The 57,079-nt window shown below is 64.2% G+C and carries 49 protein-coding genes (2 of these 49 only partly in view); 25 read left to right on the forward strand and 24 right to left on the reverse strand.

Going from position 1 to position 57,079, the window contains the following annotated elements; all coding sequences use genetic code 11:
* From IB256_RS29025 to pedF, 7 genes are all read right to left on the reverse strand, one after another.
* Positions 1-1,503, reverse strand: partial view of a PQQ-dependent dehydrogenase, methanol/ethanol family gene (locus tag IB256_RS29025; protein WP_192296059.1) — the 5' portion only. It extends 681 nt beyond the left edge of the window; 1,503 of the gene's 2,184 nt are visible here — the first part of the coding sequence; its start codon is at positions 1,501-1,503; the stop codon falls past the left edge of the window.
* Positions 1,504-2,006: 503 nt separating this feature from the next.
* Positions 2,007-3,527, reverse strand: coding sequence for an aldehyde dehydrogenase family protein (locus IB256_RS29030; RefSeq protein WP_192404860.1), 1,521 nt, complete (start codon positions 3,525-3,527; stop codon positions 2,007-2,009).
* A 695-nt stretch (positions 3,528-4,222) separates the two neighbouring features.
* Positions 4,223-5,995: a methanol/ethanol family PQQ-dependent dehydrogenase gene (locus IB256_RS29035; RefSeq protein WP_192404861.1), complete on the reverse strand. Its 1,773-nt coding sequence runs from the start codon at positions 5,993-5,995 to the stop codon at positions 4,223-4,225.
* A 315-nt stretch (positions 5,996-6,310) separates the two neighbouring features.
* Positions 6,311-7,240: a quinoprotein relay system zinc metallohydrolase 1 gene (locus IB256_RS29040; protein WP_192404862.1), complete on the reverse strand. Its 930-nt coding sequence runs from the start codon at positions 7,238-7,240 to the stop codon at positions 6,311-6,313.
* Positions 7,241-7,282: 42 nt separating this feature from the next.
* Positions 7,283-8,035, reverse strand: coding sequence for a quinoprotein dehydrogenase-associated SoxYZ-like carrier (locus IB256_RS29045; protein WP_405308368.1), 753 nt, complete (start codon positions 8,033-8,035; stop codon positions 7,283-7,285).
* Positions 8,036-8,042: 7 nt separating this feature from the next.
* Positions 8,043-8,942 carry a substrate-binding periplasmic protein gene (locus IB256_RS29050; protein ID WP_192296062.1) on the reverse strand — a complete coding sequence of 300 codons (900 nt, stop codon included), beginning with the start codon at positions 8,940-8,942 and terminating at the stop codon, positions 8,043-8,045.
* Between the two features lie 5 nt (positions 8,943-8,947).
* Complete coding sequence (gene pedF, locus IB256_RS29055; RefSeq protein ID WP_192296063.1) at positions 8,948-9,385, reverse strand: cytochrome c-550 PedF; 438 nt, start codon at positions 9,383-9,385, stop codon at positions 8,948-8,950.
* Between the two features lie 268 nt (positions 9,386-9,653).
* Between pedF and IB256_RS29060 the strand changes: the two genes are divergently transcribed.
* Positions 9,654-10,088, forward strand: coding sequence for a carboxymuconolactone decarboxylase family protein (locus tag IB256_RS29060; protein WP_088421446.1), 435 nt, complete (start codon positions 9,654-9,656; stop codon positions 10,086-10,088).
* Between the two features lie 267 nt (positions 10,089-10,355).
* Here the strand turns inward: IB256_RS29060 and codA are convergent, their stop codons facing one another.
* Genes codA through codB form a run of 3 tightly spaced genes read right to left on the reverse strand, consistent with a single transcriptional unit; the run spans position 10,356 to position 14,096 of the window.
* A complete protein-coding gene (codA, locus tag IB256_RS29065) occupies positions 10,356-11,597 on the reverse strand; it encodes a cytosine deaminase (RefSeq protein ID WP_192296064.1) in 1,242 nt (413 codons plus the stop codon).
* Between the two features lie 22 nt (positions 11,598-11,619).
* Positions 11,620-12,840, reverse strand: a complete 1,221-nt coding sequence (locus tag IB256_RS29070; protein WP_192296065.1) for a PucR family transcriptional regulator — start codon at positions 12,838-12,840, stop codon at positions 11,620-11,622.
* Positions 12,837-14,096, reverse strand: a complete 1,260-nt coding sequence (gene codB, locus IB256_RS29075; RefSeq protein ID WP_192223342.1) for a cytosine permease — start codon at positions 14,094-14,096, stop codon at positions 12,837-12,839. Before codB ends, IB256_RS29070 begins: the two co-directional genes overlap by 4 nt.
* A 462-nt stretch (positions 14,097-14,558) precedes the next feature.
* Between codB and IB256_RS29080 the strand changes: the two genes are divergently transcribed.
* Genes IB256_RS29080 through IB256_RS29100 form a run of 5 tightly spaced genes read left to right on the forward strand, consistent with a single transcriptional unit; the run spans position 14,559 to position 17,999 of the window.
* Entirely contained in the window at positions 14,559-15,704 is a 1,146-nt protein-coding gene (locus tag IB256_RS29080) for an amine dehydrogenase large subunit (RefSeq protein WP_192404864.1), read from the forward strand.
* Between the two features lie 34 nt (positions 15,705-15,738).
* A complete protein-coding gene (locus IB256_RS29085; protein ID WP_192404865.1) occupies positions 15,739-16,278 on the forward strand; it encodes a MauE/DoxX family redox-associated membrane protein in 540 nt (179 codons plus the stop codon).
* Positions 16,279-16,282: 4 nt separating this feature from the next.
* Positions 16,283-16,915: a methylamine dehydrogenase accessory protein MauD gene (gene mauD, locus IB256_RS29090; protein WP_192296068.1), complete on the forward strand. Its 633-nt coding sequence runs from the start codon at positions 16,283-16,285 to the stop codon at positions 16,913-16,915.
* Between the two features lie 17 nt (positions 16,916-16,932).
* Complete coding sequence (locus IB256_RS29095; RefSeq protein ID WP_045217996.1) at positions 16,933-17,454, forward strand: methylamine dehydrogenase light chain; 522 nt, start codon at positions 16,933-16,935, stop codon at positions 17,452-17,454.
* A 17-nt stretch (positions 17,455-17,471) separates the two neighbouring features.
* On the forward strand, positions 17,472-17,999 hold the full coding sequence (locus IB256_RS29100) for a c-type cytochrome (RefSeq protein ID WP_192296069.1): 528 nt from the start codon (positions 17,472-17,474) through the stop codon (positions 17,997-17,999).
* Between the two features lie 380 nt (positions 18,000-18,379).
* On the opposite strand, the gene IB256_RS29105 is transcribed toward IB256_RS29100, so the two are convergent.
* The gene (locus IB256_RS29105; protein WP_192404866.1) at positions 18,380-19,423 is read right to left on the reverse strand and encodes a LacI family DNA-binding transcriptional regulator; all 1,044 of its coding nucleotides are present in this window, start codon (positions 19,421-19,423) and stop codon (positions 18,380-18,382) included.
* A gap of 218 nt (positions 19,424-19,641) precedes the next feature.
* Here IB256_RS29105 and IB256_RS29110 point away from each other — a divergent pair, with 218 nt between their 5' ends.
* From IB256_RS29110 to IB256_RS29125, 4 genes are all read left to right on the forward strand, one after another.
* Positions 19,642-20,163, forward strand: coding sequence for a gluconokinase (locus IB256_RS29110; protein WP_192404867.1), 522 nt, complete (start codon positions 19,642-19,644; stop codon positions 20,161-20,163).
* A 93-nt stretch (positions 20,164-20,256) separates the two neighbouring features.
* Positions 20,257-21,609, forward strand: coding sequence for a GntP family permease (locus tag IB256_RS29115; protein WP_192223339.1), 1,353 nt, complete (start codon positions 20,257-20,259; stop codon positions 21,607-21,609).
* 507 nt (positions 21,610-22,116) lie between these two features.
* Positions 22,117-23,742, forward strand: a complete 1,626-nt coding sequence (locus tag IB256_RS29120; RefSeq protein WP_192404868.1) for an NADP-dependent glyceraldehyde-3-phosphate dehydrogenase — start codon at positions 22,117-22,119, stop codon at positions 23,740-23,742.
* Positions 23,743-24,249: 507 nt separating this feature from the next.
* The gene (locus tag IB256_RS29125; RefSeq protein ID WP_192404869.1) at positions 24,250-25,521 is read left to right on the forward strand and encodes a RidA family protein; all 1,272 of its coding nucleotides are present in this window, start codon (positions 24,250-24,252) and stop codon (positions 25,519-25,521) included.
* A 180-nt stretch (positions 25,522-25,701) separates the two neighbouring features.
* On the opposite strand, the gene IB256_RS29130 is transcribed toward IB256_RS29125, so the two are convergent.
* Entirely contained in the window at positions 25,702-26,175 is a 474-nt protein-coding gene (locus IB256_RS29130; RefSeq protein ID WP_192404870.1) for a Bro-N domain-containing protein, read from the reverse strand.
* 520 nt (positions 26,176-26,695) lie between these two features.
* Between IB256_RS29130 and IB256_RS29135 the strand changes: the two genes are divergently transcribed.
* From IB256_RS29135 to IB256_RS29170, 8 genes are all read left to right on the forward strand, one after another.
* The gene (locus tag IB256_RS29135; protein WP_192404871.1) at positions 26,696-29,761 is read left to right on the forward strand and encodes a metallophosphoesterase; all 3,066 of its coding nucleotides are present in this window, start codon (positions 26,696-26,698) and stop codon (positions 29,759-29,761) included.
* A gap of 534 nt (positions 29,762-30,295) precedes the next feature.
* A complete protein-coding gene (gene pstS, locus IB256_RS29140) occupies positions 30,296-31,327 on the forward strand; it encodes a phosphate ABC transporter substrate-binding protein PstS (RefSeq protein WP_192223334.1) in 1,032 nt (343 codons plus the stop codon).
* Positions 31,328-31,401: 74 nt separating this feature from the next.
* A complete protein-coding gene (gene pstC, locus IB256_RS29145) occupies positions 31,402-32,367 on the forward strand; it encodes a phosphate ABC transporter permease subunit PstC (RefSeq protein WP_192404872.1) in 966 nt (321 codons plus the stop codon).
* Positions 32,367-33,260 (forward strand): phosphate ABC transporter permease PstA, encoded by an 894-nt coding sequence (gene pstA / locus IB256_RS29150; RefSeq protein ID WP_192404873.1) that lies wholly within the window; start codon positions 32,367-32,369, stop codon positions 33,258-33,260. Before pstC ends, pstA begins: the two co-directional genes overlap by 1 nt.
* A gap of 76 nt (positions 33,261-33,336) precedes the next feature.
* On the forward strand, positions 33,337-34,098 hold the full coding sequence (gene pstB / locus IB256_RS29155; RefSeq protein WP_054911197.1) for a phosphate ABC transporter ATP-binding protein PstB: 762 nt from the start codon (positions 33,337-33,339) through the stop codon (positions 34,096-34,098).
* Positions 34,099-34,148: 50 nt separating this feature from the next.
* Positions 34,149-34,847, forward strand: a complete 699-nt coding sequence (locus IB256_RS29160) for a hypothetical protein (RefSeq protein ID WP_192296081.1) — start codon at positions 34,149-34,151, stop codon at positions 34,845-34,847.
* Between the two features lie 59 nt (positions 34,848-34,906).
* A complete protein-coding gene (locus IB256_RS29165) occupies positions 34,907-35,452 on the forward strand; it encodes a hypothetical protein (RefSeq protein ID WP_192296107.1) in 546 nt (181 codons plus the stop codon).
* 384 nt (positions 35,453-35,836) lie between these two features.
* The gene (locus IB256_RS29170) at positions 35,837-36,862 is read left to right on the forward strand and encodes a sterol desaturase family protein (protein ID WP_192404874.1); all 1,026 of its coding nucleotides are present in this window, start codon (positions 35,837-35,839) and stop codon (positions 36,860-36,862) included.
* A 213-nt stretch (positions 36,863-37,075) separates the two neighbouring features.
* Here IB256_RS29170 and IB256_RS29175 read toward each other — a convergent pair whose 3' ends face one another.
* From IB256_RS29175 to IB256_RS29185, 3 genes are read right to left on the reverse strand one after another with little or no spacing between them, the layout of a single operon-like run.
* Entirely contained in the window at positions 37,076-37,318 is a 243-nt protein-coding gene (locus IB256_RS29175) for a DUF2790 domain-containing protein (protein ID WP_192296083.1), read from the reverse strand.
* Entirely contained in the window at positions 37,315-37,875 is a 561-nt protein-coding gene (locus IB256_RS29180; RefSeq protein ID WP_192296084.1) for a cytochrome b, read from the reverse strand. Before IB256_RS29180 ends, IB256_RS29175 begins: the two co-directional genes overlap by 4 nt.
* The gene (locus IB256_RS29185) at positions 37,875-38,921 is read right to left on the reverse strand and encodes a catalase family peroxidase (protein ID WP_192404875.1); all 1,047 of its coding nucleotides are present in this window, start codon (positions 38,919-38,921) and stop codon (positions 37,875-37,877) included. Before IB256_RS29185 ends, IB256_RS29180 begins: the two co-directional genes overlap by 1 nt.
* Positions 38,922-39,083: 162 nt before the next feature.
* Between IB256_RS29185 and IB256_RS29190 the strand changes: the two genes are divergently transcribed.
* A complete protein-coding gene (locus tag IB256_RS29190) occupies positions 39,084-39,593 on the forward strand; it encodes a sigma-70 family RNA polymerase sigma factor (protein WP_192404876.1) in 510 nt (169 codons plus the stop codon).
* Positions 39,590-40,348, forward strand: coding sequence for an anti-sigma factor family protein (locus tag IB256_RS29195; protein WP_192404877.1), 759 nt, complete (start codon positions 39,590-39,592; stop codon positions 40,346-40,348). The genes IB256_RS29190 and IB256_RS29195 overlap by 4 nt, the downstream gene beginning before the upstream one ends.
* 325 nt (positions 40,349-40,673) lie before the next feature.
* On the opposite strand, the gene IB256_RS29200 is transcribed toward IB256_RS29195, so the two are convergent.
* The 3 genes from IB256_RS29200 to IB256_RS29210 all read right to left on the reverse strand — a co-directional run bounded on the left by IB256_RS29200 (position 40,674) and on the right by IB256_RS29210 (position 44,188).
* Positions 40,674-42,512 carry an amidohydrolase gene (locus IB256_RS29200; protein WP_192404878.1) on the reverse strand — a complete coding sequence of 613 codons (1,839 nt, stop codon included), beginning with the start codon at positions 42,510-42,512 and terminating at the stop codon, positions 40,674-40,676.
* Between the two features lie 19 nt (positions 42,513-42,531).
* On the reverse strand, positions 42,532-43,086 hold the full coding sequence (locus IB256_RS29205; RefSeq protein ID WP_192296088.1) for an antibiotic biosynthesis monooxygenase: 555 nt from the start codon (positions 43,084-43,086) through the stop codon (positions 42,532-42,534).
* An 85-nt stretch (positions 43,087-43,171) separates the two neighbouring features.
* Positions 43,172-44,188 (reverse strand): alpha/beta hydrolase, encoded by a 1,017-nt coding sequence (locus IB256_RS29210; protein ID WP_192404879.1) that lies wholly within the window; start codon positions 44,186-44,188, stop codon positions 43,172-43,174.
* A 415-nt stretch (positions 44,189-44,603) separates the two neighbouring features.
* On the opposite strand from IB256_RS29210, the gene IB256_RS29215 reads away from it, so the two are divergent.
* Together IB256_RS29215 and IB256_RS29220 are read left to right on the forward strand one after the other, a co-directional pair.
* Positions 44,604-46,607, forward strand: coding sequence for a peptidase U32 family protein (locus tag IB256_RS29215; protein WP_192296090.1), 2,004 nt, complete (start codon positions 44,604-44,606; stop codon positions 46,605-46,607).
* Positions 46,608-46,858: 251 nt separating this feature from the next.
* Positions 46,859-47,260: a hypothetical protein gene (locus tag IB256_RS29220; RefSeq protein ID WP_081520547.1), complete on the forward strand. Its 402-nt coding sequence runs from the start codon at positions 46,859-46,861 to the stop codon at positions 47,258-47,260.
* Here IB256_RS29220 and IB256_RS29225 read toward each other — a convergent pair whose 3' ends face one another.
* From IB256_RS29225 to IB256_RS29235, 3 genes are all read right to left on the reverse strand, one after another.
* The gene (locus tag IB256_RS29225; RefSeq protein WP_318652572.1) at positions 47,261-48,592 is read right to left on the reverse strand and encodes an OprD family porin; all 1,332 of its coding nucleotides are present in this window, start codon (positions 48,590-48,592) and stop codon (positions 47,261-47,263) included.
* Positions 48,589-49,767, reverse strand: coding sequence for a DUF1624 domain-containing protein (locus IB256_RS29230; RefSeq protein WP_192404880.1), 1,179 nt, complete (start codon positions 49,765-49,767; stop codon positions 48,589-48,591). The genes IB256_RS29225 and IB256_RS29230 overlap by 4 nt, the downstream gene beginning before the upstream one ends.
* Positions 49,768-49,877: 110 nt before the next feature.
* Positions 49,878-50,498, reverse strand: coding sequence for an FMN-binding negative transcriptional regulator (locus tag IB256_RS29235; protein WP_192404881.1), 621 nt, complete (start codon positions 50,496-50,498; stop codon positions 49,878-49,880).
* 214 nt (positions 50,499-50,712) lie between these two features.
* Here IB256_RS29235 and IB256_RS29240 point away from each other — a divergent pair, with 214 nt between their 5' ends.
* The 3 genes from IB256_RS29240 to IB256_RS29250 all read left to right on the forward strand — a co-directional run bounded on the left by IB256_RS29240 (position 50,713) and on the right by IB256_RS29250 (position 54,296).
* Positions 50,713-51,909, forward strand: a complete 1,197-nt coding sequence (locus IB256_RS29240; RefSeq protein WP_192296094.1) for a sensor domain-containing diguanylate cyclase — start codon at positions 50,713-50,715, stop codon at positions 51,907-51,909.
* 108 nt (positions 51,910-52,017) lie between these two features.
* Complete coding sequence (locus IB256_RS29245) at positions 52,018-53,541, forward strand: diguanylate cyclase (protein ID WP_192296095.1); 1,524 nt, start codon at positions 52,018-52,020, stop codon at positions 53,539-53,541.
* Positions 53,538-54,296 carry an SIR2 family NAD-dependent protein deacylase gene (locus IB256_RS29250; protein ID WP_192296096.1) on the forward strand — a complete coding sequence of 253 codons (759 nt, stop codon included), beginning with the start codon at positions 53,538-53,540 and terminating at the stop codon, positions 54,294-54,296. The genes IB256_RS29245 and IB256_RS29250 overlap by 4 nt, the downstream gene beginning before the upstream one ends.
* 28 nt (positions 54,297-54,324) lie before the next feature.
* On the opposite strand, the gene IB256_RS29255 is transcribed toward IB256_RS29250, so the two are convergent.
* The 3 genes in view from IB256_RS29255 to aguB are tightly spaced (at most 10 nt apart) and all read right to left on the reverse strand, a layout consistent with a single transcriptional unit that may run on beyond the window.
* Positions 54,325-55,428, reverse strand: coding sequence for an agmatine deiminase family protein (locus IB256_RS29255; protein ID WP_192404882.1), 1,104 nt, complete (start codon positions 55,426-55,428; stop codon positions 54,325-54,327).
* 10 nt (positions 55,429-55,438) lie between these two features.
* Entirely contained in the window at positions 55,439-56,536 is a 1,098-nt protein-coding gene (locus IB256_RS29260; RefSeq protein ID WP_192404883.1) for an extracellular solute-binding protein, read from the reverse strand.
* Between the two features lie 2 nt (positions 56,537-56,538).
* Positions 56,539-57,079: the 3' portion of an N-carbamoylputrescine amidase gene (aguB, locus tag IB256_RS29265; RefSeq protein WP_192404884.1), read on the reverse strand. The gene runs 362 nt beyond the window's last position; only the last 541 of its 903 coding nucleotides appear in the window; the start codon falls outside the window, past its right edge; its stop codon occupies positions 56,539-56,541.

Below are 57,079 nucleotides of genomic sequence, written 5' to 3' on the forward strand. Positions count from 1 at the left end.
CGGGTCCCAGGCGATCAGCTTGCCGGTCCAGGTGTCGGCGATCTTGCGCAGGCCTTCGGGGTCCTCGGGCATCATCCCGGTGTTGACGTCGAGCTGGTAGATGCTCTTGAACTTGGAGCGCGGCGGCGCGCCGTCGACGTCCTGGTACATCGCCGACATGATGTGCGCGGGGATGTACACCAGCCCCGTGTTGGGGTTGTAAGACATGGGCTGCCAGTCGTGGGCGCCCCAGAAGGCCGGCTGGATCAGGCGAGCCTTCTTCTGCGGGTCCTTCCAGTAGTCGGAGACCTTCTCGTTGCGGATCGGCCGGCCGGTCTTCATGTCGATGCCGGTGGCCCAGTTGATCGGGATGAAGTTCTTCGCCGAGAGCAGCTCGCCGGTCGCGCGGTCGATAACGTAGAAGAAGCCGTTCTTCGGCGCCTGCATCAGCACTTTGCGCTGTTTACCGTCGATCTCCAGGTCCACCAGCATGATGTGCTGGGTCGCGGTGTAGTCCCAGGCGTCGCCGGGTGTGGTCTGGTAGTGCCAGACGTACTCGCCGTTGTCGGGGTTGATCGCCACGATGGACGAGAGGAACAGGTTGTCGCCCTTGCCTTCGCTGCGGATGCGCGGGTTCCACGAGGAGCCGTTGCCGACGCCAATGTACAGCAGGTTCAGCTCCGGGTCGTAGGACATGGAGTCCCACACCGTGCCGCCACCGCCCTGCTTGTGGTAGTTGTCGCCGAACCAGGTCTTGGCGGCGATCTCCATGCCCTTGCCCTTGGGCATTTCCTTCGGGTCTCCGGGCACGGTGAAGAAGCGCCAGTCCTGCTTGCCGGTCTCAGCGTCGTAGGCGGTGATGTAGCCGCGCACGCCGAACTCGGCGCCGCCGTTGCCGATGATGACCTTGCCCTTCACGATGCGCGGCGCGCCGGTGATGGTGATGCTGCGCGTCGGGTCGCTGCGGGTATCGACGCTCCACACGCGCTTGCCGGTCTTGGCGTCGATGGCCTCCAGACGGCCATCGAGCACGCCGACGTAGACCTTGCCCTTCCACACCGCCACGCCACGGTTCACCGCGTCGCAGCAGGCTTCGCCGGCGCGGCTGCGGTCGGACTGCGGGTCGTACTTCCACAGTTGCTCACCGGTGCGGGCGTCCAGCGCGTAGACGATGGAGAACGGCCCGGTGGTGTACATCACGCCATCGACCACGATCGGCGTGGCTTCCACGCCACGGTCGATGTCCAGCTTGTGGCTCCAGGCCAGGCCCAGGTTGCCGACGTTGCTCTGATCGATCTTCTTCAGCGGGCTGAAGCGTTGCTCGTCGTAGGTGCGGCCGGTGGACATCCAGTTGCCCGGCTCGCTGTTGGCGGCGGCGATACGCTTGCCATCGACGTTGGCCGGGACTTCAGCAGCCTGGAGATTGGGGGACAGACCGGCCATCAGCAGCGAAGCGGTCAGCAGGGAATGACGCAGGGTGGGTTGCAGGCGAACGGAAGGCACTTGCAGGCCAATCGATCTCATGGAGGTTCTCCGATTCTTGTTGGTGCCGCAGATCGTTCGCCGCGGCTTGGAAGGCTCAGAGCAACCGCTGTGCCAGGCTTGCAGGAGTACGCTGAAGGCCCCGTGTTTCCTGGCCTCTGGCATTCCTCACGGGATGTGATGCGGATGTTGCGGGCGCTACAGGTGTTGCGCAGGACAGCGGCAGGTGTTGCGGGCGCGGGACGCCTAAAACGCTCTTGTAGGAGCGGATTCATCCGCGATGGGTATCCGGCGCGAAGCGGGGCCAATCGCGGACGGAGTCCGCTCCTACGCGGGGACGAATCGCGATGCCAGCCAGGAAAAAGAAAACGCGGCAGAAGCCGCGTTCGACGAAGGCCGTCGCCCATGGAAGTGGGCACGGAAGCGGACGGCCGCCCGAGCGGGCGCGTCGACACAAGGGATACCCGGTGGAGTGCCGGGCGGTACACCAGAGAAGGGAGCCGGCGAACCTGATGGGGTAAGGCCCGCCGGCTGGCAGCAACGCCTTAGAAGAAGCCCTGCGGGTTGATGTCGTAGCTCACCAGCAGGTTCTTGGTCTGCTGGTAGTGGTCGAGCATCATCTTGTGGGTTTCGCGGCCGACGCCGGATTTCTTGTAACCGCCGAAGGCAGCGTGCGCCGGGTACAGGTGGTAGCAGTTGGTCCACACGCGGCCGGACTGGATGCCCCGGCCCATGCGCCAGGCGCGGTTGATGTCGCGGGTCCACACACCGGCGCCCAGGCCGAACTCGGTGTCGTTGGCGATCGCCAGCGCTTCGGCTTCGTCCTTGAAGGTGGTCACGCCCACCACCGGCCCGAAGATTTCCTCCTGGAACACACGCATGCCGTTGTGCCCTTTGAGCAGGGTCGGCTGGATGTAGTAACCGCTGGCCAGGTCGCCCTCCAGGCGCTCGCTGGAACCGCCGGTGAGCAGCTCGGCGCCCTCGCCCTGGGCGATGTCGAGGTAGGAGAGGATCTTCTCGTACTGCTGTTGCGAGGCCTGGGCGCCGACCATGGTGTCGGTGTCCAGCGGGTTGCCGCGCTTGATCGCCTTGATCTTCTTCATCACCTCGACCATGAACGGCTCGAAGATCGACTCCTGTACCAGCGCCCGCGACGGGCAGGTGCACACTTCGCCCTGGTTGAAGAAGGCCAGCACCAGGCCCTCGGCGGCCTTCTCGATGAAGGCCGGCTCGGCCTGCATGATGTCTTCGAAGAAGATGTTCGGGCTCTTGCCGCCCAGCTCCACGGTGGACGGGATGATGTTCTCCGCCGCGCAATGGAGGATATGCGAACCGACCGGGGTAGAGCCGGTGAAGGCGATCTTGGCGATGCGCTTGCTGGTGGCCAGCGCCTGGCCTGCTTCCTTGCCGAAGCCCTGGACGATGTTCAGCACGCCCGGCGGCAGCAGGTCGCCGATGATCTCGGCCAGCAGCATGATCGACAGCGGCGTCTGCTCCGCCGGCTTGAGCACCACGCAGTTGCCGGCGGCCAGGGCCGGGGCCAGCTTCCACGCGGCCATCAGCAGCGGGAAGTTCCACGGGATGATCTGCCCGACCACGCCCAGCGGTTCGTGGATGTGGTAGGCGACGGTGTTCTCGTTGATCTCGGCGGCGCCGCCTTCCTGAGCGCGGATGCAGCCGGCGTAGTAGCGGAAGTGGTCGGCGGCCAGCGGCACGTCGGCGTTGAGGGTCTCGCGCACGGCCTTGCCGTTGTCCCAGGTCTCGGCGACGGCGAGCTGCTCCAGGTTCTGCTCGATGCGGTCGGCAATCTTCAGCAGGATCAGCGCACGGTCCTGCACCGAGGTGCGGCCCCAGCTGCCGGCCACGGCGTGGGCAGCGTCGAGGGCGCGTTCGATGTCTTCGGCGGTGGAGCGCGGGAACTCGGCGATGACTTCGCCATTCACCGGCGAGGTGTTGCTGAAGTACTGGCCCAGCACCGGCGCGACGAACTCGCCGCCGATGTAGTTGCCATAGCGCGGTTTGAGGGTGACGACGGCGCCTGGGGTTCCGGGTGCGGCGTAGATCATGGGGATGCTCTCCTGTCGGTTCCCGGCCTCCATCGGCCAGGTCATGGAGCGATCTTAGGCAGCGCCCTTCCCGACCCGGAATGCACCCATGGGAGTGGTGGGTTACTCATTTGGTAGTAGATGCGGTGGGCGTGGCTGTTTGTAGGGCGGATAACCCGGAACGGGTTATCCGCCGACGCCACCACGGCGGATAACGCTGTCGCGTTATGCGCCCTACTGTGCTGGGTGGTTCGCGAGCAAGCTCGCTCCTACAGGGAAATACCGTGCCGTCCGGTTCGCGAGCAAGCTCGCTCCTACAAAGAGCCAATGCCTCGCCCGCCCCTGGCTTTGGATTTTGAGGACTTCCAGAGAAGTATCCGCACACGCCGAACGCCCCGTTCAGGAGGCCTCGTTGAAGCGGAGTTTCAGGGGTTGAGCGACATGGATGTCGCGAGAGCTGCGATGGGCCAGGGATGGCCCTTCGCAGCGGGCCCCTGAAACTCCGCTTCAACGAGGGAATTTTTCGCCCCAAGCGAAAAACCGGATGTCCGGGGCAAGACCTTTGCCTACTTTGCGTCGTTTGGCAAAGTAGGTCGCCCGAGGGGGCGAAACCCAATATCTCCGCTTACACCGATGCGGCGCAGGAACACCCAGACCCCAACGCAAAAACAAAGGGCCGGCTCAATGGCCGGCCCTTTTCCCCGATCACACAACCATCACTTCTTCGCTACCAGATCCTTCGGCAGCTTGAAGGTCCAGATCATCCCGCCCTGATCGAGGTCCTTGATGCGCTTGGCCACCTCGCCACCCCACAGGGGCACCGCGCCGCCCCAGCCGGAAAGCACGGTCACATACTGCTCGCCGTCCATCTCCCAGGTGATAGGCGAAGCGATCACGCCCGAACCGGTGTTGAACTGATAGAGCTTCTTGCCGGTCTTGGCGTCGAAGGCCATCAGGTAGCCCTCGGGGTTGCCGGTGAACACCAGGTTGCCGTGGGTCGCCAGCACGCCGCCCCACAGCGGCGCGTAGTTCTCGTAGCGCCAGACCTGCTTGCCGGTCTTCGGATCGATGGCGCGCAGCACGCCGATGTACTTCTCGTTCAGCGGCTTGATGGTAAAGCCCGCGCCGAGGTACGCCGCGCCTTTCTTGTAGGCGATGTTCTCGTTCCACATGTCCATGCCCCACTCGTTGGACGGGACGTAGAACAGACCGGTGTCCTGGCTGTAGGCCATGGGCATCCAGTTCTTGCCACCCAGGAAGGACGGCGCGACGAACACCGAAGTGCCCTTCTCACCACCCTCGCTCGGAGCCCCCGGACGGTGGGCGTCGTCATAGATCGGCCGGCCGTCCTTGTCCAGGCCCTTGGCCCAGGTCACCTTGTCGACGAAGGGGAAGCCACGGATGAACTTGCCGTTGGTGCGGTCGAGAACGTAGAAGAAGCCGTTGCGATCGGCGGTCGCCGCGGCCTGCACGGTCTTGCCGCCGTCCTTGTAGTCGAAGGACACCAGCTCGTTGACGCCGTCGAAGTCCCAACCGTCGTGCGGGGTAGTCTGGAAGTGCCACTTGATCGAGCCGTCTTCCGGGTTCAGCGCCAGGCGCGAGGAGGAGAACAGGTTGTCGCCCGGACGCAGGTGCGAATTCCACGGCGACGGGTTGCCGGTGCCGATGAACAGCGAGTCGGTGCTCGGGTCGTAGTAGCCGCCCAGCCAGGGCGCGGCGCCGCCGGTCTTCCACAGGTCGCCCGGCCAGGTCTTGCCCGCCTCGCCGCCGGAGATGCCGTTCTCCACCGCCTTGCCGTCCTTGTAGACGTAGCCCATGTGGCCTTCCACGGTCGGACGGCTCCACAGCAGCTCGCCGTTGGTGGGGTTGTAGGCCTCGATCTTGCCGACCACGCCGAACTCGCCACCGGCCACGCCGGTGATCAGCTTGCCCTTGGCGATCAGCGGCGCGGCGGAGATGGAGTAGCCGGCCTTGTAGTCCGCCACGGTCTTTTTCCACACCACCTTGCCGGTGTCCTTGTTCAGGGCGACCAGCTTGGCGTCGAGGGTGCCGAAGATCACCAGGTCGCCGTACAGGGCCACGCCACGGTTGATCACGTCGCAGCAGGGCATGATGCCGTCGGGCAGACGCGCGTCGTACTGCCAGAGCTTGCGACCGGTGCGTGCGTCGGCGGCAAACACCCGCGAGTAGGAGGCGGTGACGTACATCACGCCGTCCTTGATCAGCGGTTGCGCCTGCTGGCCGCGCTGCTTCTCACCACCGAAGGACAGCGCCCAGACCGGCCGCAGTTCTTTCACGTTGTCGCTGTTCAGGGTATTGAGCGGGCTGAAGCGCTGGCCCTGCTGGTTGATCCCGTTGACCACGACCTGGTCGGTACGCTTGGCGGAATCGCTGATGTCCTGGTCGGTCACCCCGGCGTGGGCGCCCAGGGAGGCCAGGCTGATGGCGGTGAACAGCACGGTGCGGGCGAAAGGTTGAAGCTGTCTCATGGCGGTGCGCCTCTGCGATTGTTGTTGTACCCGGGAAAGTTCCCCGGTCTGTCGCAGATTCTTGGTTTCGTGGGCCGCACCAACAATTGAACGCAGTGCCGAATTTCCTAGTTCCTTGGTAGCAATACCGGGCCGCGAAGGCGCGGAAATAGGGGCGTGCGTAGGAGCAGACTTTGTCCGCGATGGCATCCGGTGCGATGCGGACCTATCGCGGACGGAGTCCGCTCCTACGTTTCCGTAAAGCTGGGCATTTTCTGTAGGAACGGGCGGCCCCGCAGCGGAGTTGTCAGCGAGCGTATGGGTACGAAAGCGCGGTCAGTGCTCGTCGACACGCGGCAGGGCCTTCTGCTCGTAACGCGGGTAGAGGTGGCTGACGCTGCGGATCAGCTCGTAGCGCGTCAGGCTGACGCCGGCGAAGCGCTCGGGGATGGGCGTGCGCAGGAGGTCGTTCATGTCGGCGCCCTGGGCGATGCCATCGCGCATCACGCCATCGAGCCAGCCGAGGTAGTCGCGCATCTGCGCAAAGGGCGCGGCGTCGGTGGCGATGGGGCCGTGGCCGGGGACAATAAGTTTCCAGGGCAATTTCTGCAGCGTGTCGATATCGCCCAGCCACACGTCCAGGCCCGGACTGTTCGGCGTGGTCAGCGCACGCTGGTAGAACACGATGTCCCCGGCGAACAGCACGCCGGTGGTCTCGTCGAGTATCGCCAGGTCCGCGCCGGTATGCCCGCGCAGGCCGACCAGCCGAAACCGGTGACTGCCCATCTGCAGGATGCCCGGCTCCACGGCCTCGGTGGGCAGCACCACTTCCGTGCCGCGCATCCAGTCGCCGAGCAGGCGGTACATGTTCTCCGCCATGGCGTTGCCCTGCTCTTTCAGCAGCTTGTCGGTGCCGGCCAGCGCACCGATGGGCACATCGATGAAGGCCTGGTTGCCCAGCACGTGGTCGGGGTGGTGATGGGTAAGCAGCACGCGCCTCACCGGCTTGCCGGTGGTTTGCTGGATCAGCGCACGCAGGGCTTCGCCGTAGCGTTTCGACGGGCCGGTATCGATCACCAGTACGCCGTCGCCAGTGTCGATGAAGGCGACGTTGACAATGGCACCACCGTTGTCCTTGGCGAAGTTGTCGGTACTGCCTTCCACCAGCCAGGTGCCTTCGGCGATCCGCCGGGGTTCGAGGTGGTACTGCAGGTCGGCAAGTGCCGGCAGGCACAGGCAGGCCAGGGCGATCAGGAGGAAACGCATGGGCACCTCGTCAGCACAGGGCGGCGGCAACTCGGTGCGGCGTCAGCGCAGAGCGGCCTGGAATTCGTTGCCGTTGTTGTCGTGCAGCCAGAGCTGTGTGTGCGGATGGCCGCGCACCTCGAAAGTGAAGGTGGGGTTCTCGCTCACCGCCGGGAACAGGTCCAGGCGGGCGAAGACTTGCCCGTCCGGCCCGCGCAGCTCGGCGTGATCCAGATAGAACTCGGGGATGCCACCGACCAGCCCGTTGTCCATCGGGTGCGAGACCGACAGGCGCACCCGGCTGTATTCGCCCCTGGCGAAGGACTCACCGTGCACCTGGCCGAGGCGGTCTTCCCAGCCCGGCTGCGCACGCACCACGCTGGGCGCGGTGCAGCCGCCACCGGCGGCATCGATCCAGGCCGAGCCGACATGCCAGACACCCTTCTCGTCCCGCAGCGCGGCGCGGATCGGCGTGGCCTGCTCGATGCGGATGCGCACCGCGAGCAACGGCTCCAGATGCTCGCCCGGATAGAGCGTCAGCACATGGGGAATCGGGTTCAGCTCGGCCCACAGCAGCAGCCGGTCGAAGCGCCCCGGCAAGGCGCGGGCGTCCACTTCTACCGGGACCTGGCGGGCGTCCTCGGCGAACGGCGGCACGCCCAGTTTCACCCGCTCATCGAAGACGTAGGGTTCGCCATCGAGCAGGCGCTTGTGGTGGTACTCCCACATCACCGAGGGCATCGGGTCTCCCTCCACCGCTGCCACCAGCAGCGGCAGCGCGCAGATCCCGAGCAGCAGTTCGCGCCTGTGCATCATGTCTCCCTCACTGCACGTCCTGGTAGAGCCCCGGCAGTTCGTAACGCACGCCGTAGGCCGCGTAGAGCTTTTCCATCTCGCCGCTGCGCACCAGCTCCTCCAGCTCGCCGTCCAGGGCGTTGGAGAGCTGGCGGTTGCTTTCATGCACGGCCATACCGATGTCCCACTCGGGCTGACCGAGGTTGGGATAGGTGTTTTCGGCGTTCTTCAGGTGCTCGTCGGCGGCCTGCGCGCGCATCCAGTCCAGTTCGCCGCGCAGGGCCATCACCGCATCCACCTTGCCCGCGCGCATGCCGTCGAAGGCCGCCTGGGTACTGGGGAAGTGCACGGTCATGCGGCTGAGCTGGCCGCCCAGCACCGAGGTCAGGTAGAAGGACGGCACGCTGTCCAGCTCGACACCGATGGGGTGTTCGCGGAAAGCGGCGATGGTATCCACCTCGGACAGCCGGCGGTCGTCGCTGACCACCTGCCAGCGCTCGCGCTGGTAGGGACCGAACATCACCACCTGTTCGTTGGCGAACTCGCCGACATCGTTGCGCCGGTTGGCGTACTGGCGGTCGTAGGGCACACGCAACATCACGTCGGCGACCACGCCGGGGCGCAGGTAGTGGCCCTTCCAGATGAAGTTGCGAAGGTCGTCATCCAGGCGCTCGCCAGGCGTGACCCAGAGGAACTCCGCGCGCAGGCCAAGGCCGCTGGCCAGGCGCTGGGCGAGGTCGATGTCGACTCCGCGCGGCTGCCCGCCCTGCATGAAGCTGTAGGGCGGGAAGTTCTCGTACACGGCCACCCGCAGCACGCCGCTGGTGACCATGTCCTCGTAGGGGCGAACCCCGGCCTGCGCCTGCCCCAGCAGCAGGCACAGGGCCAGGCTCAGGAGTGCGTCGATCAGCAGAGTGGGCAGGCGCATGGCGGTCACTCTTCCACGTGCACGCTGTCCAGGTAGGTGCGGATCGCCCAGAGGCCTTCCTGGCTGATGTAGTCGGCCATCTTCGGCATGTACACGGCGCCGTCGCGCACCGCGCCGTTGATCACCCGCTCCTTGAACCACTCATCCCCTTCGGCGCCGACGTCGAGCATGCGCAGGTCGGGGGCGATGCCGCCGGATTTGGCCTCCAGGCCGTGGCAGCGCGCACAGTTCTGGTTGTACGCCGAGGCGCCGATCTCCACCGCCTTGGCGTGGTTGGCATAGGGCTCGCGGTAGGGGTTGGTGTCGCGCCATTCCTTGCCCAGCGGTTCCAGCCCCGTGGTATCCACTGCCTGGGGCGTCACATTGCCGTGGGACAGGGCCAGACCCGAAACACCCAGGCCGGCCACTAACAGCAGGCCACACAGCACGTTCTTGTTGTTCATCACTTCATCCTCTCATCGAGATGCTTGGCAAGGCACGGCGCCCGGAACGACGCCTGTGATGAGATGGTAAGAACGCGCGGCCGGCGGCCGAATCCTGCTTTGGATGCTCCCGCCTACTCCCTTGGTACTAGAACGGCGGTCGGCCATGACCGTTGAATGGCCGCCATTGGTCTGCCGCTATTGTCGGGAATTGGCTATTCGAAGGTAGCGGCGCGAGGGGTAACTTAGCTCCATTCCCGCACTAGCGCGGGCCCCACTGGAGATCGCCATGAGCGCACGAATCGAATGGCCCAAGGCCGCCCCTGACGCCTACAAGGCCATGCTCGGCCTGGAGCAGGCCCTGGCCAAGTCCGGGCTGGAAACCTCGCTGCTGGAGCTGGTGCGCCTGCGCGCCTCGCAGATCAATGGCTGCGCCTACTGCGTGAACATGCACGCCAATGACGCGCGCAAGGCCGGCGAGACCGAGGCACGGCTGCAGACCCTGAGCGTCTGGGAGGAAACCCGCTTCTTCACCGAACGCGAGCGCGCCGCGCTGGCCTGGGTGGAAAGCCTCACCCGCCTGCCGGAAAAACACGCCCCGCAGGACCAGTTCGACGCCCTGCGCGAGCAGTTCAGCGAAGCCGAGATCGTCAACCTGACTCTGGCGATTGCCACCATCAATGCGTGGAACCGCTTTGGCGTCGGCATGGCGATGGTGCCCTGAGCAAGTTCGTGCCACTGCTGTCCCTCACCCCCGCCCTCTCCCAGAGGGAGAGGGAGCTGTCCGTGCCGGCTGACGCCATGGCCTCACACTGCACCGGGCGGTCCCCTCTCCCCCTGGGAGAGGGTTAGGGTGAGGGCAGGCGCCGCGCAGGAATTCGTGAAGATTCCACGCTCGCATCGCGCGGTATGAACGGCGTTTCCGCTGTAGGAGCGGGCCATGCCCGCGATCGCGCCCATGGGGCGCTCCTACAGGTGAAGCCGTCGCTTATCAGCCCTCGACCAGCTCCACCTGCTCCGGCTCGCGCTTCATCAGCACGCGGCCATTGCGGATCGAGTACAGCGCCTTGGTCTGCTGGCGCACCGCTTCGTAGTCGCTCTCCACCCCCAGCACCAGCAGGTTGGCCGGACGGCCGGCGGCGATGCCGTAGCGCGCGCCCAGGTTCAGCGCGCGGGCGCTGTTGTCGGTGACCAGGTCCAGCGCGCGCTGCAGGTCGTCGAAACCCATCATGTGGCAGATGTGCAGGCCGGCATCCAGCACGCGCAGGATGTTGCCGTTGCCCAGCGGGTACCACGGGTCCTTGATCGAATCCTGGCCGAAGCAGACGTTCATGCCGGCACGGTCGATCTCGGCCACGCGGGTCACGCCACGGCGTTTCGGGAAGGTGTCGAAGCGTCCCTGCAGGTGGATGCTCTCGGTCGGGCAGGAGACGAAGTTGATGCCCGAGCGCTTGAGCAGGCGGAACAGCTTGGAGCAGTAGGCGTTGTCGTAGGAGCCCATCGCGGTGGTGTGGCTGGCGGTGACGCGACCGCCCATGCCGCGCACGCGGGCTTCTTCGGCGAGCACTTCGAGGAAGCGCGAGTTCGGGTCGTCGGTCTCGTCGCAGTGCACGTCCACCAGGCAGCCGGTGCGCTCGGCCAGGTCCATCAGGAACTTGATCGAGCTGACGCCCTGCTCGCGGGTGTTCTCGAAGTGCGGGATGCCACCAACCACGTCCGCGCCGAGGCGAATCGCCTCTTCCATCAGCTCGCGGCCGCCCTCGTAGGACTCGATGCCCTCCTGCGGGAAGGCGACGATCTGCAGGTCCACCAGGTGCCGCGCTTCTTCACGAACCTCCACCATGGCCTTGAGCGCGGCCAGGGTCGGATCGGTCACGTCGACGTGGGTACGCACATGCTGGATGCCGTGGGCGGCCAGCATGCGGATGGTCGTGTGGGCACGGGACTTGGTGTCATCAAAGGTAATGGTTTCCTTGCGCTGGGCCCAGCGCTCGATGCCCTCGAACAGGGTGCCGCTCATGTTCCACTCCGGCTCGCCGGCGGTCAGGGTGGCGTCGAGGTGGATATGCGGTTCCACCAGCGGAGCGATGGCCAGGTTGCCACGGGCGTCGATGTCGTCGCCGCTGGCGGCTACGCTGCCGGCTTGCTGCACGACTTCGGCGATGACGTCGCCTTCGCAGCGGATGGTGAACAGGCCGGTCTGCTTGCGCAGCGAGGCGTTGATGATCTTCATGGGCTCGTAGGTCCTCTTCAGGCTATTCGTGGCGCGGCGCATTGGACATGCGCCAGATGAGCAGCGCCACGGAGGTATTCAGGCGGAACTGCGCGTCGTCCAGGGACTGGCCGCTGAGGGCCTCGATGCGCGCGATCCGCTGGTTCAGGGTGTTGCGGTGGATGCCCAGGCGCTGTGCCGCCCGGAGCGCGTTGCCGCCTTCCTGGACGAGCGCGTCGAGCGTCTCGATCAGCAACTGCGGCTGTTTGCGGCCCGCGTCATTGAGCGGGCCGAGGGTGTCCTTCATGAACTGCTCGACCACCGCACGATCGGGGATCGCCCGCAGCAGGCGCAGCACGCCCAGCTCACGGTAGTCGCAGAAGCCGGCGGGCGCCTGCATGCCTTCGGCGACGTCCAGCGCCTGGCGGGCTTCGAGCAGCGCGCGGGGGAACTCGGCGCAGGACTCGGCGCGGGCGGACAAACCGAGATAGGCACGCAACGGCGCGAGTTCCTGCTGCAAGCCGGCGGCCAGGGCGTGCAGTTCGGCGCGCTCGGCACTCCTGGAATCATCCAGCAGCAGGACGAACAGGTCACCCTGGATCACCACCGGCAGGCGCTCGGGGCGCTCCTGCTGCCAGTTCTCCAGGTGGTCGAGCAGGCGCTGGCGGGTCAGTTGCAGCGCGCGCTCGGCCTCCTCCGGCTCCTGCTGCTGGAACAGCGTGTCGACGCCGGACAGCCGCAACGCCACCAGGCGCCGTGGCGTCTCCACCGGCAGTTCCAGATGCTGGGCGCGACGGCGGACAATCTCCAGGCTCGGGTAGTCGCCGCTGAGCAGCTGGCCGAGGATGTCGCGGCGCGAGGTCTTCACCTGGGTCATCTGCACCAGCGCCGTGCCGATCAGGTGGGTGACGATGACCATCTTCAGCGCGTAGGGCTGCTCGATCAGCGGCAGCCCTTGAGTCTCGGCCAGATGAACCACAGACAGAGGGATGCGCTGGATGAACTCGTCGCCGGTGAGGATGACGATGCCGGCGATGCCGCTGGCGACGCCTTCGCGCACCAGCTGCAGCAGGTTGGCCTCGTCACGGGTGTGGTTGATGCCGGTGACGAACACCAGCTCGCCGCCCATCACCCAGTCGGCGATGCCGACGTTCTCCGCCACGTAGGACCAGCGCACGCTGCGATGCACATTGCGCGCGCCGGCCCGCAGCGCGAGGCTTTCCAGCCCCGGCAGACGGAGGATTTCCTCGACGCTCAGGCTCAAGCGCGCGGCTCGGTCACCGGCGCACGGGCGCGGGTGACTTCGGTGAGGACGATGTAGCAGATGGCCGAAGCGGCAATGCCCACCAGCGGCGCGATCCACGGCGAGGCGTAGGCCAGGCCTGCACCGACTGCGTAGGACACCAGGCCAGTGACGTTGAACGCCGGGATGTGGCTGCCCACCAGCGCCGGGTATTCACCGCGGTTGCGGTACCAGTAGTCGGCCATGATCACGCCACCCAGTGGCGGGATGATCGAGCCCAGCAGCACCAGGAACGGGATCAGCCATTCGTACATGCCGCCGATGGCGAGGATGATGCCGATACCGGCGGCCAGCAGGGTCATGGTGCGGCGACGTTCGCTGCGCACCAGGTGGCAGGCGGCGGCGGAGACGTTGTAGATGGTCGGGCCCTGGATGGTCCACAGGTTCAGGCAGAGCATGATCACCGCCGCGAAGGACAGGCCCTGCAGCACCATCACTTCGACGATGTCGGCGTTCTGGTAGACGATGGCGCACCAGGCGCCGGCGACGATCATCAGGCCGTTGCCGATGAGGAACGCGACCACGCTGGCGATCACTGCGATGCGCCCGCTGCGGGCCATGCGGGTCCAGTTGGTGGCCTGGGTCGCGCCGCTGGCGAAGGTGCCGAAGACCATGGTCACGGCGGCGGAGAAGGTCAGGGTCTGGCTCGGTTCCTTCGCCAGCAGGCCGCTCCAGCCACCGGCGTGGTTGGTCGCGATGACCATCGATGCCACCAGCAGGATGAACATCAGCGGCACCGACACGCGGGACATGATGTCCAGGCCCTTGAAGCCGATGATCGCAGTAATCGAGAACAGCAGGCCGAAGATCACCATCAGCGGGATGTTCAGCCACTCCGGCAGGGACAGCATCTTCACCAGCACGATGGCCACGGTGGCGGTGCCCCAGGCGTACCAGCCCAGTTCGGCGAAGCCGAGGAGGAAGTCGGACAGCTTGCTGCCGCGCTCGCCGAAGCAGAAGCGCCCCATCAGCACGGTGTTCAGGCCGCTGCGCGAGGCGATCAGGCCCAGGGCGGCGGCGTAGACGGCGAGCAGCACGTTGCCGATGAAGGCGACCCAGAGCATGTCGACGAAGTCGAAGGCCATGCCGATCTTGCCGCCGGCGAACATGGTGCCGGTGAAGAAGGTGAAGCTGAACAGGACCATGGCGATGGGCAGCAGGCCTTTGCGCCCTTCCCTGGGCGTGGCGCTCAGGGGGAACTCACTGGGGGAACTCATCGAGGGGGGATCTCCGCGAGGATTGGTTGAGGACTCCCGGCACAACGCAAATAGCGGGCCGGAAAAGCCAATCAGGAACGACGCGGAAATTTTGAGCATGTCGAACATTGTGAACTGTTCACAATGCACACTTCCGGTGGGTGTTACGGCGTTTCAAGATAGCTCAAATGTGCATTGTGCGGATTTTCGGGGCACGATGCAGCTTTTTCGCACCAAAACCTGACGAAGCCTTGATCCATGTCTGTGCCGTTCGGCGGATTTCCCGCCTCCAAACGCAACGGCAGTCTGCACTTTCTCCCTGCGACACCCTGTCACCCCCAGACAAGGAAATGGCACGGACAACAAGTCCGCTGCAAACCGACGCAGGCAGACTCTCCTCAATGTTCCGTCCGCTGTCCGCCCCTGGCAGACGGCCCGATAACAACCGATAGCCCGCCAACAAGAAAAAGGGAGTACCCGCCAATGAGCGTCGCCAGGTTCCTCGCTCCATCGGTCCTCGCGCTGAGCACGTGCCTCGCGATGGGCGCAGCCCAGGCCGAGCTGCCGACCGAGAGCATCGGTGAGACAGTCTTGCCGTTCCCGCCCTCGCCGCACCGCGCCTACATCGTCGACGTGGAGTTCGAGAACTTCATCGCCGGCCGCGTCACCGTGGTCGACCCCGAGCAGAAGAAGATGCTCGGCATGGTCAGCACCGGCTTCGTGGCTCCGTCCACCCTGAGCCACGATGCGAAGACCCTGTACTCCGCCGACACCTTCTACTCCCGCGGCACCCGCGGCGTGCGCACCGACGTGCTGACCGCCTGGGACACCTCGAACCTGCGTCCGAAGTGGGAAGTGGAAATCCCGGCCAAGCGCGCCTCGATCCTGACCCAGAAGTACGCCCTGGGCGCGAGCTCGGACGACCGCTTCGTCTACATCTACAACTTCACCCCGTCCACTTCGGTCACCGTCGTCGACACCCAGGAGAAGAAGGTCGCCAGCGAAATCGCCATCAGCGGCTGCGTGCTCAACTACCCGGTAGGCAAGCGCGCCTTCGCCTCGCTGTGCGGTGACGGCCAACTGCAGATCACCAAGATTGGTGACGACGGCAAGGAAACCGGCCGCAGCCAGACTCCGTTCTTCGATCCGAACAAGGAGAAGCTCAACGAACGCGGCCTGGCGGTGGGCGAGACCTACTTCTTCGTGTCCACCGACGGCATGGTCAAGCCGGTGGACGTCTCCGGCGACAAGCCGAAGATGCTGCCGAGCTGGTCGCTGACCACCGACGAAGAGCGCAAGAAAGGCTGGGGCACCGGCGGCTGGCAGCTGATGGCCGTAGCGCCCAAGCTCAACCGCATGTACGTGCTGATGCATGAAGAGCACAGCGCCGGCAAATGGGAAGACCCGAGCCCGTTCATCTGGGTCTACGACCTGAAGACGCAGAAGAAGATCGGCACCCTGGAAGCGCCCAAGCCGGTGTGGAGCCTGCATGCCACTACCGACGACAAGCCATTGCTGCTGGGCACCGACATCGAAGGCGGCCTGCAGATCTTCGACCTGAAGACTGGCAAGTACAACGGCGCCATGGACAAGATCGCCAAGACGCCGATCCTGGTCCTGAGCCACTGATCCATTCCGAGAAAGCCAACCGAGAGGTACGGAAATGTTTTCCGATCCGATCCTGATCATCGCCAGTGCGGTGGCCGTTGCAGTGCTGCTCGCCAGCGCAGCCAGCCACAAGCTGCGCGCGCCGATGCGCTTCGCCCGCCAGGTCGAAGACTACGGTCTGCTGCCGGCCTCGCTGGTCGGCCCGGTGGCCCGCGTGCTGCCGGTGGTCGAAGGCGTTGTCGCCTTCGCCCTGCTGGTGCCGGCGAGCCGCCACGTCGCGGCCCTGGCCGCCACGGCGCTGATCCTGTTCTATGCCGGCGCCATCGGCATCAACCTCTGGCGCGGGCGCCGCGACATCGACTGCGGCTGCTCCGGCCCCGGCCAGATGCAACCGCTGCGCCCGGTACTGCTGCTGCGCAACGCGATCATCGCCGCGCTCGCCCTGATCGCCTCCTGCGCTCCGCAGGCTCGCGAGATGGGCGTGTTCGACGCCTTCGTGATTCTCGCCGCCAGCGCTGTCGCCCTGTTCCTGTATGCCGCGGCCGATGGCCTGCTGGCCAATCATCCCCGCCTGCTCAAACTCATCGGAAGGTGAACAAATGGAAGGTCTGATCGTTTCCAACATTCTTCTCTGGGTGCTGCTCATCGCCCTCGCCTTCACCGTCATGGCGCTGGTGCGCCAGATCGGCGTCCTCCACGGCCGCATCGCGCCGGCCGGCGCGCTGATGGTCGACAAGGGCGTGGCGGTCAACGAGCCCGCCCCCAAAGTCACCGCCGCCGACCGTCATGGTCGTCCGGTCAACTTCGGTTATGAAGGCGAGCGCGGCCAGCTGCTGTTCTTCCTCTCGCCGACCTGCCCGATCTGCAAATCACTGCTGCCGGCGATCAAGTCCATCGCCAAGGACAAGGCCGGCGAGCTGGAAGTGATCTACGTCAGCGACGGCGACATGGCCGCCCAGCAGGCGCTGATCGCCGAGCACGGCCTGGAGAAGTCCGCCTACGTGGTCGGCCCGGAAGTGGGCATGACCTACCAGATCGGAAAGCTGCCCTACGCCGCGCTGATCGACAGCAAGGGCGTGCTGCGCGCCAAGGGCCTGGTGAACTCCCGCGAGCATCTGGACAGCCTGTTCGAGGTCGAGCACCTGGGCAGCGCCACCCTGCAGCAGTACATGAATGGCCACAGCCACAACGGCGTGCACACCCACGACGCCAGCCACGGCCACAGCCACTGATCACGGAGAGAACAAGAATGAAATTCCTCGACAACCTGTTCGAGCGCTCCTCCCGCCAGGTGGCCAACGTCACTTCGCGGCGCAAGCTGCTGGGCCGCTTCGGCTCGCTGCTGGTGGCCGGCGCCGCCCTGCCGATCATCCTGCCGATCGACCGCACCTCCAAGGCCCTGGCCGCCGAGGCGCCCAAGGCTGGCGATCCGGGTGACCCAAACAGCTGCGACTACTGGCGCTACTGCTCCATCGACGGTTTCCTCTGCACCTGCTGCGGCGGCACCACCACCTCCTGCCCGCCCGGCACCGATGCCTCGCAAGTGACCTGGATCGGCACCTGCCGCAACCCGGCAGACGGCAAGGACTACATCATTTCCTACAACGACTGCTGCGGTAAGCACAGCTGCTCCCAGTGCGCCTGTACCCGCAACGAGAGCGAGGAACCGCTGTACCGTCCGTTCAACAACAACGACGTCAACTGGTGCCTGGGCGCGGAATCGCGCATCTACAACTGCACCGTCACCATCATCCGCGGCGTCGCGGTCTGAAGTCGGGAGAAAAGCCCATGCGCAGTCTCGTTGTCGGCGCCCTGCTCTGCAGTCTGGTCGCCCCCATTGCCCAGGCCCGTGCGATCCCCGATCCGCACCAGCGGCCGGCGCCCGGCAACGAGGAGGTGCAGAAGCCGATCTCCCAGCAGAGCTACAGCCCGGCTACCAACTACCAGCTGCAATGCGCCGGCTGCCATCTCACCGAAGGCAGCGGCAGCAAGGCCAACGACACGCCGCGCCTGCACGGCTTCGTCGGCAACTTCCTGAAGGTGGAGGGTGGGCGGCAATTCCTCGTGCGCGTGCCGGGCATGTCCCAGTCCGCGCTGAACGACGCGCAACTGGCCGACCTGCTCAACTGGCTGCTGCGCAAGGAGGGCATGGCTGGCAACAGCATGCCCGCCGAGTTCAAGCCCTACACCGCCGAGGAAGTCAAAGCCACGCGCTACCAGGCCCTGCTCAACCTGCCCGGCACACGCGCTGGGCTGATCCAGGAAATGCGCAAGCAGGGCATCACCATCACCGATGGGATGAGCGATGCGTACTGAGTGATTGCTCCGGTGGCTGCCCGCCGGAAAACAGCTTTGCCTCCGCACTACGCCCGCTGCTCCAGCGGGCCTTTTTATGCGCAAAGGGTTTGCAGGGAGCGCTTGCGTAGGATGGGTGGAGCGCAGCGATGCCCATACAGTCTGCGCACTGGAGCGATGGGTATCGCTGCGCTCCACACCATCCTACAACGCGGTCCCGGCGACTCGGTGCAACCTGCAGGTGCGGGCCATGCGCGCGATCGCGGGCATGGCCCGCTCCTACAAGGGAATGCCGGAGCCAACCCCGTAGGGTGCATAACCTGGAACAGGTTATCCGCCGCTGACCTCCGATGGCGGATAACGCTGGCGCGTTATGCGCCCTACGATCCTTGCGGCGTGCGTCAGCTGCTCTCGCGAACCATCAACTCGAACCCCAGGTCCATCACCGGCGCGTTCACCGGCTTGTCGTTGATGAGGTCGAGCAGGAGCTCGGCCGCATGGGTGCCGATGGCCTTGCGTGGGGTGCGGATGCTGGAGAGGCGCGGGACCATGAATTCCGAGCTGGGCAGGTCATTGAAGCCCAGCACTGCCACCTGCTCGGGGATGCGGATGCCGTGGCGCATGGCTTCCAGCAGGGCGCCGTGGGCCAGGTCGTCGTTGCCGAAGAAGATGCCTTCCACCTGCGGATGGCTGGCCAGCAGCTGGCGGAACAGCTCGCCGCCCAGGCCCACCGAGGATGGGCGCGGCGTGAGGACTTCCAGCGCCGGGTCGTAGCAGCCGGCCTGCTGCAGGGCGCGGCGATAGCCCTCGCCGCGCAGCAGGGTGCGCTGGTCCAGCTGCGCGCCGATGTAGGCCAGGCGCTTGCGCCCGCTCTTGAGCAGGTGTCTGGCCGCGGCCTCCCCTGCGCGAATCTGCGAGAAGCCCACGCAATGCAGCCCCGCGCCGGGGTCCAGGTCCATCATGTAGACCGCCGGCACGCCGCTGGCCTCGATCATCCGCCGGGCGCTCTCGGTACGGTCGAAGCCGGTCAGCAGCAGGCCGCGCGGCTGGTACGCGAGGTAGTTGCGCAGCAGGTTCTCTTCTTCGTCGCGGGAGTAGTGGTAGTTGCCGATCAGCACTTCCAGCCCGCGCGGGTGCATCACCGCGTGGATGGCTTCGAGGGTTTCGATGAACAGCTGGTTCGCCAGCGAAGGCACCAGCACCACGATGTTGTGGCTCTGCTTGGAAGCCAGCGCGCGGGCGGCGGGGTTGGCCACGTAGCCCAGGTCGGCGGCGGCCTGGCGGACCTTTTCCGCCAGTTCTTCGGCCACCGTGCTCACGCCGCGCAGGGCGCGCGAGGCGGTGATGGGGCTGACGCCGGCACTGCGTGCCACATCGTTGAGGGTGGGTTTGCCGGTGGTGCGAGAGCTTTTGTCGTTTTTCTTATCGTTCTTCTGAGCGGTCATCGGGCGGCTTGCCAAACAAAAATCGAGGCACTAAGGTAGCGCTGTCTCGCAGCCAGGGCAATTGCCTGAGGCCGGCTCCCGCCGCCCCTCGCCCGCCGGTGAAACATACTCACCGAGAGCACCGGGACACACCGACTAGAATGACAAGAATACGGAGGCAGCCGATGCTTTTCGTTACGCCCACCAAAGATAGCGCTGTCTCAACACCGAGGCCCTGCATGCTCCCCGCCATCGATGCCGTGCTCATCATGGGTGTCGCCGGATGCGGCAAGTCCAGCGTCAGCGAGGCCCTGTGCCTGCGCAGCGGCGCGTTCGCCATTGAAGGCGACTCCTTCCATCCCGAAGCCAACATCCAGAAGATGAGCGCCGGCATCCCGCTGACCGACGAGGACCGCGCCGGCTGGCTCGACACCCTCGCCGCCCAGCTGCAGAAAGCCATCGCCGCCGGCCAGCGCCCCGTGCTCACCTGCTCCGCGCTCAAGCTCATCTACCGCGAACGCCTGCGCCGCGCCGTGCCCGGCCTGGGCGTGGTGTTCCTGGAACTCACCCCGGAAACCGCCGCGCAGCGCGTCGCCGCCCGCCCCGGCCACTTCATGCCGGCCAGCCTGATCGACAGCCAGTTCGCCGCCCTCGAAGTGCCGACCAGCGAGCCGCTGACCCTCAGCCTGGACGCCACCCGCCCGCTCGACGAACTGGCGGAAGCCGCACACCTGTGGTGGCGACAGCACTCCAACGACTGACGCAATAGCGCCTGCCATCGAAAGATAGCGCTATCTCGATTAATCCAAGAAAGAAGAGCCGCTCCGGCACAAAGACAAAAACAGGAGAGACCCATGCTCGGCATGTCCCACAACACCTATCTGCTGCTGGACGCGGTGGTCACCATCATCGGCCTGATCCTGCTGATCACCCGCTTCAAGATTCACCCCTTCGTTGCCCTGATCATCGCCGCCGGCTTCCTCGGCCTCACCTCCGGCATGCCCGTGGCGACCATCGTCAAATCCTTCCAGGACGGCTTCGGCGGCGTGCTCGGCTTCGTCGGCATCATCCTTGCCCTGGGCACCATGCTCGGCAAGATGATGGCCGAGTCCGGCGGTGCGGATCAGATCGCCCGCACCCTGATTCGCGCCTTCGGCAAGGAGCGCGTGCACTGGGCGATGATGCTCGCCGCCTTCCTGGTCGGCATTCCGCTGTTCTTCGAGATCGGCTTCATCCTGCTGGTGCCGCTGGTGTTCATCGTTGCCCGCCGCAGCGGCGTCTCGCTGATCAAGATCGGCATCCCGCTGCTCGCCGGCCTCTCCGCCGTACACGGCCTGGTGCCGCCGCACCCGGGCCCGCTGCTGGCCATCGGCGTATTCGGCGCGGACATCGGCAAGACCATCTTCTACGGCCTGCTGGTCGCGCTGCCCACCGCTGCCATCGCCGGTCCGATCTTCGGCAAGTTCATCGCCCAGTACATTCCCGGCCAGCCCAATGAAGAGCTGGTGGCGCAGATCGCCCACGAGCCGGACACCAGCAACCTGCCCAGCTTCGGCGTCACCCTGCTCACCGTGCTGCTGCCGGTGTTCCTGATGCTGCTCAAGACCTTCGCCGACGTCATGCTCGCCGATGGCCACGTGATCCGCGCCTGGCTGGACATGATCGGCCACCCGATCACCGCCCTGCTGCTGGCCCTGCTGCTGTCGCTGTACACCTTCGGCCACGCGCGCGGCTTCGATTCGAAGAAGATCCTCAAGCTGCTTGACCAGAGCCTCGCCCCCACTGCCGCCATCGTGATGATCATCGGCGCCGGCGGCGGCTTCAAACAGATGCTGGTGGCCAGCGGCGTGGGCGACGTGATCGGCCACATGGCGGTGCAGGCGCAGATTTCGCCCATCCTGCTGGCCTGGCTAGTGGCCGCGGTGATCCGCATCGCCACCGGATCCGCCACCGTCGCCACCATCACCGGCGCGGGCATCGTGGTGCCGGTCATCGACCTGATCCCCGGCGTCAACCGCGAACTGCTGGTCCTCGCCACCGGCGCCGGCTCGCTGATCCTGTCCCACGTCAACGACGCCGGTTTCTGGCTGGTGAAGCAGTACTTCAACATGAGCGTGATGGAGACCTTCAAGACCTGGACGGCGATGGAAACCATCCTCTCGGTGGTCGGCCTGCTGTTCATCCTGCTGCTGTCGATGTTCGTCTGATGCATTGATTGATGGGTATCGCTGCACTCCCCTCCAGGGAGCTCCACGTAGGATGGCGTGGAGCGCAGCGATACCCATCACGCCCAGCACCTCATCACCCGGCGAGCACCACCAACCGCCCGCCCCGGATTCCTGCAACGAGGTATCGCCCGTGACTTCCTCCGCAACTCCGAAAGCCCCCGTCCAGCCCTCCTGGCCCCGTGATTTCGACATCCGCGCCCGCTACGCCGAGCAGCAGGAACTCCTGCAGCCCGCTCCGGCAAAGCAGCCCAACCCGGCACACCCGTAGGGCGCATAACCCGGAACGGGTTATCCGCCGCCCCACCCGTACACCATAAAGCCGGCGGATAACCGCAAGCGGTTATGCGCCCTACGCCCGTGCATTACTTTTGCTGAATCGTTTTACCTGAGCCGAGCTAGGCTCTAGAACATTCCGTACGGCACATGACCGCGAACGCTCATGCGCCTCAACAGACCAGTCGCCCACCTTCCCCCGAGGGATGAGTCATGCCCGACAACAACAAGCTCGACCATCTGTTCCCCCGCCTCGCCGATATCCCCGATGCCTGGAGCCCCGACGCCCCCGTCGAGCAGCGCGAATACCTGGTCAACGGCGAACTGCGCCGCTGGGACGGCCCGCTCGCCCCGGTACGCAGCCCGATCTTCCTCGCCACCGATGAGGGCGATCAGCAGGTCATCCTCGGCAGCACGCCGCTGCTGGATGCCGACGCCGCCCTCGCCGCGCTGGACGCCGCCGTGGCCGCCTACGACAACGGCCAGGGCGCGTGGCCCAACCTGCGCGTGGCCGAGCGCATCGCCCACGTCGAGCGCTTCCTCGACCGCATGCGCGAGCAGCGCACGGCCGTGGTCAAGCTGCTGATGTGGGAGATCGGCAAGAACCTCAAGGACTCGGAGAAGGAGTTCGACCGCACCTGCGACTACATCGTCGACACCATCCAGGCGCTCAAGGAACTGGACCGCCGCTCCAGCCGCTTCGAACTGGAACAGGGCACCCTCGGGCAGATTCGCCGCGTGCCGCTGGGCGTAGCGCTGTGCATGGGCCCGTACAACTACCCGCTGAACGAGACCTTCACCACCCTGATCCCGGCGCTGATCATGGGCAACACGGTGGTCTTCAAGCCCGCCAAGTTCGGTGTGCTGCTGATCCGCCCGCTGCTCGAAGCCTTTCGCGACAGCTTCCCGCCGGGCGTCATCAACGTCATCTACGGGCGCGGCCGCGAGACCGTCAGCGCGCTCATGGCCAGCGGCAAGGTCGACGTCTTCGCCTTCATCGGCACCCACTCCGGCGCCGCCGACCTGAAGAAGCTCCACCCGCGCCCGCACCGCCTGCGCGCCGCCCTCGGCCTGGACGCCAAGAACCCCGGCATCGTCCTGCCCAGCGTCGACCTCGACAACGCCGTCAGCGAAGCCATCACCGGCGCCCTCTCCTTCAATGGCCAGCGCTGCACCGCGCTGAAGATCCTCTTCGTTCACGAAGACGTGCTGGACAGCTTCCTCGCCAAGTTCAGCGCCAAGCTCGCCGAACTCAAACCCGGCATGCCCTGGGAAGCCGGCGTGGCGCTGACGCCGCTGCCCGAGCCGGGCAAGGTCGACTACCTCGACGGCCTGCTGCAGGACGCCCTGGCCAAGGGCGCCAAGGTCATCAACCCCGGCGGCGGCGAGAGCCGCGAAAGCTTCTTCTACCCCGCGTTGCTCAGCCCGGTGCGCGCCGACATGCGGCTGTACAACGAGGAACAGTTCGGCCCGCTGGTGCCAGTAGTGCCGTACCGCGAGCTGGACGAGGTGATCGACTACGTCCTGCAGTCCGACTACGGCCAGCAGCTCAGCCTGTTCGGCGACGACCCCGAGCAGATCGGCCCGCTGGTGGATGCCTTCGTCAACCAGGTCGGCCGCATCAACATCAACGCCCAGTGTCAGCGCGGCCCGGACAGCTACCCCTTCAACGGCCGCAAGAACTCTGCCGAGGGCACCCTCTCCGTCCACGACGCCCTGCGCACCTTCTCCATCCGCACCCTGGTCGCCACGCGCTTCACCGACGCCAACAAGGCGCTGATCAGCCAGATCATCCGCGACCGCGACTCCAGCTTCCTGACCACTGACTACATATTCTGATAGGCGGCCGGAAAGCGCCCTCTCCCTAACCCTCTCCCTGAAGGGAGAGGGGACCGTTCGGCGCAAGGAGAACCCACATCTTCAGCCGGCACAATCGGCTCCCTCTCCCTTCGGAGCGGGGCGCGCAGCCAAGGCTGGGGAGAGGGTCCTACAGGATAAAACCAAGCTGCCAGCCGGCACGAACTGCCCCCTCTCCCTCTGGGAGAGGGCTGGGGTGAGGGAATCGCTCTAGCGCCGGACCTCCACGAAAACCACCACCCCACTTTCAGAAATCCCTTTCGAAATATCCCGACACCCTCCCATCGCCAATTGAAACAACCCGGTAAGGAGACCCCACTACGCTTGCCATAAGTCAAAGGGGTCACCCTTCAAGACTCGATAGTCTGCGCGCCTCTCGACGAGCTTGATATCCGTCGTCTGAACCGATAGTGGCAACGACCGATATCGCAATGGACGAAGCGTTTGCCACCCAATCCACGGATTCCCAGCGAACAAGGGAGCACCAACATGAGTGGCTACAACGCAGTTCTGGCACGTAACACCGACAAGGCCCCGGAAAACCTCGGCCCCTACGCCCAAACCGTCGCCTTCTCCCACTACAACAACCTTGCCGCCCAGCTGCCGGTCGACCCGAGCAGCGGCAAGCTGGTGGCCGGTGGCGCCAAGGAACAGGCCGAACAGTGCTACAGGAACCTCAAGGCCGTCATCGAAAGCATCGGCCACAGCCTGAACGACACCGTTCGCATCTCCATCTTCCTGACCAACATCGCTGACGCCGAAGCCGTCGCCAAAGTGCACGCGGCCTTCTTCCCCAACTACCTGCCGACCCTCACCACCGTCGGCGTAGCCGCCCTGCCGCTGGGTGCCCAGGTACAGGTCGAAGCGCTCATCACCTGCGGCGAAGGCACCATCCCCAGCGCCCCGCAGGCCGGCGACCTGATCAAGGTCGAACGCAACACCGAGAGCGCGCCGCTGAGCCCGCTGTCCACCCAGACCGTCGCCTTCTCTCACTACAACAACCTCAGCGCCCAGCTGCCCATCGACCCGCGCACCGGGAAGCTGGTGGCCGGCGGCGTCGAGGAACAGACCCGGCAGTGCCTGCGCAACATCAAGACCATCCTCGAAAGCATCGACGTGCCCTTCGACGACATCGTGCGCATCACCGTCTTCGTCAAGAACCTCGCCGACATGCAGGCCGTGAACCAGGTCTACACCACCTTCTTCCCCGACTCGGCTATCGCCCGCGCCGTCGGCTACTTGCCGGCACGCACCGTGGTGCAGGCGCAAGCCTTGCCGATGGATGCCCTGGTGCAGGTCGAGGCCGTGGTCTCCCACGGCGACGGCACACCCCCGCAGGCCGTCGAAGACCGCCACGGCATCATCATCAAGGCCCACAACACCGACGCCGCGCCGAAGTGCCCCTTCTCCACCCAGACCGTCGCCTTCTCCCACTACAACCACATCTCCGCCCAGCTGCCGCTGGACGTGAAGACCGGTGAACTGGTGGCCGGCGGCATCAAGGAACAGGCCGGCCAGTGCTTCAAGCACCTCAAGGCCATCGTCGAAAGCATCGACCACGCCCTGGCCGATGTGGTGAAGGTCAACCTCTACCTGAAAAACATCGACGACATCCCCGCCGTCGATGAGGTGTACGCCAGCTACTTCCCCGGCGGCGTCCCCGCCCGCCGGACAGTTGCCGTAGGCGCATTGCCCAAAGGCGCGCTGATCCAGATCGACGCCGTAGTCGCCAACGCCGAAGGCACCCCGCCGGCCGCCTGATTGGCAGACGCTAATCCAGCCCTATCCGGCTAACACCACCCCATCCCCACACGCCAAACGGCCCCCTCTCCCTTCAGGGAGAGGGCTGGGGAGAGGGCAACGCCCAACTCTGGAATCTCCGGCCACCTGCTCTTGTAGGAGCGAGCTCGCTCGCGAACCCACCCCACTCCAAACCAACAATCACTCCCTCCGCCACCATCTCCCGCGCCGCTCCTCGCGCATCAACCGCGGCACCTCCCCCATCGGCACCCAGTACTCCCCCTGCCAATCCAGCACCGCCAGCGACCGCCCCTCGCCTTTCGCCAGCAGCCGCCTCGGCAGCCCCGCCGCCACCCGCTCCTGATCCCTGAGCGTCGGCAGCACATGGCCGGTGATCCACATTCGCAACTGCCGATGCTCCGGATCGCGAAAACGGTGCAGCACATGGAAAGCGCCGTAGTCACTGACCAGCAACACGACCTCCTCGCCGCTACCCGTCACCAGGCGCGCCTCGCGAAAGAGGTCCTCATCCATTCGAAGTACGTAGGCATCGACCCGCTCGCGGATCAGATAACCCAGCTCGCGGGCGACCAACCAGGGCTGGTTGTCGATCAACACGCCGCGCAGGGAACGGTTGTAGCGGTGGAAAACGGTGGGAACGTAGATGTCGTCCATGGAACAGCTCCTATGTGTGAGAAGCCGCCACGTCCGTCGCCAAACGGATTGGGTGGCGGAACCGCGCAAGGTTGGCGAACCGGCACATAGATCCGGCAGACCCGAAGGTCTCCCTGCGCGGCCCGCCATAGCGAAGAACCGTGGACGTGCGGATACGTCACGGTTTTGCGAAGCGATACCGCGCCTATGTGTTCCGGGTCGCCAAACCCTCTCCCCTGTCGCTTTCACAGGGGCGTCGGGAGGTTATGGGGAAGAGTTACAGCGGTCAAGCCGGGGCAGTTCGCGCATACAGATCAGTTTTCTTATCCGGCGTTTGTGACTGGCAGAGGCCGGCCAGAAGCGGTCACTCTGCCAAATGAAGTGAATCTGTACATTTTTCTAATGCATGCACCACTTGACATTACGCTTACTGGGCCGTATCCGTAGCCGTTTAAGCGAGCATCCACGTTTCGCTTGGATCTGATCGCATTAAAGATCTGCCGTACACATTTCAGTCGATAGCTAAAGGGAGTTTCCTCCGGTGAAATTAGGTGTTCTTCATTTAAGCGATATCCATTTTCGCTATGAGACAGATCCTGCGAGAAAATATGGGTCCTGCATTGCAAAAGCCTGCTATGAATCTGCGCATCAAAGCGATGAGTTTATTATTGTCGTGACTGGCGATATCGCTTTCGGCGGTCAAGAAATTGAATATAAGTATGCGACAGAGTTGCTCTCCACAATTTTAGACCTGCTTCAAACGGAAATCGGCAAGCCCGTTAATATTTTTCTGGCCCCAGGCAACCACGATTGCATACTAAAGCCAGAAGACAAAATACGCGAAACCATTATTGAAAAAATAGTTGAAACACAGGGGCAGGATCTGAATGAAGATTTTGTAAATCTATGCACTAAGGCGCAGAGAGAATATTTCGCATTCGAGGCTAAAATGCGAGTTTTACAGCCTGTGTATGAAGACAGTCTTTGGAAGGAATTCGAGTTACCGGTAGGAGGAGGTATTCTCAGGGTTTCCTCAATCAATGCGGCATGGATGTCAAGACTTCATGAGACAGCTGGCCAGTTAGTTTACCCAATTCAAAACTATGCAGAACATTTAGAAGCACCTTGCACCCTTCGACTGGCACTAATTCACCACCCTCTGAACTGGTACTGCCAGCAAACGTATCACCCGATGCGGCACGCCTTAAAAACCCACTGCAACGCGATACTGTCAGGACATGAACACTCTATTGGCTCAGAAATCATCACAGGTAAGAGTGGTGAAACTTTGATGCTGGAGGCTCCGGCATTACAACCGCATGAAGGCCATCTCCAGCCACAATTCACGTGCCTGCTTTTTGAAACTGAAAGTAAAAAAGTTTATGAGGCAAGATTCAATGCCTCAGACTCATTACCTGAGCAGATAGGCGAAGAAATCGAACATAGCTTCGACACAAGTGCCAAGTGCAAGAAGCTCAATAAAATTCATCCAGATTTCGTGAAAATCTTGATGGATCCGGGTGGAAATTTCACGCACCCAATACGAGGCGCCTTGAACGCCGAAGAAATTTTTGTCTACCCTCAGATTGAGGAAAATGATTCAGAAATAGAAAAGAAACCCATCTACGGAGACGAGATATTTGCAGACTGGGAGAAAGGAAAACGAATACTTATATTAGCAGACGATGAGGGTGGGAAATCGTTTCTACTGCGAAGGTATTTTTCTGACATCCACAATAGCGGCGGGATTCCATTATACATAAAAAGCGAAGAAATAAGATCAGTTACAGATCGAGAAATTGATAAGCTTATCGAACAGATTGCCACACATCAGTATGTGAATGCAGATGAATTCAAGTACGCCGAGCGATCAAAGAAAACAGTATTGATAGATGACATAGATAGAATTAAGGGTGACCTTAAAATTCAGGAGAGATTAGTTGAAATACTCCAGGCCCGCTTTAATTCCGTCATTGTAACTGCCCACTCCAGATTCAGACTCAGCGAGTTGGTTGGCGGCAACACCTCTAAGAGTCTTATTCAATATACCTCTTACAAGATCAGGCCGTTCGGGCATCTGCTGCGCAACACCCTCATTAAAAAGTGGTGCATGCTCGGGGATGTAAAAAGCCTCGTAGACTTCGATAGGAAAGTTCATGGAGCAGAGACCTTAGTAAACGGTATTTTAGGAAAAAGCATCGTTCCCGCGAAGCCTGTGTACCTACTGATTTTTCTTCAAGGCAAAGAGCAGAACGAACAGGGAGAGTTGCAGAACAGTAGCTTCTCCTACTACTACCAATACCTAATAACTAAAAGCCTTAAAGAGGCTGGTTATCGCACGGATGACTTGGATGAGATATTTTCTTATCTTTCCCAGATGGCATGGCACTTCAAGGAAAAAGAACGTAAAGAGCTGAGCGCGGTCGAACTCAGGGAGTTCAATACGAAATTCTCTAACGATTTCACTTCTGTAGATTTCGATCGAAGAATTGAATTACTTTATCAGTCAAAAATCATCGCCAAAAGCGGAGATTACTATCGATTTACTTATGCATATATTTACTATTTCTTCGTTGGGAAATATTTGAGCGACAATCTGCATGAGCAAAAAACCATGCAAGTGGTTGAGAAATACTGCGAGCAGTTGAGCATCCGTGAAAACGCAAATATAATTATGTTTCTCACTCATCATTCTAGTGATCCGCGAGTGATCAGCAAAATATCTTCCACTCTCGACTCATGCTTTTCAGAAAATGAACCACTCCATCTCAATGGAGACATGAAAGCTATTAACAGCCTGGTTGAGTCTGCGGCCAAGCTAGTAATCCAAGAACTAAACGTTGACGCGAATCAAAAAGAGAATAGAAAAAATCAAGATCGACTCGACTCCGAGCAAAGCATTGAAGAGCACGAAGAGATTGCCAACTCTTCAGAATCACATGACGAAAATGCGAAAGAGCTAATCGGAATCAGCTCGCAAGTAAACCTAACAATAAAAACCTCTGAAATATTGGCGAATATTGTAAAAAACTACTATGGCTCCATTAAGAAAGATAAAAAGCAAGAATATATAGCTAGCATTTTCGACAGCTCACTACGCACCCTGAGCAAGCTTTTCTCCGAGATCCTTGAGCAGCCTGAAAGATTTGTTGTAGAAATTGAAAAGGCGCTCGCTGATCGCTTCCCTAAAATGCAAGAAGCTGAGAGAACCGCGCAAGCTAAAAAACTTTCATTCCAGATGATAGGCCTGATTACAACATCATTTATTGCGAGAACTGGCAGCTTGGTAAGCTCTGAGAAAATTCGCGAAGATGTTGCCAAGGCCGTTAGCGATAAAGCAGCCAATGCATATCGATTAATTGAAATCGCATCCTGCCTGACACAGCCCGGTCATATTCCATTCGACAATCTCGAAAAGCTGGCAAGGGATCTGAAAACTAATATTTTTGCGTTCACGGTTCTGCAAAGCCTAATTTACTATCACTTGCATATGTTTCACACAAGCGACAAAGATAAACAGCGCCTTTCGTCCATTGCACATATAAGCATTCAGCAGTCGCGACTAATTGATCAGAAATCACGCAAGACGAAATTTGACTCTTTATAGCCGCAACCCTTACTTGGGCTGAACTTTCTGATAATTGGAGCATAGTTAGGTAGGGAAATAGTTTCCAAGTGGTGCCATCTTATCAAGTGGATAATGGCACCACTTGGCGACTGAAATGGGATAAATCTATTTATCTATTGATCGCCTTCTGTCGGCTGCCACGAGCAGCTTAGGGTCGATTTCAGCCGATTCTAAATGATCACTTCTGGCCAATAGCGGCCTCGTCCTAACAGTCCATTAGCAGCAACCGAACGCATCTGCATCCCTTGGCACTGCCAAGTGACCGTAACTATTTATTGCGCAGCGTGCTCATCGAACAGGGAGGCGATCCCCCGCCCTGAACCTCCACCCCTGCCCCGAAATCGCCGCCAGCCAAGGCGCGCAGCCGCGGCAAATTAACCTGACGCGCACCGCAGAAACCCGGAGATAGACCAGTCGAGCCGGCGAGCCAGAGCGCTTGCCACCGCGCTGTCATAAAAATTTCACAGGACCCGATCACAGTATGGCAGCCCGATATCAAAAGGATTGCCCTCGATGAAAAGCTTTGTGAAATCTGCTGCGATCGCCGTAACGCTGTCCATGTGTGCCTCTTCCGTCGTCTTTGCCGACGAAAGCGTCCGCCTGACCGGCTCCGGCGCCAGCTTCCCCGCTCCGATCTACCTGACCTGGTTCAAGGACTTCAGCAAGAAAACCGCTGGCGTCACCGTGGATTACCAGTCCAAGGGTAGCGGTGCGGGCGTACAGGATTTCCTCAACAAGACCGTCGACTTCGCGGCCAGTGACTCGGCCATGAAAGACGAGGACATCGCCAAGGTTGCCGAAGGCGTGCAACTGCTGCCGATGACCGCCGGCGAAATCGTCCTGGCGTACAACCTGCCGGGCAGCCCCAAGGGCCTGAAACTGCCGCGCGACGTTTACTCCAACATCTTCCTGGGCAAGATCACTCAGTGGAACGACCCGCAGATCGTCGCGGCCAACCCTGAGCTGAAGCTGCCGGCCCTGCCGATCACCGTTGTCGTGCGTGCGGATTCCAGTGGCACCACCGCTGTGTTCACCAAGCACATGTCGACCATCAACCCGGAGTTCAAGACTGCCCTGGGTGAAGGCAACACCGTCAACTGGCCGGCCAGCGACAAATTCATCAAGTCGCCGAAGAACGATGGCGTGACCGCTACCGTTCGCCAGACCCCGGGCGCCATCGGCTACATCGAGTACGGCTTCGCCAAGCTGGCCAAGGTCGACTTCGCCGAGCTGCAGAACAAGGCCGGTCAGTACGTCGTGCCGAACGCGGAAAGCGGTGCCGCGGCGCTGGCTGCCGTGAAGTTCCCGGAGAACCTGGTGGCCTGGCTGCCCGATCCGGACGGTGCCCAGTCCTACCCGATCACCTCCTACACCTGGATGATCTTCCGCAAGCACAACGAGAACCCGGCCAAGGCCAAGGCCATGCGTGAAATGGTCGAGTACGGCCTGACCGAAGGGCAGAAGATCGCTGATTCGATGGGCTACATCCCGCTGCCGCAAGCAGTCGTCGATCAGGTTCGCAAAGCTTCCGCCAACATCCAGTAACGCCTGCGAGTCTTCATCCGGCGGGGGCTGTCGGCCACGCCGGATGAGATTTCCACCTGTTCCGGAACTCTCCCATGACCCAACCTTTTGTCGTACCGGTAAATCCGGACTCTGCCTGCCAACCGCCATCCGCGAAGGATTTCCTGGTTGACCGGACCTTCCGTGCCATTGCACGCCTGGGTGTGGTCCTGATTCTGGTGCTGGTCGTTGCCCTCGTGTTCGAAGTCGGTCGCAAGGCCTTTCCGGGCATGGAGAAACATGGCCTGGACGTTCTCCTGGGTTCGGTCTGGGACGTCAACCAGGGCAAGTACGGCATTCTGCCGGCCATCTGGGGCACGCTCTACAGCGCACTGATCGCTCTGCTGATCGCAGGCCTGTTCGGCGTCAGCATGGCGATCTTCCTGACCCAGGATTTCCTCCCCGCCAGGCTTGCGGCGGTGTTCCGTACCATCGTCGAACTGCTCGCCGCGATCCCCAGCGTCGTTTACGGCCTGTGGGGGATCTACGTGGTGATCCCGGCCATTCGCCCGCTGACGGCGTGGTTGAACAGCGAACTCGGCTGGATACCCTTTTTCGGCACATCGTTGAGCGGGCCAGGCTTGCTGCCCGCCTCTCTGGTGCTCGCCATCATGATTCTGCCCACCATTGCGGCGGTCTCGCAGGACGCTCTTTCCAGCGTGCCGATGAAGACCAAGCAGGCCGCCTACGGCCTGGGGACCACCCACTGGGAAGCGATCCTCAAGGTAATGGTGCCCTCCGCTGCCACCGGCATCTTCGGCTCTCTGGTGCTGGGCCTGGGCCGCGCGCTGGGTGAAACCATGGCCCTGGCCATGCTGGTCGGCAACGCGAACACCATTTCCCTGTCGCTGTTCGCACCGGCCAACACGCTGGCCGCCCTGCTGGCGCTGAACTTCCCCGAAGCCGGGCCGAACGAGATTGAAGTGCTGATGTATGCCGCACTGGTGCTGATGTTCATCACGCTGATCGTGAACGTACTCGGCTCCATGATCATGCTTTACGCCCAGCGGGGAACCAAGTAATGACCAGCCTCACTCCCACCGTTTCCGCCCTGCCAAGCCTGCAGCGCAAGCTCGAGGGCCGTGCCCTGCGCAGCCTGGCGCTGACCACGCTGGTCTGGCTGGGCGCCCTGCTGGCCAGCGTGCCGCTGATCTCCGTGCTCTACATGCTGATCACCCGTGGTGGTGCGCGCCTGAGCCTGGAGGTCTTCACCGAACTGCCACCGACCGGTTTCGAGACCGGCGGCGGCTTCGGCAACGCGCTGGCCGGTACCTTCGTCATGGTCGGTATCGCCGCCGCCATTGCCGTTCCGGTTGGCATCATGGCGGCCGTCTTCCTGGCTGAACTGGGGCCGGACAGCAAACTGGCAAGCGCCGCGCGCTTTGCCGCCAAGACGCTCACCGGCCTGCCCTCCATCCTGGCCGGCGTGTTCGCCTACGCCCTGGTGGTGATGACCACCGGTACCTACTCGGCTCCGGCGGGTGGCGTGGCACTGGCCGTGCTGATGCTGCCGATCGTCGTGCTCACGGCCGAAGAGTCGATGAAGATGGTGCCCAAGATCATGAAGGATGCCGCCTACGGCATGGGCTGCACCCGCGCCCAGGTCATCTGGAAGATCGTACTGCCTACCGGCCTGCCGGCGATCCTCACCGGCGTCATGCTGGCCGTGGCGCGCGCCGCTGGCGAGACCGCGCCGTTGCTGTTCACCGCGTTATTCAGCAACTACTGGATCTACCACGACGGCAGCCTGGCCGTGATGAACCCCACGGCCTCGCTTTCCGTGCTGATCTACAACTTCTCCGGCATGCCCTTCGACAACCAGCTCGAGCTCGCGTGGGCCGCATCGCTGGTGCTGGTGATGATCGTGCTGATCGTGAACGTCATCAGCCGCATTTTTGGCAAGCCCAAGTTTTGAGATACGGAGCATCCGAATCGTGAACACAGCTACTGCACAGAAAGTCGCCCCGGTTGGCGCCGAGACCCAGGTGGTCATGGACTGCAAACTGGACAAGATTTTCTACGGCAACTTCATGGCGGTACGTGACAGCCACGTGCCGATCGAAAAGAACAAGATCACCGGCTTCATCGGCCCTTCCGGCTGCGGCAAGAGCACCGTGCTGCGCAGCCTGAACCGGATGAACGACCTGGTGCGCGGCTTCCGCTTCGAGGGCCATGTGCATTTCCTCGGGCAGGACGTCTACGGCAAGGGCGTGGACCCTGTCGTCGTGCGCCGCTACATCGGCATGGTGTTCCAGCAGCCGAACCCGTTTTCGATGAGCATCTTCGACAACGTCGCGTTTGGCCTGCGCCTCAATCGCTACAAGGGCGACATCGGCGACCGGGTCAAGCATGCCCTGCAGGGCGCCGCGCTGTGGGATGAAGTGAAGGACAAGCTGAAGGTGAGCGGCCTGTCGCTCTCCGGTGGCCAGCAGCAACGCCTGTGCATCGCTCGTGCCATCGCCACCGAACCGGAAGTCCTGTTGCTGGATGAGCCGTGCTCGGCACTCGACCCGATCGCTACCCGCCGTGTCGAGGAGCTGATGGTCGAGCTGAAGAAGGACTACACGATCGCTCTGGTCACCCACAACATGCAGCAGGCCATCCGTGTCGCTGACACGACGGCGTTCTTCTCGGTCGACATTTCCCAGGGCACCCGCACGGGCTACCTGGTCGAAATGGGCGCGACGAAGCAGATCTTCGAAAGCCCGCGGGAAAAGATGACCGAGGACTACATCAGCGGCAAGTTCAGCTGAGTCGAACCTGCAGACGTATGAAGCCACACACCTCATCCTCTGGGTTGCCCATGCCTGCCACGCGCCGTCTTGATCTGCGAGCGATTGAACGTGCGCTGCGTGAGGTGCAAGGCCGTTTCGGCGAGCTCAGCCAGTGCTTTACCGAGCCGCGTGATCCGTTCACCGATGAGGTGTTGCACAACGTGCTGGAGGGTTACGCCCTTATCGACGACTACGTCGCACGGGGCGTCGACCTGTTCGATCTGCAACAGGTGAACCTGATGCTGGAGATCAACGCCACCGTGCTTTGCGGCCGCGACCCTGCCCGTCGGCTGGAATTCGCGCCGCACCTGGCGGCCACCGAGGCGCACTTCTTCAACAACGTCGAAGGCGGCATCAAGGACCTGTACAACTGGTACTGCGCGTATCACAGCGAATCGGTGTGGAAGCGCGCCGCCGGTGTCTACGTGCGGATTCTGAGCAAACCGCAATTGTTCATCGAAGGTAACCATCGCAGCGGCTCGCTGATCGTCAGCTATCTGCTGATACGCGCCGGGCTGCCGCCGTTTGTGCTGACCCTGGACAACGCCAAGGGTTACTACAACCCGTCATCGGTCATCCGCAACTCCGCCAAGCATGGCGTAAAGGCGCTATTCGAATTGCCCAAGATCAAGAAAAAGTACGCCGCCTTCCTCGAAGATCATTCACCGGATCCGGACCGATTTTTCCTTGGCGAGAAGCACGCCTCCGCCTGTCAGGGAGGTACCTGATGAGTACGCAACCCATGCTCGCCACCTGCCTGGCCATCAAGGATCAGCTGTGGGACGCCATGAAGGGTTCCGTTGCGCCTTACCGCTTCGGACGCCCGCGCATTCGGATTTCGTTCGATATCGATGACACCCTGGCCTGCCTCCCCCACCACAGCGACGTCGAACCCAGCAAGCTCCCGGAGTTTGTTCATCGCTGGCTTGGCGAACCGCTGCGTATCGGCACCCGCTCCCTGACCCGGGAACTGCGCCGCCAGGGCTGCAGCATCTGGGTCTACACGTCCTCCGGCCGCACACCGTCCTATATCAGGCGCTGGCTGTTGCTGTACGGCATCCACGTCGACGGCGTGGTCAACAGCGTTCGCCACAACCAGGCCCTGACCGAGCGCGGGCTGGCGAACTCCCCCTCGAAACTTCCGCCGGCATTCGATATCGACCTGCATGTCGATGATTCCGAAGGCGTGAAGAGCGAAGGCCATGACCATGGTTTCCGCGTCGTTGTCGTGCGTCCGGACGATGATCGCTGGGCACAGAGAGTCCTGGATTCCGTGGCTGAACTCCAGGAAACGCTGGATCGACAGCAGCAGCCATTGGCGACAGCAGCCTGAGCCTTCAACCACGCGGCTCGTTGCTGACTGGCAAGCGTCTTCACCCTGCCCTTCGCGCGGAACCTACAGCTTCGCGGATGTCGGTCCTTGGCCGCCTCCCTTAGGTTCACGCCCCGGTTTAGTCACCGGGCGGCGCCTCCCCCTCTCATCGATGGCCCCCGCTCCGCAGACCACTTCAGGCCAATCCAGTCGCCTCCGCACATCAGGCTGCTGACGACCCCCTGTCGAATTGCCCCGCCCCGGCACCGCTGGACTTTGACAGCGTGCTCCCCCAGGTTCCATGCTGAGCGAACGCGTAACACCCCATGAGTCGCTGGCGCCTCAGCGCCGTGGGCGGTCACTCGACGTACAAGCCTGTTCACCTGACTCCCGGCGCCAGCGCCCATGCCTGACCTCCCGCACCTCCACCGCCACTTCACCGAGTGGGTGATCAACCCCATCACCCATCAGGTCGCCGGCCTGTTCGACCTCAGCGGCCGCGTCGGCGTGGTGTTCCTGCTGTGCTCCTACGCCATCGCCTACGCATTGTTCCGCTTCCGCCGGCAGCGCGGGCTGACGCAGGCGGCGTCGTTCTGGCAGTTCATCGGTGGCAGCCGGGTGAACCTGCATCGCTCGGCGCTGCTGGATTACCGCTACTACCTGGTGCGCGGCATCCTCAATGTGGCGTTGCTGGTGCCCATCGTCAGGATGGTCGATCCGTACATCCTGCGCTCGGGCGACTACATCGCCTTCTTCACCCACCTCTGGGGCGCGCGGCCACAGTTGGGGACGAACCTCGGCCTGTCGCTGCTCTACGGGCTTGGCGTGTTCCTGGTCAGCGACTTCAAGAACTACTGGGTACACCGCGCCTTCCATTCACGCTGGCTGTGGGCGTTCCACAAGGTGCATCACTCGGCGGCGGTGCTGACGCCGATCACCGCGAGCCGCGTGCACTTCGTGGAGAAGCTGGCGGCGCAGCTGGCCGGCGCCTTCGCCCTGGGCGCCTATGCTGGCGCCTTCTGGTACCTCTGCGGCGGAGAAATCAGCGCCTACACGCTGTTCGGCGTGACCTACATGATCCTGCTGTTCAACGTGCTGGCGACCAACCTGCGCCACAGCCATGTGTGGCTGTCGTTCGGGCCGATAATCGAGCATGTGCTGAACAGCCCCGCCCAGCACCAGATCCACCACAGCGACGCGCCCCGCCACTTCAACAGGAACTTCGGCATCAACCTGTCGCTGTGGGACTGGATGTTCGGCACGCTCTACGTCACCCAGCGCGCGCCGGAGCCGATCCAGTTCGGCGCCGGGGAGCAGGATGACGGGAAGTATTCTTCGCTGTGGAGCCTGATCGTTACGCCGTTTGTGGAGACGGTGCGGAAGATCAAACAAGCATCCAGAGCGGCCGCTACGATTCCCAAATCGTCCTGACACGATGGGTGGTGCATGCAACTGCATGCACTGGCCCTACACCTCATTCCCGGCTACACGCTAAAAAGTACTTCTACCTGGGCTTAAAAGCTCAATAGCCCAGGACAGACCATACCTCTATCTGAACGTTGATATCGAATCAACGTGCCAATAGCGTTTCCGCTCTTCTCCCAAAGCGAAATGGGGGCCATATAGCCCCCGCCCCATTACCATTCAATTCTCATTCCCACACCCCTGCCCCCACACCGGATACCGCAGCGTATGCCGCTGCCCGGCGCTGTCTTCGTAAGTCATCTCCACTTCGCGAATCCCGCAGAACCCCAGGTCCGGTTGTTGCACCACGCGCTTGATGTCGAGTTTCTGCCCGTAGTGGTAGTCCTGCGCGGGAGGAGCCTCCTGCGCGGCGAGGGCCGCGCAGGAGGTGAATAGGTAGGCGACAGCGAGCAAGCGCTTCATGGCTGCTCTCCGCTGGAGCTGCGCGGCATGGGTGCGCCAGTCATGCTAGGGAGGACTTCGTCGCGGCGAATGAGCCCGTGGAACAGCGCGGCGGCGAGGTGCAGGAGGATGGTTGCCAGCAAGGCGTAGGCGATGAAGGTGTGGGCGCTGCGCAGGAGGGTGTGAAGTTGCACCGACGGCGAAACCAGCGCGGGCAGTTCGAAGCCGCCCCAGAGCACCACGGGGTAGCCGCCGGCGGATTGCATGGTCCAGCCCACCAGCGGCTGCGCTAGCAGCAGGCCGTAGAGCGCCAAGTGCGAGAGGTGCGCGGCGCTGCGTTGCCAGCCGGGCATGTCGCTGGGAAGTGCGGGGATACGCTGGCTCAGGCGCACAACGATGCGCAGCAGTACGAGTACCAGCAGCGCCGCGCCCAGGGGTTTGTGGATGGCAACCAGCGCGGCATGGCGCGGGGAGACGCTGGCGACCATGCCCAGGCCGATCAGCAGCATGGCAAGCACCAGCACGGCCATCAGCCAGTGCAGCACGCGCAGGGAGAGCGGGAAGTAAGTCGGTTTCATCAGTGGGTCTCCTGGGCCTGCTCACGGGTACGACGGTTGAAGGATTCCGAGTAGGCGGCCGAGCGGGCACTGAGCAGCGGGTCATCGGAGGCGCGGATGCCGTCGGGGAGGATCAGCGGATCGTAGTTGACGTCGCGGCAGTCGCCGCCGATTTCCGGCTGCAGACGCTCGATCACCAGTTCGCCGGCGTCCACGGTGCGGCGGCTGTCAGGCCAGGCCTGGGTGGGGTCGACGGTGCTGTCGCCGGGCTCGCCGAGGGTGAACTGCAGGCGCCAGCGCAGCGGGCCGGCGGCGATGCGCTGGGCCAGTTCGGCGGCGAGGAAGTCGACGTCGCCGCGCTTGTCGGCGGCCAGCGGCTCGACCGGTGCTTCGGGCTGCACGGACCAGCGCACCGGCTGCTGCTTGCCTTCCTTGTTCACCAGATAGAAGGCGTTAAGGCTGTAGTAGGCGCTGTTGGCGTAGCTGGAGGACGGCGTCGAGGACTTGGCCCACTTGAGGAAGGCCTGGGTCTCGGGGTGCGACTTGAAGAAGGCGCCGGCCTTCTCCGGGTCGGGCTTGCCGGTGCCCGGCTGCGGCGCGGTGGCCTGCTGCAGGGCGTAGAAACTGGCGACATCACGCACGACGAAGACCGGCATGGCGTTCATCCCGGTGCGCCACTCCTGGCCGTCGGCCGGCTGGAAGCGCAGGGCCAGGCTGCGGATCGGCGCGGCACCGTCGCTGGCCTTGGGGTTGCCGCCGGGAATGGCGAGGCGCCCTACCACCGGCACGCGGCCGACCGAGAACAGGCTGGCTCGGGACAGACTGGCCGCGCCGCCATTGCTGTCGAAGTGGCCGATCACGCACAGGCCCTTGGCGTGGTTGCGCCGGTAGCCGGGGTAGACGCCGCTGTTGTGCTCCAGGGTGTTGATCACGCTGGCCGGGGTGAGCCGCTGCGGGTCGAGCCAGCCGGCGACGTAGGCGAAGACGGCGGCCACGCCGAGCACCACGGCGCCGATGGCGGCCAGGCGCAGGGGCACGTTGGGTGCGGTGGGCGGTGTTTCTGTCATTTCCAGCTCCTCAGGCTTAGGCTGAATGCGTTGAGCCGGTACGACGCACCGTGCGACGGGTTATTCCCACTGAGGGCGAATAAATTATTTTTCCCCGCGAAGGGAATAGATCGCCGCTGCGTTCGTCTTTCTCGCTCGAACCCACCCATTCCTGGCGCCCCGATGCACTCACTGGACGACCATTCACTGCGCGAACTGCTGCCTCGGCTGCGGCGCTTCGCGCTGTCGCTGACCCGCAGCGCGAGCAGCGCCGACGACCTGGTCCAGGCGACCCTGGAGAAGGCGCTGTCGGCCTGGACCGGCCGTCGCGACGACGGCGACCTGCGCGCCTGGCTGTTCTCGATCCTCTACCGGCACTTCATCGACGGGCAGCGCCGTGCGAAACGCTATGCGCGCTTGCTCAGCCTGTTCGGTGCGGACAGCGCGGTGAGCGCCTCGCCGGAGGACATCGTCAGCGCACGCTCGACGCTGGAGGCCTTCGAGCGCCTGCCCGCCGAGCAGCGCGCGCTGCTGACGCTGGTCAGCGTCGAAGGCCTGAGCTACCGCGAAGTGGCCGAGACTCTGGATATTCCCATGGGCACCGTCATGTCCCGCCTGTCGCGCGCCCGCACGGCGCTGCGCGCGCTGAGCGAAGGACAGACGGCGACTCCTTCTTTGCGGGTACTGAAATGAACGAACGCATTCCCGACGGCACTCCCCAGGAACAGGATCTGCACGCCTACATCGACGACCAGTTGGACCCGTCGCGCCGCCAATGGGTGGAAGCCTGGCTGGCCGCCCACCCGGACGACGCCCGCCGCGTGGAAGGCTGGCGGCAGGATGCCCAGCAATTACGCGCGGCCTTTGCCGGGCAGGCCCGTGGTGCGCTGCCCGAGCAGCTCGATCCGGCGCGGATTCGCGGGCAGATTCAGCAGCGCCGGCGCACGCGGCTGGCCACGGCGGCGGCTCTGCTGGTGGCGCTGGGCGTCGGTGGCATGGGCGGCTGGCAGATGCGCGGCGACGCGATGATGCGCGGCATGGTGCCGATGCAGGACGCAGTGCAGGCTTACCGGTTGTTTGCCCATGCCAACCAGAACGGCCTGGACCTGCGTGATGGCGGCGACCTGCGCGGTTGGCTGGCTCGCTACCTGAAAGACGCCCCGCCACCGCCGGCGCTGGAGCAGGTTGGCCTGAAGACGGTTGGCGCCCGCTTGCTCGCGACCGAACAGGGCGCGGCGGCGCTGGTGATCTACGAAGATGGCCAAGGTCGCCGGCTGACCTTCTTCATCCGCCCGCCGGGCCCGCGTCACGAGATGTTGCCGCAGGGGCAGCGCACGGATGGCGACCTGCTGGCGCGTTACTGGAGCCGGGGTGGCTACAACTACGCCCTGGTGAGCCGCAGCGATGACCCGCAGGCGCAGGCCGTGGGGCAGTTGGTGGGGTTCTGAACGCGGACGTTGTCCGCGGCTCGCGGGCATGGGCTGGGCGCCCCCGCCCATCCTACAAGTGAAGCGTGGAGCCAATCTGTAGGAGCTGGCCATGCCTGCGGCCGAGCCGGCGCCGGAACAATGCGGACGCAGTCCGCTGGAGCAAACGTAGGATGGGTGGAGCGAAGCGATACCCATGCTGTCGGTGCACGGATCGATGGGTATCGCTGCGCTCCATGCCATCCTACGAAGCGTTAGCCGGCGGTATCAACAGGGCTGTCGGTGCGGACGTTATCCGCCGGTCGCGGCATGGCCCGCTCCTACAAGGAGCGGGCCATCGTTTGGGTCAGAAGGCGAAGCACGAACAGCCGAACGCGCCCCAGAAGCCCTGGAAATCACTCACCGGCACGCTCGACTGGCGAGCGCGTTCGTGGCTGTGGCCATGCACGCCGCAGGAGCCGACGCACTGGTGCACGGCATTCTGCAGCGGCGCCTGTGGGCGCCAGTGGCCGGGGACCTTGGCCACCGGGGACCAGTCCGGCAGTACCGGAATGGCGCTCGGCGCCTGGCGTTCGAAGTCGCCGCTGCCGAACACCACGCGGCCGTCCACCACGGTCAGCACTGACTCGATGGCCTTGATCTCTTCCTCCGGCACGTTGAAGTAGTCCGTCGAGAGCACCGCCAGGTCGGCCATCTGCCCGACCTTGAGCATGCCCTTCCTGCCCTGCTCGTTGGAGAACCACGCGCTGCCGTGGGTGTACAGCTCCAGCGCGGTGCTGCGAGGCAGTCCTTCCGGGTACAGCTCCATGCCGCCCACGGTCTTGCCGCTGACCATCCAGTACAGCGAGGTCCAGGGGTTGTAGCTGGAGACACGGGTGGCATCGGTGCCGGCGCCCACCGGCACACCTTCGGCCAGCATCCGCTTGATCGGCGGCGTAGCCTCGGCGGCCTGCTTGCCGTAGCGGTCGACGAAGTATTCGCCCTGGAAGGCCATGCGGTCCTGGATGGCGATGCCGCCGCCCAGCGCCCTCACCCGCTCGATATTCTTCGGCGAGATGGTTTCACAGTGGTCGAAGAACCAGTGCAGGCCGTTGAACGGGATGTCCCGATTGACCTTCTCGAACACGTCGAGCATCCGCGAGATGGATTCGTCGTAGGTGGCGTGCAGACGGAACGGCCAGCGCTGCTCGACCAGATGGCGTACCACCGGCTCCAGTTCGGCTTCCATGGTGCCGGGCAGGTCGGGGCGCGGTTCGAGGAAGTCTTCGAAGTCGGCGGCCGAGAACACCAGCATCTCGCCGGCGCCGTTGTGGCGCAGGAAGTCGCTGCCCTGCCCGTACTGGACGCTGCTGGTCCAGTTCTTGAAGTCCGCCAGTTCTTCCTTGGGCTTCTGGGTGAACAGGTTGTAGGCAATGCGCACGGTGAGCTGGTTGTCTTTCTCCAGCTGTTCGATCACCTGGTAGTCGTCCGGGTAGTTCTGGAAGCCGCCGCCGGCGTCGATGGCGCTGGTGACACCCAGGCGGTTCAGCTCGCGCATGAACTGGCGGGTAGAGTTGACCTGGTAGTCGAACGGCAGCTTCGGCCCCTTGGCCAGGGTCGCATAGAGGATCATTGCGTTGGGCCGCGCCACCAGCATGCCGGTGGGCTCGCCCTTGCTGTCGCGGACGATCTCGCCGCCGGGCGGGTTCGGCGTGTCTTTCGTGTAGCCGACGACGCGCAGTGCGGCACGGTTGAGCAGCGCGCGGTCGTACAGGTGCAGGACGAACACGGGGGTGTCCGGCGCGGCCTGGTTCAGCTCCTCGATGGTCGGCATGCGCTTCTCGGCGAACTGGAATTCGTTCCAGCCGCCTACCACGCGCACCCATTGCGGCGACGGCGTGCGCAGGGCCTGCTCCTTGAGCAGGCGCAGGGCGTCGGCCAGGGACGGCACGCCTTCCCAGCGCAGTTCGAGGTTGTAGTTCAGCCCGCCACGGATCAGGTGCAGGTGCGAGTCGTTGAGGCCTGGGATCGCGGTGCGCCCCTTGAGGTCGATGACGCGGGTGGCGCCGGCGCGGAAGGCCATGGCCTCGGCTTCCGTGCCCACGGCGATGAACTTGCCGTCGGCGATGGCTACAGCGGTGGCCTCGGGTTTCTCGCGGTCGACGGTGTGGAAGCGGCCGTTGGTCAGGATCAGGTCGGCGTACATGGCGATGTTCCTCTTTCGATCAGCGGGCATTGAGCCAGGCGGAGAACAGGCGCGTGGCCCGTGGCATGAAAACGTAGACCACCAGCAGGACGATGGTCGCGACGACGAGCATGTTGGCGAGGACGAAGCCGCCCAGCAGCGGGACCTGGGCGAACAGCGGGCGCCAGAGCTGCGGCACCAGCATCACCAGCGGCAGGATCACCAGGTAGGAAATGGTCGCCTGCTTCCAGCGCGGCGGCTGCTTCTGGGGGCTGTCCGGGGTGGTGAACCAGAACTCGTGGGCGGTGTGCAGTTCCTTCTGTTCGACGTCGATCAGGTGCGGGTTGGCGCGCTCGATCAGTTCATGACGCTGCGACGAGTCGAGCCACGCCTGCAGTTCGTTGGCGCTGGCGAAGCGCAAGACGGAGGTGAAATGGTCGCCCTGGCGCATCACATCCACACCCAGGTGACCGGGGAACTCGCTGGCGGCGCGGGTCAGTTCGCGCAGGATGGCTTCATAGGCGGCGACGCCATCGGGGCGGGCACGGTGGCGAATGATCAGGGTGACGGATTCTTGCGGCGTGGGCTGGCTCATTGGGATTCCCTCCAAAAAGGCCTCCAGAGAAGTGACCTCCCCCGCCCGGTGGCGAGGGAGGAAAGCGGCTGGTTGGATAAGCGGCTTACTGCAGGTGGACCTTCAGCTCTTCACCGGCCTGGCGCATGGCGGCCTGGACCGCGGGCACCTTGCTCACCACGTTGAGCAGACCGTAGTCGTGGATCATTCCGTTGTAGCGCACGGAAGTGACAGCCACACCGGCGGCGTCGAGTTTGCGACCGTAGGCTTCACCTTCGTCACGCAGCACGTCGGATTCGGCGGTCTGGATCAGGGTCGGCGGCAGGCCCTTGAGCTGGTCGGTGGTGGCGCGCAGGGGCGATGCGTAGATCTCGGCGCGCTGTTTTGGGTCGGTGGTGTAGTTGTCCCAGAACCACTGCATCATCGGCTTGGTGAGGAAGTGTCCCTGGGCGAACTGGTTGTACGAGCCGGTCTCGAAGCTGGCGTCGGTCACCGGCCACAGCAGCGCCTGGAAGCGCAGCTTGGGCGTGCCCTTGTCCTTGGCCATCAGCGCGACCACCGCTGCCATGTTGCCGCCGACACTGTTGCCGGCCACAGCCAGGCGCTTGCCGTCGACGTTGATCTCCTTGCCGTGTTCGGCGACCCATCGGGTCGCGGCGTAGGCCTGGTTGATCGCGACCGGGTATTGCGCCTCGGGGGACGGGGTGTAATCGACGTAGACAGCAACCGCGCCGGAGTTCACCACCAGGTCGTGGATCAGGCGGGCGTGGGTCGGGTAGTCACCCAGCACCCAGCCACCACCGTGGAAGAACATGAACACCGGCAGCGTGCCCTTCACGCCCGCCGGGCGGACGATGGTCAGTTTCACCGGGCCGACGTCGGTCTGCACGGTCTTCTCGCTGACCTGGGTGCCGGAAAGGTCGACCTTCACCGAGGCCTGGGCGCCAGTCAGTACGGCGCGGGCGTCTTTCGGCGAGAGGGTTTCCAGCGGCTGGCCCTTGCCGGCTTCCAGGGCTTCGAGGAAGGCCTGGGTGTTGTGTTCGACGGTGGGGTTGCCGGCGGCGAACACATTGCCGATGGCCAGGGCGAGGGAGGCGGCGAGCAGGGATTTCTTGGCGTTCATGATTCGGTTCCTTGAAAGTGGGGGGAGGTGTTCCGAAAGGACGAACGAATCTTGATCCATGCCCGCAAAGCGCGGAATAGACAGGGTTGCAGGGTCACTTTGCAGTTCTGCAAGGGGGGCTGAAGGGGCGTTGCAGAGTTGCCGTAGGTGGCGGGCGTTCCCGCGCAGGTACAAACGTAGGATGGGTATCGCTGCGCTCCACGCCATCCTACAAAGCGTCAGTTGGCGAGAGCGGAGCGGCGGTTGGCGCGGACGCTGTCCGCGGTTGGCGGGCATGGCCCGCTCCTACAGGGGCAGCCGGAGCGACCGGGGTTACGCCGCCCGGCACGCCACGGGTGCCGGCGCGGCGTTTGGCCGGTACAATGCGCGATTGCCCGTGTCATACCTGACAAGCACGCCTGATAAAGAAGAAATCATGTCCTTGCCCAAACACCATCTGGAACTGCTCAGCCCTGCCCGCGATGTGCATATCGCCCGCGAGGCCATCCTGCATGGCGCCGACGCCGTCTACATCGGCGGCCCGAGCTTCGGCGCTCGGCACAATGCCTGCAACGAGGTGAGCGATATCGCCCAGCTGGTGGAGTTCGCCCACCGCTACCACGCGCGGGTGTTCACCACGATCAACACCATCCTCCACGACAACGAGCTGGAACCGGCGCGCGCGCTGATCCACCAGCTCTACGACGCCGGCGTCGATGCGCTGATCGTGCAGGACCTTGGCATCATGGAGCTGGACATCCCGCCGATCGAGCTGCACGCCAGCACCCAGACCGACATCCGTACACTGGAGCGGGCGAAGTTCCTCGATCAGGCAGGCTTCTCCCAGCTGGTGCTGGCCCGTGAGCTGAACCTCAAGGAAATCCGCGCCATCGCCGACGAGACCGATGCCGCCATCGAGTTCTTCATCCACGGCGCGCTGTGCGTGGCCTTCTCCGGCCAGTGCAACATCTCCCACGCCCAGACCGGCCGCAGCGCCAACCGCGGCGACTGCTCCCAGGCGTGCCGCCTGCCCTACACCCTGAAGGATGACCAGGGTCGCGTGGTGGCCTTCGAGAAGCACCTGCTATCGATGAAGGACAACAACCAGAGCGCCAACCTCAGCGCCCTGGTGGACGCCGGCGTGCGTTCCTTCAAGATCGAAGGGCGCTACAAGGACATGGGCTACGTGAAGAACATCACCGCCTATTACCGCCAGCGCCTGGACGGCATTCTCGCCGAGCGCCCGGACCTGGCCCGCGCCTCCAGCGGCCGCACCGACCACTTCTTCGTGCCGGACCCGGACAAGACCTTCCACCGTGGCAGCACCGATTACTTCGTCAGCGACCGTAAGATCGACATCGGCGCCTTCGACTCGCCGACCTTCACCGGCCTGCCGGTGGGCACCGTGGAAAAGGTCGGCAAGCGCGACCTGCTGGTGGTGACCAAGGACCCGCTGTCCAACGGCGACGGCCTCAACGTGCTGGTGAAGCGCGAAGTGGTCGGCTTCCGCGCCAACATCGCCGAGCCGAAAGGTGAATTCGAAGAGGACGGCGAGAAGCGCTACCGCTACCGCGTCGAGCCCAACGAGATGCCCGAGGGCCTCTACCGTCTGCGCCCAAACCACCCGCTGTCACGCAACCTCGACCACAACTGGCAGCAGGCGCTGCAGAAGACTTCCGCCGAGCGCCGCGTCGGCCTGTCGTGGGTCGCAAAACTGCGCGAAGAGTGCCTGGAACTGACCGCCACCAGCGAGGAAGGTGTCAGCGCCAGCGTCGCCCTGGACGGCCCGTTCGGCGCCGCCAACAAGCCGGAACAGGCGCTGGACCAGTTGCACGACCTGCTCGGCCAGCTGGGCACCACCCAGTACCACGCCGACCGGATCGAGCTGGACGCCCCGCAGGCGTTCTTCATCCCCAACTCCCAGCTCAAGTCGCTGCGCCGCGAGGCCATCGAGGCGCTCACCGAAGCCCGCGTGCAGGCCCACCCGCGCGGTGGCCGCAAGGCCGAAACCAGTCCGCCGCCGGTGTACCCGGAGTCGCACCTGTCGTTCCTTTACAACGTCTACAACGAGAAGGCCCGCGAGTTTTACCACCGCCACGGCGTACAGCTGATCGACGCGGCCTACGAGGCCCACGAAGAGACAGGCGAAGTGCCGGTGATGATTACCAAGCACTGCCTGCGCTTCTCCTTCAACCTGTGCCCGAAACAGGCCAAGGGCGTCACCGGCGTGCGCACCAAGGTGCAGCCGATGCAGCTGATCCACGGCGACGAAGTGCTGACCCTGAAGTTTGACTGCAAGCCGTGCGAGATGCACGTGATCGGCAAGATCAAGGGCCACATCCTCGGCCTGCCGCAACCGGGCAGCGAAGGCGTGAGCAACATCGTCGGGCAGATCAGCCCGGAAGACCTGCTCAAAACCATTCGCAAGCCGGCGCACTGAGGTCCGCGCGCCGCGCTGGAGTGCGCTTTGCTCCCTCTCCTTTCGGAGCGGGGCGCGCCGCCAGGGCTGGGGAGAGGGTTACGGAGCCAAGTCTTGCTTCGATGTCAGTGCCAACTTTCTTCCCCCCTCCCTAACCCTCCCCCTGAAGGGAGAGGGGACCGTTGGGCAGAATGTAAAGCCCTGCATTCAGCCGGCAGGTTTTCACCGAAGCAGCGCTGCGCAATTTCCCGATCCCCCGCTATGATCGGGACATGACCGCCACTCCCCCGCTCCGCCAGCAATGCCCGCCCGGCGCCTGCAACTGCGACCGGGAACGCCTGCTGGAACAGCCCGACGCCGACCTGCGCATCCTGCTGCTCACCCGGCACGAGGAGCAGCGCCTGCTGGAGCGGCTGGAGAACCTCAAGGACCTGTCCGACCTGCAGCGCATGCAGCACAAGCTCTACGAGCAGCTTGGCATCCGCCTGCACATCGCCCCCGGCTTCAACGAAGTGCGCACCATGCGCGGCATCGAATTCGACTTCGACGAGCAGCCCGGTCTCTGTCGCAAGACCCGCCAGGCCATACCCGCCGCAATCCGCCGGGGCCTGGAGAGGAACCCGGAGATCGCCTGGCGCCTGCTCGACGCCCACGACCTGCTCGGCGGGCTCTGATCAGAAGCCGCCGTCCAGCGGGTATTCCACGGCAACCCTCAGTTGATCGGTATTGAGCTCCGCCTGCGCGGCATTGGCGCGGTGGCTGTTGTGCATCAGCACCAGCCGCAGCCCCTTGGCCGGGCCTTCCGGCACGCGGTACTGCAGCATCAGGTCGCGCTCCCAGTGCTTGCCGCCCTCGCCGTAGCCCAGGTACGCGTAGCCGCCACGCGGGTCGACGTGGCTGCCATCGATGTCCGTGCCACGCACGTAGGCCGCCGCCATCGACAACCCCGGCGCGCCGAAGCAAGCCAGGTCCAGGTCATAGCGCAACTGCCAGGAGCGTTCGTTGGGCGCATTGAAGTCCGATAGCTGCACCGCGTTGGTGATGAAAATCGCCCCGCGCGTCACGTAGTCGAACGGCGTGTCGCCCTCGACCTGCTGGTAACCGACACTGAGTCGGTGTGCGCCAAAACCGTAGCCGCCGAGCAGGCTCCAGGTGGTGTTGTCGATGCGCCCGGACAGCGCCTGCCCGGTGTCGCGAGTGCGGTAGAGGTTGAGGTTCAGCGACAGGTCCTGCCCCTGCCTCAGCGGCTGGCTGATGGTGCCGCCGAGGTAGTCCTGGCGCCAGCTGTCCTCGTAGCGCGAGGTGAAGAGGCTAAGGCTTGCCGACTTGACTGGCGCGTAGGTGAAGCCCGCGAGGTCGAAGGCATCGCCCTGGCGGGCGTTGGAGTAGTTCACCACGAAGCCGCGATCATGGCTGGAGGCGTTGCGATCGGTGCTTTCGGTGAAGTGCCCGGCCACCAGCCGCAGCCCGGAGAACTCCTCGCTGGAAAGGAAGAAACCAGTGGCCGTTTCCGGCAGCAGGCGGCTGTCAGACGAGCTGAACACCGGCGTCTTTACCCGCTGCTCGCCCCACCAAAGGGTGGTCGAAGACATCCGCGCCTTCAACGCCGCGCCGCCGCGAGCGAAGCTGTCCTTGGGGTGGCCTTCGTTATCCAGGCCAACCAGCCGTGCCTTGCCGGCGCGCCCACCGCCACTGTCCAGCAGCACGCCCTGGTAGAGGTGCGCATCCATCCCCAATCCGACGCTGCCACGGGTGAAACCTGACTGCAGGCTACCCATCAGCCCGTAGGCCCACTCCTCTGCATAGCCATTGCGCTCGCTGCGAGGCTTGTAGGCATTGCGTGCGCCACTGTTGCGGTCGCCATGGCGGTACTCGCGCTGGTCGAACACCGTGCGGTTAAGCAGGCTCCAGCGGCTGTCCTCGACCAAACCGCCGGACTCCCCCTGCACCGCGCCGAACGCCGGCGCAGACAGCGCCAGCAGCACGGCGGAACTACGCAGCCTCACAGGTACTTAAGCCAGGCGATATCGCGACGACGGGCCTTGAGCCCGGCGAACCAGTGTACCGGCGGGTACAGGGCGACGATCAGCACCAGCGCACCCAACCAGACCGCCCACACCGAATCGAAGCCGAAGTACTGCCCGCGGTTCAGCCCCCAGAGCGCCACGGCTGACAGGTACAGCAACTTCAGCACATAGAGGTGCAGCAGGTAGAAGAACATCGGTGCCGCGCCGAATACCGCCAGCCAGCGCGCCAGTGCGCCCTGCCCTCGGCGCTCGAAGAAGACCAGCAGGAGCAGGCCGATGCCCAGGGTCAGCGCCAGGAACAGCAGGGACGGCGGGTACTTGGTGATGTTGAAGAAGCTCATCAGCAGTTGCAGGTCGGTATCGCCATCGCCCCAGGCCTTCTCGCCATAACCGTTGTTCAGGCGCAAGGCGATGAAACCGCCCAGCGCGATGGCCGCCGCCAGCAGCAGGTTGCGAGTGCGCCGGGCAGCATCGGCAGAACGACCGAACCAGGGCCCGGCGGCATACCCGAGGGCAATCACCCCGATCCACGGCAGCAACGGATAGGACGTGCGCAAGCGCAGCGCATCGCCCACCTCGATCCAGCCGCGGTCATGCAGCACCGCCCAGGGCACGTGTGCCCAGTGGCCGGGCGCGAAGTGCAGCCCATCGAGCAGGTTGTGCCCGGCCACCAGCGCCACTCCCAGCACCACCAGCGCGGCGCGCGGCAGCCAGATCAGCGCTGAAAGCGCCAGCATGCTCAGGCCGATGGCCCAGATCACCTGCAGGTAGATGACCTGCGGCGGAAACTGGAAGGTCCAGGCGAAGTTCACCAGGGTGATTTCCAGCAGCACCAGGAACAGCCCGCGCTTGAACAGGAAGGCCGAGACCGCCGCGCGGCCCTCGTGTTTCTCGCCATAAAGGAAGGCGGAAAGCCCGGTGAGGAAGACGAACACCGGCGCGCAAAGGTGCGCCAGGGTGCGGCTGAAGAACAGCGCCGGGTCGGTCTGGGTCACATCCATCGGGTCGCTCACCTGCAGGTGCAGGTAGAAGGTCTCGCGGACGTGATCCAGCAGCATGAAGAGGATCACCAGCCCGCGTAGGGCATCGATGGAGTGGAGTCGGGTAGCGGCTTTGGCGATTGAGGGTGTTGCGGTGTTCAATGCGGAGGTCATGGGCGGAATCAATTGCGATTGAATTGTAATATTATTACATTCCATGCACTCGATCCGCCAACCCTTCGAAACATGCGGACATGTCTGGAACGGGCCTCGCCGGCACGGACTCAGTCCAGCGCGCGCTTCATCGCCGAGGACAGCTCGCCACTGCCGAGCTGCTCCAGCCGCTCGGCGGCACCCAGGCGATCGCGCTCTTCCTTGTTCTGGCTGAGCTTGGACTTGCCGATGATCTCGCCGATCTCCACCTCGATGCCGACGATGTTCGCCAGCATGCCGCTGATGAACTCCGGGGTGGAGTCGCTCATCTTCCACGGCTTCTCCTCGCTTGCTTCGTGGGTGCGCGTCAGGCGGCCGACCACACCGCGCACGAAGCGCTCCTCGTCCATGACCGTCAGGCGCCCGCGCACGTGCACCACCTGGTAATTCCAGGTCGGCACCTGGCGGTGCGCCTCGTGCTTGCTCGGGTACCAGTTGGGCGAGACATAGGCGTGCTCGCCACGAAAGATCACCAGCACCTCCTCGCCGTCAGCCTCCTGCCAGACCGGGTTGTTGCGGGCAACGTGGGCGCGCAGCAGCGGCTTCTCGCCGGAGAGCTCCAGCTCGAACGGCAGGTGGTTGGCATCCAGCAGACCGTCATGGCCGGTGACCAGGATGCCCAGGGGATAGTCGCGGATCAGCCGGTGCAACTCGTCCGGGCGGGTTTCCTCGAAATGCGCAGGTACGTACATGTAAGGCCTCGACAGCAGGTGAATGTGGTCATCATGCCGCCGCATTGGCACCCTATAAAGATCCATTAGCGACTGTGGCGACAGAGCCAATCTGCGGCAACCGAAGTTTTGGTACAACCTATGCATCGCCCCGCTGGACGGCGATGGTGCCGCACCCTACTCTAGCCCTTGGCCAGCATTCGCCCTGGATGGCAGACACAGGCTCCCACTCTCGATGACCGCACCCGAGTTCCCCGCCGCTCCTCCCCGGCAGCAGTACCAGGGGAGAATTCCACCGCGCCTGCAGGATGCCTACAAGGCGTATGTGATCCAGCATTACCGGCGCTTCCTGCTGGCGATCAACTTCATCGCCATGGCTGCCTACGACTCCTATGTGCTGGCCGACGCGCTGCTGATCCCCGACATGGCCAGGGAATCACTGTTCCTGCGCACAGGCCTCAGTCTGATCGGGCTGATCAACATCTTCCTGGTGTTCCGCTTCAGCCGCAGCGTGCTGGTCATGGACCTGCTGATGCCGGTGCATGACATCATCTCCACCATTGCCTGGTTCGAACTGCTCAGGCGCAGCGCCTCGCCGGACGTGCCGTTCTTCCTCTATGCCTCGGTGGTGTTCGTGCTGCTGGGCAACCTCGGCGTGCGGTACTCCTTCAAGGGCATCGCGCTGGTCTCGGCGATCATCACGGCGATCATTCTCTACAACGTCTGGCTGATCCACGACGGCGCCGCCAAGCCGCTGCTGATCTTCACCCTGGTCTACCTGCCCATCGCGCTGTTCAGCCTGTTCATCAGCTGGACCAACATCAAGGGCGTGCGCCAGGCATTCCTCGCCGACCTTGAAGAAAAACGCCAGCGCACCGAGCTGGCAGCACTCAACCTGCGCCTGCAGGAGCTGGCCGCCACCGACGGCCTTACCGGCGTGGGCAACCGCCGCTCGCTGGACCTGCAGCTCAACGAGTGCTGGCACGGCATGCGCGCCCACGGGCGGCCGTTCGCCCTGCTGATGGCCGACATCGACTACTTCAAGCCCTACAACGACCACTACGGCCACCAGGCCGGCGACCGCTGCCTGTGCCAGGTAGCCGAAAGCCTGGTGGGCACCCTGCGCGGCGGGCGCGCCAACGTCTATCGTTATGGCGGCGAGGAGTTCGCCATCCTGCTGGAGGCGACCAGCGCCGAGGACCTGCGCTGTGTCGCCGAACGGCTGCGCGAACAGGTGGCGAGCCTGGGCATCGAGCATCTGTACCGGCCCGACAGCCTGCGCCACCTGACCATCAGCCTCGGCGCGGCGATGGCCAACGAGGGCGGCCTGGGCGAACCGCGCGAGCTGCTCGCCCGCTGCGACCGGCACCTGTACGTGGCCAAGCAGAAAGGTCGCAACCGGGTGCAACTCAGCGGCATGCCAGGCGTCTGACGAACGACACGTAACCCGGCGCGCGCGGCCGGCGTCTCCCTGCACTCGCGGCGGACAATGCCCGCCGAGCATGGCAACCGCCACAAGGACCGACCCAACGAGGCCAGAGTGAAACGCGACATCCGCCTTGCCATCCTCCTGCTGTCGATCATCAGCCTTGCCGTGGCCGCCGCCACGGCGTGGGAGCTGTGGTCGGCGCGCGAGCGCACGCTGGCGGAAACCACCACGCACAACCTCAACCTCACCCAGGCGCTGGATACCTACGTCGAAGGCATCGTCACCCAGAGTTCCATGCTGCTGCTAGACCTGGCCGAACGGCTGGAGCACGAGGGACGCGGTGCGCCCCAGCTGCAACGGCTGAATGACCTGGTGCGGAGCCAGCAACACCTGCTCGCACAGCTCAATGGGGTCGGCATCTACGATGCCCAGGGCAACTGGCTGATGACTTCCAATGGCCCCTTCCCGCCCGGTGCCAACAGCGCCGACCGCGGTTACTTCATCCACCACCGCGACAATCCCTCGCTGGACGCCTATATCGGCGAACCGATCCACAGCCGCGCCACCGGCGTCTGGGTAATCACGGTCAGCCGCCGCTACAACGACGCTCAGGGCAACTTCGCCGGAGTGATAGTCGCCACCCTCGGCGTGCAGGACTTCCTTCGCCTGTTCGGCAAGATCGACATCGGCAAGACCGGCGCCATCGGCGTGGCCACCAGCAACGGCCAGGTGCTGGTGCGCTACCCCTTCCGCGAAAGCGACATGGGCCGCGTGCTGTCGCGCTCGCCGATCTTCACCCGGTACCTGGAGAGCGCTACGGTCGGCAGCGCGACCTTCGCCTCCTCGCTGGATGGCATCGAGCGCATCTACGCCTTCCGCAAGAACGAGCGCTACCCGCTGGTGACCTCGGTCGCCCTCGGCAAGGACGAAGCCCTCGCCGCCTGGGCCGCCGACGCCCTGCGCACGGTGGCCATCGCCTTCGGCCTGCTGATGGTCATCGTGGTCATCGGCAGCCTGCTGATCCTCGCCATCCAGCGCCGCATCGGCACCGAGCGCCTGCTGCGCGACGCCCGCGAAGACCTGCTCAGGGCCAACCGGCAGCTGGAAGTGCTCGCCTCGCGCGACCCCCTCACCGGTCTGGAGAACCGCCGCAGCTTCGACGAGCACCTGCTCGCCGAACTGCGCCGCGCCCACCGCGAACGTTCGCCGCTGGGGCTGCTGCTGATCGACGTGGACCATTTCAAGCGCTTCAACGACACCTATGGCCATCCGGCCGGCGACGACTGCCTGCGGCGCATCGGCCGCGTCCTCGCCGACAGCGTGCGGCGTCCCGCCGATCTGGCCGCTCGCTACGGCGGCGAGGAACTGGCGGTGATCCTGCCCAACACCGGTCCTGACGGCGCCCTGGCCGTAGCCCAGCAATTCATGCAGCGCCTGCAGGGCGCCAACCTCACCCACGCCGGCAGCCCCCTGGGCCGCATCACCGCGAGCATCGGTATCGCCACCCTGCCCGCTGGCACCGACAGCAGCCCACAGGCCCTCATCGAAGCCGCCGACCGCGCGCTGTACCGCGCCAAGGCCGCCGGGCGCAATCGTCTGGAAAGTGCCCCGACGCTGCAGGAAGCCCCGCAATGACCCTCGATTCCGCGCTGCTCGATGCGCTGCGCAAGGCCCGTCACGTCGTGGTATTCACCGGGGCGGGCGTTTCCGCCGAGAGCGGCATTCCCACCTTCCGCGACCGTCTTACCGGGCTGTGGGAACGCTTCGACGCCGCCTCCCTGGCCACCGCCGAAGCCTTCCGCGCGGACCCCGCGCTGGTCTGGGGCTGGTACGAATGGCGCCGCAGCGTCATCCACCGCGCCCAGCCCAACCCGGCGCACCTGGCCATCGCCGCGCTGGCCAGCAAGGTACCCAGGCTCACGCTGATCACCCAGAACGTCGACGACCTCCACGAGCGCGCCGGCAGCCAGGACGTCACTCACCTGCACGGCCAACTGGAACGCCCGCGCTGCTTCCAGTGCCAGCGCGAGCCGGATGGGCCACTGCCCGTGCCGGACGAACCCGAGGCCGGCCGCCGCGTGCAACCGCCGGCCTGCGCCCATTGCGGCGGCCCGCTGCGCCCCGGCGTGGTGTGGTTCGGCGAAAGCCTGCCGGTGGACGCCATCACCCACGCCTTCCAGGCGGCCGAACAGTGCGACCTGCTGATCTCCGTCGGGACCTCCGGCGTGGTCTACCCGGCAGCGGAAATCCCCGAGATCGCCTGGCGCCTCCGCGCGACCGTCCTGCACGTCAATCCCGCCCCCGGCCCGCTGCACGGTGAACGCGACTTCGCCCTGGCCAGCGCCGCCGGCGAGGCCCTCCCCGCCCTGCTCGCCGCGGCGTTCCCCTGACACTGCACGGTCGCAGGCAGGGCCGGCGTCACACCGCCGGCATCTGCAACGTCACGCAGTGGATGCCACCGCCCCCGGCGGCAATCGGGTCGATGTTCAGCTGCACGACCTCGCGATCCGGGTACAGCTCGCTGAGCAAGGCATGGCAATGCTCATCAGCCGTCGCATCACCGAACTTCGGCGCGATCACCCCGCCATTCACCGGCAGGTAGTTGATGTAGCCTGCCGCGAAGTCCGGGTTGTCGAGGTTGTAGGCGTTCGGCCTGGGGTTCATCGGCGGTGGCAGGCTGTGCAGTTCAAGCTTGCGACCATCGGCGTCGGTGGCGTTCTTCAGGATCTCCAGGTGCCGGCGGGTAACCTCGTAGTCGTAGGAACGCTTGTCATTGTCCAGGTTGACCACCACCACGCCCGGTTCGACGAAGCGCGCATAGAAGTCCACATGGGCATCGGTGATGTCCTTGCCGCGAATGCCCGGCAGCCAGATCACCTTGCGCAGCCCCAGCATGCGCTTGAGCTCCGCTTCGATACGCGGGCGCGTCCAGCCCGGGTTGCGGTTGTCGTTGAGCCAGCAGCTCTCGGTGAAGATGGCCGTGCCGTGGCCGTCCACCTCGATGCCGCCGCCCTCCCCGCACAGTTCGCTGACGAGGGCTTTGGCCTCCACGTCCTCGGCCAGCGCTGCCGACACTTCACGGTCGCGCTCGGCGTGCTGCTTGCCGCCCCAGCCGTTGAAATTGAAGTCGGCCAGCGCCAGGCCGCCCGGCGCATCATTGACCAGGAAGCAGCCGCCGTAGTCGCGCACCCAGATGTCATCCACCGGCACCGGCAGGAAGTCGATGTTCTGGCCAGCGCACGCGCGCTTGGCCTCGGCCTGCTGCTCCGGCCGGCAGAGCACCGTCACCGGCTGGAACTCGGCGATGGCGCGGGCCAGCCGCGCCACCGTGGCATTGACGTCCGGAGCGATGTCTTCCCAGACGTCCGGGCTCGCCGCGTAAGCAACGAACACCCGCTCCTGCTTGCGGTGCTCGTCGGGCATGTACCAGGGCTTCGCCGCCAGGGCGACGCGTCCCAAGCCGAGCCCGAGGCCCGTCGCCAGCGTCATGCCGGCGCCAAGCAGGTTCCTGCGTGTCATCATCTTCGCCTCCTCAACCACCGGTGCCGGTCTTGAAACTGGTCCAGGTGCGCATCCGCGAACGCATGTCGCGCTGCGGAATGTCCTTGCCGGGGAACAGCCGCGCGTAGGCCTTCTCATCAAGATAGATGTCCGGGTTGTCGCGCATGCTCGCCTCGACCATCGGCCGCGCCTTGGCGTTGGACGTCGGGTAGCCGGTGGCGTTGCTGATCGCCGCCATTACGCCCGGGCGCATCAGGTAGTTGATCAGTGCGTAGGCGTACTCGGGGTGCGGCGCATCGGCCGGGATGGCCATGGTGTCCATCCACACCGAAGTGCCTTCGCGCGGCACGCGGTACTCGAAGCGTTCGGGCTTCTTCGCCTCGTCGGCGGCGCGTTGCGACTGGATCACGTCGCCGCTGTAGCCCAGTGACAGGCACAGGTCGCCATTCACCAGCTGGGTCACCGGTTGCGACTGGAACTTGCGGATGTACGGGCGGATGCCATTGAGTACCGCCAGCGCATCGCTCAGGTCCTGCGGCTTGCCGCTGCGCGGGTCGCGGCCGAGGTAGTTGAGCACCACGGCGAGCACCTCGTCCGGCGAATCGATCATCGAGATGCCGCAGTCGGCGAAGTGCTTGGCCAGCTCGGGCTTGAACATCAGGTCGAGGCTGTTCACCGGTGCGCCGGGCATGCGCTGCTCGATCTTCGCCTGGTTGTAGGTCAGGCCGATGCTGCCCCAGGTGTAGGGCACCACCGCATGCCGCGAGTACGGGTACTTGGTCTGCAGGCTCTGCAGGCCCGGCTCGATATCGCCCAGGTGCTCCAGCTTGCTCTCGTCGAGCTTCTGCAGCGCACCGGCGCGCATCAGGCGCTCGGCCACGGTATCGCCGGGGAAGATCAGGTCGTAGCCGCTGTGCCCGGCCATCATCTTGGCCTCCAGCGTCTCGCTGCTGTCCATCACGTCGTAGATGACGCGGATGCCGGTTTCCCTGGTGAAGTTCGCCAGCGTGTCGGGGGCGAAGTAATCCGCCCAGTTGAACAGGCGCAGGACCTTCTCTTCGGCTGCGGCCGGTTGCAGGGTGCATGCCAGGGATAGCCCCAGAGCGCCAATCAGCAGGTGCTTGTTCATGGTCAGACTCCTTGCCAGCGCGGGTGCAGGTGGCGGCCGTCGAGGCCGAGCAGCGGGCCGTACATTTCCGGGCGGCGGTCGCGGTAGACGCCCCAGGTCAGGCGCTCCTCGCGGGCCAGGCCGAGGTCCAGCTCGCGTACCAGCACGGCGGCCTCGTTGCGCCGGGCCTCGGCCAGCAGCGCGCCCTTGTGGTCGGTAATGAAGGACGAGCCGTAGAAGCGCATCCGCAGCGCCTCATCGCTGGGCGCCACTTCCTCGCCGATGCGGTTGGCCGCCAGCACCGGCAGGAGGTTGGCGGCGGCGTGGCCGCGCTGGGCGGTCTGCCAGTGGTCGCGGGAATCCAGCTGTTCGGCGCCCGGCTCGGAGCCGATGGCGGTGGGGAACAGCAGCATCTCCGCACCTTGCAGTGCCAGGCAGCGGGCGGTCTCGGGGAACCACTGGTCCCAGCAGATGCCCACGCCGATGCGGCCGACGGCGGTGTCCCAGACGCGGAAGCCGGTGTCGCCGGGGCTGAAGTACTCCTTCTCCTGGTAGCCGATGGCG

This window comes from Pseudomonas sp. PDM17 (assembly GCF_014851985.1).
Taxonomy (GTDB): Bacteria; Pseudomonadota; Gammaproteobacteria; order Pseudomonadales; family Pseudomonadaceae; genus Pseudomonas.

Coding starts and splice junctions, on each gene's coding strand:
- pstC (WP_192404872.1), top strand. CDS start 31,402: ATGACCCAACCTTTTGTCGTACCGGTAAATCCGGACTCTGCCTGCCAA.
- IB256_RS29230 (WP_192404880.1), bottom strand. CDS start 49,767: ATGACCTCCGCATTGAACACCGCAACACCCTCAATCGCCAAAGCCGCT.
- IB256_RS29130 (WP_192404870.1), bottom strand. CDS start 26,175: ATGGACGACATCTACGTTCCCACCGTTTTCCACCGCTACAACCGTTCC.
- codB (WP_192223342.1), bottom strand. CDS start 14,096: ATGAGTTCCCCCAGTGAGTTCCCCCTGAGCGCCACGCCCAGGGAAGGG.
- codA (WP_192296064.1), bottom strand. CDS start 11,597: ATGAAGATCATCAACGCCTCGCTGCGCAAGCAGACCGGCCTGTTCACC.
- IB256_RS29190 (WP_192404876.1), top strand. CDS start 39,084: ATGCACTCACTGGACGACCATTCACTGCGCGAACTGCTGCCTCGGCTG.
- IB256_RS29175 (WP_192296083.1), bottom strand. CDS start 37,318: ATGAAGCGCTTGCTCGCTGTCGCCTACCTATTCACCTCCTGCGCGGCC.
- IB256_RS29215 (WP_192296090.1), top strand. CDS start 44,604: ATGTCCTTGCCCAAACACCATCTGGAACTGCTCAGCCCTGCCCGCGAT.
- pstS (WP_192223334.1), top strand. CDS start 30,296: ATGAAAAGCTTTGTGAAATCTGCTGCGATCGCCGTAACGCTGTCCATG.
- IB256_RS29105 (WP_192404866.1), bottom strand. CDS start 19,423: ATGACCGCTCAGAAGAACGATAAGAAAAACGACAAAAGCTCTCGCACC.
- IB256_RS29100 (WP_192296069.1), top strand. CDS start 17,472: ATGCGCAGTCTCGTTGTCGGCGCCCTGCTCTGCAGTCTGGTCGCCCCC.
- IB256_RS29050 (WP_192296062.1), bottom strand. CDS start 8,942: ATGCGCCTGCCCACTCTGCTGATCGACGCACTCCTGAGCCTGGCCCTG.
- pstA (WP_192404873.1), top strand. CDS start 32,367: ATGACCAGCCTCACTCCCACCGTTTCCGCCCTGCCAAGCCTGCAGCGC.
- IB256_RS29195 (WP_192404877.1), top strand. CDS start 39,590: ATGAACGAACGCATTCCCGACGGCACTCCCCAGGAACAGGATCTGCAC.
- IB256_RS29125 (WP_192404869.1), top strand. CDS start 24,250: ATGAGTGGCTACAACGCAGTTCTGGCACGTAACACCGACAAGGCCCCG.
- IB256_RS29255 (WP_192404882.1), bottom strand. CDS start 55,428: ATGATGACACGCAGGAACCTGCTTGGCGCCGGCATGACGCTGGCGACG.
- pedF (WP_192296063.1), bottom strand. CDS start 9,385: ATGAACAACAAGAACGTGCTGTGTGGCCTGCTGTTAGTGGCCGGCCTG.
- IB256_RS29085 (WP_192404865.1), top strand. CDS start 15,739: ATGTTTTCCGATCCGATCCTGATCATCGCCAGTGCGGTGGCCGTTGCA.
- IB256_RS29115 (WP_192223339.1), top strand. CDS start 20,257: ATGCTCGGCATGTCCCACAACACCTATCTGCTGCTGGACGCGGTGGTC.
- IB256_RS29205 (WP_192296088.1), bottom strand. CDS start 43,086: ATGAGCCAGCCCACGCCGCAAGAATCCGTCACCCTGATCATTCGCCAC.
- IB256_RS29240 (WP_192296094.1), top strand. CDS start 50,713: ATGACCGCACCCGAGTTCCCCGCCGCTCCTCCCCGGCAGCAGTACCAG.
- IB256_RS29080 (WP_192404864.1), top strand. CDS start 14,559: ATGAGCGTCGCCAGGTTCCTCGCTCCATCGGTCCTCGCGCTGAGCACG.
- IB256_RS29095 (WP_045217996.1), top strand. CDS start 16,933: ATGAAATTCCTCGACAACCTGTTCGAGCGCTCCTCCCGCCAGGTGGCC.
- IB256_RS29185 (WP_192404875.1), bottom strand. CDS start 38,921: ATGACAGAAACACCGCCCACCGCACCCAACGTGCCCCTGCGCCTGGCC.
- IB256_RS29110 (WP_192404867.1), top strand. CDS start 19,642: ATGCTCCCCGCCATCGATGCCGTGCTCATCATGGGTGTCGCCGGATGC.
- pstB (WP_054911197.1), top strand. CDS start 33,337: ATGGACTGCAAACTGGACAAGATTTTCTACGGCAACTTCATGGCGGTA.
- IB256_RS29250 (WP_192296096.1), top strand. CDS start 53,538: ATGACCCTCGATTCCGCGCTGCTCGATGCGCTGCGCAAGGCCCGTCAC.
- IB256_RS29170 (WP_192404874.1), top strand. CDS start 35,837: ATGCCTGACCTCCCGCACCTCCACCGCCACTTCACCGAGTGGGTGATC.
- IB256_RS29180 (WP_192296084.1), bottom strand. CDS start 37,875: ATGAAACCGACTTACTTCCCGCTCTCCCTGCGCGTGCTGCACTGGCTG.
- IB256_RS29045 (WP_405308368.1), bottom strand. CDS start 8,035: ATGATGCACAGGCGCGAACTGCTGCTCGGGATCTGCGCGCTGCCGCTG.
- IB256_RS29120 (WP_192404868.1), top strand. CDS start 22,117: ATGCCCGACAACAACAAGCTCGACCATCTGTTCCCCCGCCTCGCCGAT.
- IB256_RS29235 (WP_192404881.1), bottom strand. CDS start 50,498: ATGTACGTACCTGCGCATTTCGAGGAAACCCGCCCGGACGAGTTGCAC.
- IB256_RS29035 (WP_192404861.1), bottom strand. CDS start 5,995: ATGAGACAGCTTCAACCTTTCGCCCGCACCGTGCTGTTCACCGCCATC.
- IB256_RS29200 (WP_192404878.1), bottom strand. CDS start 42,512: ATGTACGCCGACCTGATCCTGACCAACGGCCGCTTCCACACCGTCGAC.
- IB256_RS29260 (WP_192404883.1), bottom strand. CDS start 56,536: ATGAACAAGCACCTGCTGATTGGCGCTCTGGGGCTATCCCTGGCATGC.
- IB256_RS29165 (WP_192296107.1), top strand. CDS start 34,907: ATGAAGGGTTCCGTTGCGCCTTACCGCTTCGGACGCCCGCGCATTCGG.
- mauD (WP_192296068.1), top strand. CDS start 16,283: ATGGAAGGTCTGATCGTTTCCAACATTCTTCTCTGGGTGCTGCTCATC.
- IB256_RS29040 (WP_192404862.1), bottom strand. CDS start 7,240: ATGCGTTTCCTCCTGATCGCCCTGGCCTGCCTGTGCCTGCCGGCACTT.
- IB256_RS29160 (WP_192296081.1), top strand. CDS start 34,149: ATGCCTGCCACGCGCCGTCTTGATCTGCGAGCGATTGAACGTGCGCTG.
- IB256_RS29060 (WP_088421446.1), top strand. CDS start 9,654: ATGAGCGCACGAATCGAATGGCCCAAGGCCGCCCCTGACGCCTACAAG.
- IB256_RS29220 (WP_081520547.1), top strand. CDS start 46,859: ATGACCGCCACTCCCCCGCTCCGCCAGCAATGCCCGCCCGGCGCCTGC.
- IB256_RS29030 (WP_192404860.1), bottom strand. CDS start 3,527: ATGATCTACGCCGCACCCGGAACCCCAGGCGCCGTCGTCACCCTCAAA.
- IB256_RS29210 (WP_192404879.1), bottom strand. CDS start 44,188: ATGAACGCCAAGAAATCCCTGCTCGCCGCCTCCCTCGCCCTGGCCATC.